The sequence below is a fragment of the Microbacterium sp. genome (genome assembly GCF_041641055.1).
GTDB lineage: Bacteria > Actinomycetota > Actinomycetes > Actinomycetales > Microbacteriaceae > Microbacterium.
Genome location: NZ_JBEPZB010000019.1, coordinates 1 through 55502, shown reverse-complemented (window position 1 = coordinate 55502; position 55502 = coordinate 1). Strand labels below are relative to the sequence as shown.

The 55502-nt window shown below is 68.0% G+C and carries 57 protein-coding genes (1 of these 57 running past the window's edge); 25 read left to right on the top strand and 32 right to left on the bottom strand.

What is annotated here, in order from left to right; all coding sequences use genetic code 11:
* Positions 1-304, bottom strand: the beginning of a protein-coding gene (locus tag ACESK8_RS12615) for a restriction endonuclease (protein ID WP_372968919.1). 611 nt of this gene lie to the left of the window's left edge; the window shows 304 of its 915 coding nt (coding positions 1-304); it begins with the start codon at positions 302-304; the stop codon falls past the left edge of the window.
* A 138-nt stretch (positions 305-442) separates the two neighbouring features.
* Here ACESK8_RS12615 and ACESK8_RS12610 point away from each other — a divergent pair, with 138 nt between their 5' ends.
* Positions 443-1522 carry a hypothetical protein gene (locus tag ACESK8_RS12610; protein WP_372968918.1) on the top strand — a complete coding sequence of 360 codons (1080 nt, stop codon included), beginning with the start codon at positions 443-445 and terminating at the stop codon, positions 1520-1522.
* Here ACESK8_RS12610 and ACESK8_RS12605 read toward each other — a convergent pair.
* Both ACESK8_RS12605 and ACESK8_RS12600 read right to left on the bottom strand, forming a co-directional pair.
* Entirely contained in the window at positions 1512-2045 is a 534-nt protein-coding gene (locus ACESK8_RS12605; RefSeq protein ID WP_372968917.1) for a (deoxy)nucleoside triphosphate pyrophosphohydrolase, read from the bottom strand. The two genes, ACESK8_RS12610 and ACESK8_RS12605, sit on opposite strands and share 11 nt — an antisense overlap.
* Positions 2042-2971 carry an NADP-dependent oxidoreductase gene (locus ACESK8_RS12600; RefSeq protein ID WP_372968916.1) on the bottom strand — a complete coding sequence of 310 codons (930 nt, stop codon included), beginning with the start codon at positions 2969-2971 and terminating at the stop codon, positions 2042-2044. Before ACESK8_RS12600 ends, ACESK8_RS12605 begins: the two co-directional genes overlap by 4 nt.
* A 90-nt stretch (positions 2972-3061) precedes the next feature.
* On the opposite strand from ACESK8_RS12600, the gene ACESK8_RS12595 reads away from it, so the two are divergent.
* Positions 3062-3568: a MarR family winged helix-turn-helix transcriptional regulator gene (locus ACESK8_RS12595; RefSeq protein WP_372968915.1), complete on the top strand. Its 507-nt coding sequence runs from the start codon at positions 3062-3064 to the stop codon at positions 3566-3568.
* A 171-nt stretch (positions 3569-3739) separates the two neighbouring features.
* Here the strand turns inward: ACESK8_RS12595 and ACESK8_RS12590 are convergent, their stop codons facing one another.
* The 3 genes from ACESK8_RS12590 to ACESK8_RS12580 all read right to left on the bottom strand — a co-directional run bounded on the left by ACESK8_RS12590 (position 3740) and on the right by ACESK8_RS12580 (position 5961).
* Positions 3740-4177, bottom strand: coding sequence for a hypothetical protein (locus ACESK8_RS12590; RefSeq protein ID WP_372968914.1), 438 nt, complete (start codon positions 4175-4177; stop codon positions 3740-3742).
* Positions 4178-4187: 10 nt separating this feature from the next.
* Positions 4188-4565 carry a hypothetical protein gene (locus tag ACESK8_RS12585; RefSeq protein WP_372968913.1) on the bottom strand — a complete coding sequence of 126 codons (378 nt, stop codon included), beginning with the start codon at positions 4563-4565 and terminating at the stop codon, positions 4188-4190.
* 223 nt (positions 4566-4788) lie between these two features.
* Positions 4789-5961 carry an HNH endonuclease family protein gene (locus ACESK8_RS12580; protein WP_372968912.1) on the bottom strand — a complete coding sequence of 391 codons (1173 nt, stop codon included), beginning with the start codon at positions 5959-5961 and terminating at the stop codon, positions 4789-4791.
* A gap of 178 nt (positions 5962-6139) precedes the next feature.
* On the opposite strand from ACESK8_RS12580, the gene ACESK8_RS12575 reads away from it, so the two are divergent.
* Positions 6140-6994, top strand: coding sequence for an SDR family NAD(P)-dependent oxidoreductase (locus ACESK8_RS12575; protein ID WP_372968924.1), 855 nt, complete (start codon positions 6140-6142; stop codon positions 6992-6994).
* A 5-nt stretch (positions 6995-6999) separates the two neighbouring features.
* Here the strand turns inward: ACESK8_RS12575 and ACESK8_RS12570 are convergent, their stop codons facing one another.
* On the bottom strand, positions 7000-7275 hold the full coding sequence (locus tag ACESK8_RS12570; protein ID WP_372968911.1) for a hypothetical protein: 276 nt from the start codon (positions 7273-7275) through the stop codon (positions 7000-7002).
* A 72-nt stretch (positions 7276-7347) separates the two neighbouring features.
* Between ACESK8_RS12570 and ACESK8_RS12565 the strand changes: the two genes are divergently transcribed.
* Together ACESK8_RS12565 and ACESK8_RS12560 are read left to right on the top strand one after the other, a co-directional pair.
* Positions 7348-7653 carry a hypothetical protein gene (locus tag ACESK8_RS12565; protein ID WP_372968910.1) on the top strand — a complete coding sequence of 102 codons (306 nt, stop codon included), beginning with the start codon at positions 7348-7350 and terminating at the stop codon, positions 7651-7653.
* Between the two features lie 38 nt (positions 7654-7691).
* Positions 7692-8072: a hypothetical protein gene (locus ACESK8_RS12560; RefSeq protein WP_372968909.1), complete on the top strand. Its 381-nt coding sequence runs from the start codon at positions 7692-7694 to the stop codon at positions 8070-8072.
* A gap of 17 nt (positions 8073-8089) precedes the next feature.
* Here ACESK8_RS12560 and ACESK8_RS12555 read toward each other — a convergent pair whose 3' ends face one another.
* Both ACESK8_RS12555 and ACESK8_RS12550 read right to left on the bottom strand, forming a co-directional pair.
* Entirely contained in the window at positions 8090-8659 is a 570-nt protein-coding gene (locus tag ACESK8_RS12555) for a TetR/AcrR family transcriptional regulator (RefSeq protein ID WP_372968908.1), read from the bottom strand.
* A 51-nt stretch (positions 8660-8710) separates the two neighbouring features.
* Positions 8711-9706 carry a LacI family DNA-binding transcriptional regulator gene (locus ACESK8_RS12550; protein WP_372968907.1) on the bottom strand — a complete coding sequence of 332 codons (996 nt, stop codon included), beginning with the start codon at positions 9704-9706 and terminating at the stop codon, positions 8711-8713.
* 31 nt (positions 9707-9737) lie between these two features.
* Here ACESK8_RS12550 and ACESK8_RS12545 point away from each other — a divergent pair, with 31 nt between their 5' ends.
* The 3 genes from ACESK8_RS12545 to ACESK8_RS12535 all read left to right on the top strand — a co-directional run bounded on the left by ACESK8_RS12545 (position 9738) and on the right by ACESK8_RS12535 (position 12383).
* Positions 9738-10931, top strand: coding sequence for an MFS transporter (locus ACESK8_RS12545; RefSeq protein ID WP_372968906.1), 1194 nt, complete (start codon positions 9738-9740; stop codon positions 10929-10931).
* A gap of 203 nt (positions 10932-11134) precedes the next feature.
* A complete protein-coding gene (locus ACESK8_RS12540; protein WP_372968905.1) occupies positions 11135-11629 on the top strand; it encodes a hypothetical protein in 495 nt (164 codons plus the stop codon).
* A 1-nt stretch (position 11630) separates the two neighbouring features.
* Positions 11631-12383: a hypothetical protein gene (locus ACESK8_RS12535; protein WP_372968904.1), complete on the top strand. Its 753-nt coding sequence runs from the start codon at positions 11631-11633 to the stop codon at positions 12381-12383.
* A gap of 84 nt (positions 12384-12467) precedes the next feature.
* On the opposite strand, the gene ACESK8_RS12530 is transcribed toward ACESK8_RS12535, so the two are convergent.
* On the bottom strand, positions 12468-13028 hold the full coding sequence (locus ACESK8_RS12530) for a dihydrofolate reductase family protein (protein ID WP_372968903.1): 561 nt from the start codon (positions 13026-13028) through the stop codon (positions 12468-12470).
* A 60-nt stretch (positions 13029-13088) separates the two neighbouring features.
* Entirely contained in the window at positions 13089-15749 is a 2661-nt protein-coding gene (locus ACESK8_RS12525; RefSeq protein ID WP_372968902.1) for a BTAD domain-containing putative transcriptional regulator, read from the bottom strand.
* A gap of 75 nt (positions 15750-15824) precedes the next feature.
* Between ACESK8_RS12525 and ACESK8_RS12520 the strand changes: the two genes are divergently transcribed.
* Positions 15825-16655, top strand: coding sequence for an alpha/beta fold hydrolase (locus ACESK8_RS12520; protein WP_372968901.1), 831 nt, complete (start codon positions 15825-15827; stop codon positions 16653-16655).
* On the opposite strand, the gene ACESK8_RS12515 is transcribed toward ACESK8_RS12520, so the two are convergent.
* Positions 16624-17520, bottom strand: a complete 897-nt coding sequence (locus ACESK8_RS12515; protein ID WP_372968900.1) for an NAD(P)H-binding protein — start codon at positions 17518-17520, stop codon at positions 16624-16626. The genes ACESK8_RS12520 and ACESK8_RS12515 overlap by 32 nt on opposite strands.
* 98 nt (positions 17521-17618) lie before the next feature.
* Between ACESK8_RS12515 and ACESK8_RS12510 the strand changes: the two genes are divergently transcribed.
* Together ACESK8_RS12510 and ACESK8_RS12505 are read left to right on the top strand one after the other, a co-directional pair.
* Positions 17619-18326 (top strand): helix-turn-helix transcriptional regulator, encoded by a 708-nt coding sequence (locus ACESK8_RS12510; RefSeq protein WP_372968899.1) that lies wholly within the window; start codon positions 17619-17621, stop codon positions 18324-18326.
* Positions 18327-18390: 64 nt separating this feature from the next.
* The gene (locus tag ACESK8_RS12505) at positions 18391-18777 is read left to right on the top strand and encodes a VOC family protein (RefSeq protein ID WP_372968898.1); all 387 of its coding nucleotides are present in this window, start codon (positions 18391-18393) and stop codon (positions 18775-18777) included.
* Positions 18778-18798: 21 nt separating this feature from the next.
* On the opposite strand, the gene ACESK8_RS12500 is transcribed toward ACESK8_RS12505, so the two are convergent.
* Positions 18799-19284 carry a hypothetical protein gene (locus ACESK8_RS12500; RefSeq protein WP_060927731.1) on the bottom strand — a complete coding sequence of 162 codons (486 nt, stop codon included), beginning with the start codon at positions 19282-19284 and terminating at the stop codon, positions 18799-18801.
* A 162-nt stretch (positions 19285-19446) separates the two neighbouring features.
* On the opposite strand from ACESK8_RS12500, the gene ACESK8_RS12495 reads away from it, so the two are divergent.
* Complete coding sequence (locus tag ACESK8_RS12495; RefSeq protein ID WP_372968897.1) at positions 19447-20394, top strand: G5 domain-containing protein; 948 nt, start codon at positions 19447-19449, stop codon at positions 20392-20394.
* A 12-nt stretch (positions 20395-20406) separates the two neighbouring features.
* Here the strand turns inward: ACESK8_RS12495 and ACESK8_RS12490 are convergent, their stop codons facing one another.
* From ACESK8_RS12490 to gnd, 3 genes are all read right to left on the bottom strand, one after another.
* On the bottom strand, positions 20407-20742 hold the full coding sequence (locus ACESK8_RS12490) for a hypothetical protein (protein ID WP_372968896.1): 336 nt from the start codon (positions 20740-20742) through the stop codon (positions 20407-20409).
* Between the two features lie 53 nt (positions 20743-20795).
* Positions 20796-21266, bottom strand: a complete 471-nt coding sequence (locus ACESK8_RS12485; protein ID WP_372968895.1) for a GNAT family N-acetyltransferase — start codon at positions 21264-21266, stop codon at positions 20796-20798.
* 197 nt (positions 21267-21463) lie between these two features.
* Entirely contained in the window at positions 21464-22525 is a 1062-nt protein-coding gene (gene gnd, locus ACESK8_RS12480) for a phosphogluconate dehydrogenase (NAD(+)-dependent, decarboxylating) (protein WP_372968894.1), read from the bottom strand.
* 329 nt (positions 22526-22854) lie between these two features.
* On the opposite strand from gnd, the gene ACESK8_RS12475 reads away from it, so the two are divergent.
* Entirely contained in the window at positions 22855-24036 is a 1182-nt protein-coding gene (locus tag ACESK8_RS12475; RefSeq protein ID WP_372968893.1) for a MalY/PatB family protein, read from the top strand.
* A 406-nt stretch (positions 24037-24442) separates the two neighbouring features.
* Here the strand turns inward: ACESK8_RS12475 and ACESK8_RS12470 are convergent, their stop codons facing one another.
* The 3 genes from ACESK8_RS12470 to ACESK8_RS12460 form a co-directional block, all read right to left on the bottom strand.
* Positions 24443-25624: a MalY/PatB family protein gene (locus tag ACESK8_RS12470; protein WP_372968892.1), complete on the bottom strand. Its 1182-nt coding sequence runs from the start codon at positions 25622-25624 to the stop codon at positions 24443-24445.
* Between the two features lie 144 nt (positions 25625-25768).
* Complete coding sequence (locus tag ACESK8_RS12465) at positions 25769-26530, bottom strand: 3-keto-5-aminohexanoate cleavage protein (protein WP_372968891.1); 762 nt, start codon at positions 26528-26530, stop codon at positions 25769-25771.
* Between the two features lie 34 nt (positions 26531-26564).
* A complete protein-coding gene (locus ACESK8_RS12460; protein ID WP_060927961.1) occupies positions 26565-26792 on the bottom strand; it encodes a DUF2188 domain-containing protein in 228 nt (75 codons plus the stop codon).
* A 374-nt stretch (positions 26793-27166) separates the two neighbouring features.
* Here ACESK8_RS12460 and ACESK8_RS12455 point away from each other — a divergent pair, with 374 nt between their 5' ends.
* Positions 27167-28726 carry a serine/threonine-protein kinase gene (locus ACESK8_RS12455; protein WP_372968890.1) on the top strand — a complete coding sequence of 520 codons (1560 nt, stop codon included), beginning with the start codon at positions 27167-27169 and terminating at the stop codon, positions 28724-28726.
* A 14-nt stretch (positions 28727-28740) separates the two neighbouring features.
* Here ACESK8_RS12455 and ACESK8_RS12450 read toward each other — a convergent pair whose 3' ends face one another.
* From ACESK8_RS12450 to ACESK8_RS12435, 4 genes are all read right to left on the bottom strand, one after another.
* The gene (locus ACESK8_RS12450; protein ID WP_372968889.1) at positions 28741-29697 is read right to left on the bottom strand and encodes a hypothetical protein; all 957 of its coding nucleotides are present in this window, start codon (positions 29695-29697) and stop codon (positions 28741-28743) included.
* Complete coding sequence (locus ACESK8_RS12445) at positions 29660-30388, bottom strand: ATP-binding cassette domain-containing protein (RefSeq protein WP_372968888.1); 729 nt, start codon at positions 30386-30388, stop codon at positions 29660-29662. Before ACESK8_RS12445 ends, ACESK8_RS12450 begins: the two co-directional genes overlap by 38 nt.
* Positions 30376-30927 (bottom strand): hypothetical protein, encoded by a 552-nt coding sequence (locus ACESK8_RS12440; protein WP_372968887.1) that lies wholly within the window; start codon positions 30925-30927, stop codon positions 30376-30378. Before ACESK8_RS12440 ends, ACESK8_RS12445 begins: the two co-directional genes overlap by 13 nt.
* A 211-nt stretch (positions 30928-31138) precedes the next feature.
* Positions 31139-31633 (bottom strand): VOC family protein, encoded by a 495-nt coding sequence (locus ACESK8_RS12435; protein WP_372968886.1) that lies wholly within the window; start codon positions 31631-31633, stop codon positions 31139-31141.
* Between the two features lie 100 nt (positions 31634-31733).
* Between ACESK8_RS12435 and ACESK8_RS12430 the strand changes: the two genes are divergently transcribed.
* The 4 genes from ACESK8_RS12430 to ACESK8_RS12415 all read left to right on the top strand — a co-directional run bounded on the left by ACESK8_RS12430 (position 31734) and on the right by ACESK8_RS12415 (position 36208).
* Entirely contained in the window at positions 31734-32708 is a 975-nt protein-coding gene (locus ACESK8_RS12430) for a helix-turn-helix transcriptional regulator (RefSeq protein ID WP_372968885.1), read from the top strand.
* Positions 32709-32747: 39 nt separating this feature from the next.
* Positions 32748-35081 carry a phosphoribosylformylglycinamidine synthase subunit PurL gene (gene purL / locus ACESK8_RS12425; protein WP_372968884.1) on the top strand — a complete coding sequence of 778 codons (2334 nt, stop codon included), beginning with the start codon at positions 32748-32750 and terminating at the stop codon, positions 35079-35081.
* The gene (locus ACESK8_RS12420; protein ID WP_157519610.1) at positions 35078-35221 is read left to right on the top strand and encodes a hypothetical protein; all 144 of its coding nucleotides are present in this window, start codon (positions 35078-35080) and stop codon (positions 35219-35221) included. Before purL ends, ACESK8_RS12420 begins: the two co-directional genes overlap by 4 nt.
* A 279-nt stretch (positions 35222-35500) precedes the next feature.
* Complete coding sequence (locus ACESK8_RS12415; protein ID WP_372968883.1) at positions 35501-36208, top strand: DUF2786 domain-containing protein; 708 nt, start codon at positions 35501-35503, stop codon at positions 36206-36208.
* 18 nt (positions 36209-36226) lie between these two features.
* Here the strand turns inward: ACESK8_RS12415 and ACESK8_RS12410 are convergent, their stop codons facing one another.
* A complete protein-coding gene (locus ACESK8_RS12410; protein ID WP_372968882.1) occupies positions 36227-36802 on the bottom strand; it encodes a TetR/AcrR family transcriptional regulator in 576 nt (191 codons plus the stop codon).
* Between the two features lie 71 nt (positions 36803-36873).
* On the opposite strand from ACESK8_RS12410, the gene ACESK8_RS12405 reads away from it, so the two are divergent.
* Positions 36874-39411: an MMPL family transporter gene (locus tag ACESK8_RS12405; RefSeq protein WP_372968881.1), complete on the top strand. Its 2538-nt coding sequence runs from the start codon at positions 36874-36876 to the stop codon at positions 39409-39411.
* Between the two features lie 197 nt (positions 39412-39608).
* On the top strand, positions 39609-39932 hold the full coding sequence (locus ACESK8_RS12400) for a cupin domain-containing protein (protein WP_372968880.1): 324 nt from the start codon (positions 39609-39611) through the stop codon (positions 39930-39932).
* A gap of 173 nt (positions 39933-40105) precedes the next feature.
* Here the strand turns inward: ACESK8_RS12400 and ACESK8_RS12395 are convergent, their stop codons facing one another.
* Genes ACESK8_RS12395 through phnD form a run of 5 tightly spaced genes read right to left on the bottom strand, consistent with a single transcriptional unit; the run spans position 40106 to position 44426 of the window.
* Positions 40106-40930 carry a TetR/AcrR family transcriptional regulator gene (locus tag ACESK8_RS12395; protein WP_372968879.1) on the bottom strand — a complete coding sequence of 275 codons (825 nt, stop codon included), beginning with the start codon at positions 40928-40930 and terminating at the stop codon, positions 40106-40108.
* Positions 40927-41694, bottom strand: coding sequence for a tyrosine-protein phosphatase (locus tag ACESK8_RS12390; RefSeq protein ID WP_372968878.1), 768 nt, complete (start codon positions 41692-41694; stop codon positions 40927-40929). The genes ACESK8_RS12395 and ACESK8_RS12390 overlap by 4 nt, the downstream gene beginning before the upstream one ends.
* The gene (gene phnE, locus ACESK8_RS12385; RefSeq protein ID WP_187249061.1) at positions 41691-42581 is read right to left on the bottom strand and encodes a phosphonate ABC transporter, permease protein PhnE; all 891 of its coding nucleotides are present in this window, start codon (positions 42579-42581) and stop codon (positions 41691-41693) included. Before phnE ends, ACESK8_RS12390 begins: the two co-directional genes overlap by 4 nt.
* Positions 42565-43485, bottom strand: a complete 921-nt coding sequence (locus ACESK8_RS12380) for a phosphonate ABC transporter ATP-binding protein (RefSeq protein ID WP_320489500.1) — start codon at positions 43483-43485, stop codon at positions 42565-42567. The genes phnE and ACESK8_RS12380 overlap by 17 nt, the downstream gene beginning before the upstream one ends.
* On the bottom strand, positions 43482-44426 hold the full coding sequence (gene phnD, locus ACESK8_RS12375; RefSeq protein WP_372968877.1) for a phosphate/phosphite/phosphonate ABC transporter substrate-binding protein: 945 nt from the start codon (positions 44424-44426) through the stop codon (positions 43482-43484). Before phnD ends, ACESK8_RS12380 begins: the two co-directional genes overlap by 4 nt.
* 214 nt (positions 44427-44640) lie before the next feature.
* Here phnD and ACESK8_RS12370 point away from each other — a divergent pair, with 214 nt between their 5' ends.
* Positions 44641-44991: a TraR/DksA family transcriptional regulator gene (locus ACESK8_RS12370; RefSeq protein ID WP_372968876.1), complete on the top strand. Its 351-nt coding sequence runs from the start codon at positions 44641-44643 to the stop codon at positions 44989-44991.
* A 19-nt stretch (positions 44992-45010) separates the two neighbouring features.
* Here ACESK8_RS12370 and ACESK8_RS12365 read toward each other — a convergent pair whose 3' ends face one another.
* Both ACESK8_RS12365 and ACESK8_RS12360 read right to left on the bottom strand, forming a co-directional pair.
* Positions 45011-45601, bottom strand: a complete 591-nt coding sequence (locus ACESK8_RS12365) for a TetR/AcrR family transcriptional regulator (RefSeq protein WP_372968875.1) — start codon at positions 45599-45601, stop codon at positions 45011-45013.
* 148 nt (positions 45602-45749) lie between these two features.
* On the bottom strand, positions 45750-46043 hold the full coding sequence (locus tag ACESK8_RS12360) for a hypothetical protein (protein WP_372968874.1): 294 nt from the start codon (positions 46041-46043) through the stop codon (positions 45750-45752).
* A gap of 645 nt (positions 46044-46688) precedes the next feature.
* Between ACESK8_RS12360 and ACESK8_RS12355 the strand changes: the two genes are divergently transcribed.
* Together ACESK8_RS12355 and ACESK8_RS12350 are read left to right on the top strand one after the other, a co-directional pair.
* Entirely contained in the window at positions 46689-47588 is a 900-nt protein-coding gene (locus tag ACESK8_RS12355) for a hypothetical protein (protein WP_372968873.1), read from the top strand.
* Positions 47585-48427, top strand: coding sequence for an SDR family NAD(P)-dependent oxidoreductase (locus ACESK8_RS12350; RefSeq protein WP_372968872.1), 843 nt, complete (start codon positions 47585-47587; stop codon positions 48425-48427). Before ACESK8_RS12355 ends, ACESK8_RS12350 begins: the two co-directional genes overlap by 4 nt.
* A gap of 69 nt (positions 48428-48496) precedes the next feature.
* Here the strand turns inward: ACESK8_RS12350 and ACESK8_RS12345 are convergent, their stop codons facing one another.
* Complete coding sequence (locus tag ACESK8_RS12345) at positions 48497-52675, bottom strand: DUF5979 domain-containing protein (RefSeq protein ID WP_372968871.1); 4179 nt, start codon at positions 52673-52675, stop codon at positions 48497-48499.
* A gap of 197 nt (positions 52676-52872) precedes the next feature.
* Here ACESK8_RS12345 and ACESK8_RS12340 point away from each other — a divergent pair, with 197 nt between their 5' ends.
* Complete coding sequence (locus ACESK8_RS12340; RefSeq protein WP_372968870.1) at positions 52873-53157, top strand: hypothetical protein; 285 nt, start codon at positions 52873-52875, stop codon at positions 53155-53157.
* Between the two features lie 344 nt (positions 53158-53501).
* Complete coding sequence (locus ACESK8_RS12335) at positions 53502-55304, top strand: hypothetical protein (protein WP_372968869.1); 1803 nt, start codon at positions 53502-53504, stop codon at positions 55302-55304.
* Positions 55305-55502: the final 198 nt, after the last annotated feature.

The following is a 55502-nucleotide window of genomic DNA, read 5'->3' as shown; positions in this document are numbered from 1 at the left end:
TGCCTCCCAGCATCGACTCCAAGGACGTACGAACCGTCAGTAAAGGCTTCGCCGTTTCTAGGTAAGAGTTGGGAAGGAGCAGCAGAACCGTCACCGCAAGCGCGAACACACTCAGCACGGCAGTGCAGATGAGGAGTCCCGTCCCCGCTTCGAGAGCCTTGTCTTCATCGGATTTGAACAAGTTGATCTTCGGACCGATGACGCGGCGCACCTGCCGACGCAGGACTTCGTCGGGGAGCCAGATGTCACCGACATCACGCCCGATCTCGCGCCCGAGCTTGTATGCGGTGTTGACGGATCTCACGCACCCATGATGGCAGGGCGACTGGCCATCGCCGCCCCCGTGCCCGCTCAGTTACAAGGAAAAGCCTCACCGCGAGGGGAAAGCGACCGAATTCGCACCCGCCTCTCCACGGCCTGGCATATCGGTATGCTGCGACCCATGAGCACCACTCCAGCCCAACTTTCGCTCGAGCTCAATGTCAACCAGAAGCGCATTCGCGACGTGCTCCGCGAGCGCTACGGCACGCTCCCCGACGGCGTCACGCGGTGGGAGCTCGACGACGCTCAAGCAAACCTCGTGAGGTCTCGATTCACAGGCGCGAATCGGACTCTCGATCCGAAAGTCTGGACTCTCGAGATCGGCGACACCGTCCTGCGCCGGGAAATTCACGCAGCCTATGGCGGCCAGGAACAGGGTGGAATCATCACCCCGCGGGCAATCCCGGACATCCTCGTCATCACCAGCCCCGAAAGCGGTGCGCGGCACGGGTACGACGCATTCGAAGGGCTGCAGGAGGACGGGTCATTCCTCTATACAGGCGAGGGTCAGTACGGGGACCAGGTGTTTACGCGCGGGAACGTGGCGCTCCGGGACGCCGCTGAAGCCGGGCGACCGATACGCCTATTCACCAAACAGGGCACCTCGGTGACGTACGTCGGTGAGTTCACGACCGGGGATCCGGCTTACACGATCCGCGAGATCCCTGACTCGGAGAACGCCCGCCGGAAGGGGATCATCTTCAAGCTCGTCCCTGTTGTCGCCGACATCGAGGCGCTGGACCCGCGACCGAGCGCTCCCACCGGTGATGTTCGGATCGCATCCTGGATGCCGCCGGAGTCCTCGTCCTACGTCGTTGAAGCGCCGGTGTTGCTCAACGACCGCGTCGCATCGCGTATCGAGTTCGCTCTGCAGGCCGACTTCGGGCGGTGGATTGAAGCGCGTGGCCAGACGCCGCGTGCACTGTCACTTGCCTCCGCGGGAGCCACCATCAAGCCAGACCTCTACGTCGAGGAGACCGGATGGATCGTCGAGGCAAAGAAGTCACCCGCACGAGAGTACGTCCGCACAGCAATCGGCCAAGTGCTCGACTATGCCTTGCTTGCGCGCAACTCGGGGCGCGCAGCGGTTCCCGCGATCTTGCTTCCTAGTCGTCCGGTTCCGCATCTGGAGTCACTTCTGTCGGACCTAGGCATCGTCTTGATCGTGCGTGAAGGCGACGGGTTCTCGGTCATTGACTAGGGGTGGCCCTCGACAGCTCAGCGACCGCTGGTAGGTCCGGAGCGGCCCAATCCAGTGCGGGCAGGTCGGCGAGCCTCACCCACCGGATCTCATCGTGGTCAGAACTCCTCGTGGGCGCCGCCTCGAGTAGCCGTGCGCGGAAGCACGCGAGCCGAATCACGGTGTCGCCGACTTGTGTCTCGTCGGTTCTCAGACGACCAGTGATCTCGATCTCGGTTTCCAACTCCTCCTGAATCTCACGCACGAGGGCCTCTTCACTGGTCTCGTCTCGCTCGATCTTTCCGCCCGGGAACTCCCACTTGCCCCCCGCCGCCTTCTCCGGTCGGCGCCGGCAAGCAAGCACCATTCCCTCACGTTCGATCACCGCAGCGACCACGTCGAGAACGCGACTTTGATTCATGGCTGCCTCCGAGAGCACGCTAACAGTGACGGAGGTACGCCAGTGCCGGGTCGGCGAGCGCAGGTACTCACTGGCCCTGCGCTCGCTCGTGCCCTGGCTCGAGAGATGTCGCCAGCCGCTCACGGAATGACGATGACCTTGCCCGTGACCCGACCCTCCGCCGCCTCCGCGTGCAGCGCCGGGAGCTCGGTCAGCGGGATGCGCCGGGTGACCTCCAAGGTGAGCACGCCCTCGTCGACCAGCGACACCAGCTCCGCGAGCTTTTCCGCGTCACTCCGAACGAAGACGACTACAGACTTCACGCCACGTTCGGCGTCGTCCGGGGCCGGCATCCAGGCAGTGGTGCTCACAACGACTCCCCCATCGCGCACGAGTCGCACAAGGGCAGTGAACTCGTCGGGCGCGATGGGAGCCAGGTTGAGCAGGAGGTCGACCTCTTCGGTGACGGCATCCAAGACGTCGGTCTCGGTGTGGTCGATGATCTCGTCGGCACCCGCGGCACGGACGGCGTCTGCACTCCGCGGGCTGGCTGTCGCGATGACGAACGCCCCAGCACGCTTCGCTAGGGCGATCGCGTACTTGCCGACGACTCCACCGGCACCGACGATGAGCACTCGCTGCCCTGCTTCGAGGCCACCGTCGTCGAAGAGCGCCTGACGCGCGGTGAGCGCCACCGACGGGAGCCCCGCAGCATCCGCGAGCGGCACGGTGGTCGGAGCGGCGACGAGTGCATCCGCTGGGGCGATGGCGTACTCCGCAGCTCCGCCGTCGGTCGCCATCGGCAAGAAGGCGATCACCGCGTCACCCAGAGCGAAACCGTCGACTCCGTCGCCCAGGGCGTCGACCGTTCCCGATACGTCGTATCCGGGGATGTGCGGGAGCGCCACCGGAATCGGAAGGAAGCCGGCGCGCATGCCGTTGTCGGCAGCACTGAATGCGGATGCTGCGACGCGCAGCCGTACCTGGCTGGCACCCGGGTTGGGCTGGTCGACCTCCTCGTACTGCAGAACCTCGGGGCCGCCCACTTCGTGGAACCGTACTGCCTTCATGATCTTTCCTCTCGTCAGGTACTTCGAATTCGAAGTAATATAACGAAGCTAGCACTGCTTCGAATTCGAAGCAACACCTATACTGGATCCATGAGCACACCACCCCCTCAGCTCTCCTCGACGGAGCTTGCGGCCTACTTCGCCTTCACCGAGGTGAGCAGCCTGCTTCGGCATGCGGTCGAGAAGCAGCTGCGCGACGTCGGAAAGCTCAGCTACGTGCAGTTCCAGCTGCTCGCCCGGCTCGGCGACGCTCCGGGTGGGGCGCAGCGGATGACGGACCTTGCCGATGGAGTCGTGTACAGCCGAAGTGGGCTGACGTATCAGGCGCAGTCCTTGGAGGAGCGCGGGCTCGTCACGCGTGGTCCGTCATCGGAGGATGAGCGCAGCACCATCGTCGCGATCACAGATGAGGGGCGGGATGTACTGGCCAAGGTGTTCCCTGGGCACATTGAAGCCGTGAAGACGCATCTGTTCGAGTCGCTCAGCGCAGAGGACGTGGAGATGCTCGCGCGGGTGATGACCCAGGTCAGTGGGCACCTGCGGGCGGAACCGCCACGGAGTGCTGCGTCGCGAACTCGCACCACGAAACCGAACTAGCCGGCGGCATCGCGTCGCGAGTCGGGTGCGGAGGAAGTCCCAGATTCTGCGTGGGCCCTTCTACTCGGACTCGCGCGCGTTGGCCTGGCGGCGGTACTCGGGGTCTGCGCGTGGAACGTACTCGGAGGCAGCCGCTTCTACGACCGGACCTGCGAGCCCGCTCAAGAACACTCACAAACCGTGAAAATCACGAGTTCGCTTACTGTTCCCGCGGATCTCAGCGGGCAGGCCCATGTATGTCGCTGCGAGGGCCGGGTCGTCTCGCACGAGGTTCTCAACCTGTTGCGCGACCGTCTCTTGCAGCTCGATCAGCGCCCGGTACCCGGTACTGACGCTTTTATCGAAGTCGACGCCGTCATGCCCGGCTCGCCGCAAGAAACTCTTGAAGGCGTACTCGAGATTGATCAGCGTTCCTTTGTATACACCATCGGCGCGGTACGCACCCATCCCCTTCAACTGATTCCGAAGCAGGATCGCAGACCGGACGGCGTGCCGCCACTCTTCACGCACGCTGTCACGCAACAGATCCCGTTCGGAGAGGTCAGCGAGAAAGGCATCAATATCGCCTTGGTGACGAATAAGATACTGACGCTCGGCTGCTGTTTGCATCGAGTTGCCCCTAACTTCCAGCTACACGGCGATTGATCGCCTCGTCGATCTCAGCCTGTGCGGCGTCAATTAGCCGCTGATCCGTCGCCTTTAAACCGTCCATACCGACCAGAAGGCTCTGCCCGGAGGAGTCTGGCTTCACTCCGAGATAGGCTCGTAGCAGAGGAAGATCCGGCGCATCGTTCCTATCGCGAATAAGTGCACCGACGTGCCCACGCAACGCGCTCACGTTGCCGGTCTCGCCGAGCACCTTCCACATCTCAGCCAAGAGACCCAAGTCAAACTGCCGCCGTGTCTCCTCGAGTAGGTCGCGCCTAGTCTGCACCGTAGCTACGATCGCCCAAACAAGGGCGAGAACGGTCGCGACCGTCCCGATGATTTCTATCACATCCAACACAATACGCCTCGCCTCCGACGGATACTCTTTCGGGCAGAGACCATATTTCCTCGCTCTCGGTGTCGCGGCGCTTCGTGCGCTGCGCCGACTCCTTGACTAGGTTCGGAGACGCTGGCGCACAGGTCTCACCCGATCGTCGAGCCAAAGTCGCGGTGCCAGAATATGCAACCCAACCACCTCGGTCAGCGCTCGACATCAACCTGGGCCGTCGTTGTTAACGGTTACCTTTGGCGCGATTATGCATTACACAAAGCATCTCGCAGTTCGCGAGGTCCGACGCCCCACCCTTGCTCCACGCAGTCACGTGATCCGCATCCATGTCGCCGATGGCGTAAATGCGCGTCCTATTCGCGTTGCTTCCCGCCGCACACAGCGGACAGTTCGAGACGCCGGCCCCGTTCGCCGCGTCGGTTTGACGCTTGTAAGCCGCCCGCTTGGTCTTCTCGTCGAACAGCCGAATACCGATGAGTCTCGTGTCGGTCAAGCCGCTAAGGACATACTCATAGATACCAGATGGGCGTCCGACCCCGAGGTCGTCATGCAGGTCATCCACTTGCTCGCGCACCTTCGCGGGGTTGTAGGCCGTCGCGTGGTACTTCTCATAGAGACGTCCCCACTCTAGCCCGCGCATCTCTTTCCTCGGCGCGCCGGGGAACACTGTCCCCACCCAGTCAATCACCGTGGTGAAGTACGTCTTGAGCCCGTCTATGTTTTCGTCGTCGCGGTGGTCGCCCATAAAGCGGTCCACCTCCTGGCCTTTTGCCGACGCGACCCACTTGAGCGCAGTCTCGAGAATCTCCTGACGCTTGGGATCACCCTTAAGGTAAGCCCCCCATTTCTGCATGTTCGCGTTCTGACTGTTGGAGAATTCGGCCTTCGCCTTAGTAATGAACGGACCAGAAAAAATAGCGTTGAGAAGCTCTTGGTGATTCAACGGCACCCCGGAAATATTGATGGTCTCAAACCAGTCCGTGATTTCCTTCTCCTCACCCTCGCAGACATAGACGAGAAGCGTGGAGCCCATGATGCGCTCTCTGACCTCTTTGGGCAGCGACGAGAACGTCTGCTCTCGACCGTCCAGAACGACGGCGAACTTATTCTGGACAAATCGTCCGATGCTGGTGATGCGCTGCTGGCCGTCGAGCACCTCCAGGGTCCCGTTGGCGGTACGCACGAAGTAAATCAGACCAAGTGGATAGCCCCTGATGAGCGAGTCAATGACGTCGCGATCTCGCCCGCGACCGTCGGCGTAGAGATATCCCCGTTGATACTCGGGCTGAATAACCAGCTGCCCACTCAGACCAAACAGGCCCTTCTCCTCCAGGTCGGAATAAGTGAATCCCTCCACGACGTCTCTAACGCTGTACTGCTCGAGCGTGGTCTCCATGATTAGGCCTTCCGATGACGGATCACGATGCGCTTGAACGGAACCCACGGCCGATCGCGGGTGAGGAAGAGCTTGCGGTGACCCTTGCTGTTGCCTCCTGTGCCTCCAGCCGCGTACGGGCGCCGACCCCGAGCTCCTCACCCCCGTGCTCGGCCTCCCGCTGCAGCAGCTGGTCGCGATGAGCCAGGGCCAGCTTCCTCAGTCGGTCGTGGACGACCTGGTGCGCGCGGCCAACGGCGGTGAGATCCCCGAGGCCGACGAATCCGAGGGCTGGACCGAGAAGCCCACCACCGGACGCTTCGCTGGCAAGACCGTGATCGTCACGGGCGCAGCATCCGGTATCGGCAAGGCGACGGCATCCCGCATCGCCCGCGAAGGCGGACGCGTCATCGCCTCCGACATCGCCGCCGAGAAGCTCGACGCCCTGAAGGCCGAACTGCCGGATGCCGACATCACCACCGTCGCCGGAGACCTCACCAAGCAGGACGCGATCGACGCCGTCATCGCCGCCGCGGGCGACCGCATCGACGCCCTCGCGAACGTCGCCGGCATCAACGACGACTTCTCCCCCGCCGGCGAGACGACGGATGCCGTCTGGGACCGCGTCATCGCCATCAACCTCACCGCCCCGTTCAAGCTCATGCGCGCGGTGCTGCCGATCATGGAGAAGGCCGGCCGCGGCTCGATCCTCAACGTCTCGAGCGAAGCGGGCCTGCGCGGCAACTCCTCGGGCAACGCCTACACGGCCAGCAAGCACGGCATCATCGGCGTCACGAAGTCCGCGGCGTTCATGTACGGGCCGAAGGGCATCCGCGTGAACTCCGTCGCCCCGGGCGGCGTCGCCACTGGCATCCCGATGCCCCCGAACATGTCGGAGTACGGCTCCGGCCGCCTGGCCCCGTTCCAGCAGGCGATCCCGACGGTGGCAACCGCCGAGCACCTCGCCGCGTCGATCACGTTCCTGCTGTCGGACGACGCCGTGAACATCAACGGCGCGATCCTGGCGTCGGATGGAGGATGGTCGGTGCAGTAAGCAGCTCAGTCTTGGAGGCCGGCATGGCGGCCATGCCGGCCTTCGAACTCGCCGATCGCTCGACGCGCCTTGCGCAGCTCGAATATCCCGACAACCACTCCTGCCCCGAAGACGACGAAGCTGATCCATCGGTACGGCGCGCTCGGATCGAGCATGATCACGACGGCCCATGCCGCGGCCATGACCGCCGACAACACGATTGTGTAGAGCGCGAAGTTCTTGCGGCGCTGCAGTGCCATGCGCTGCTGGATCAGGGAAGGCTCGGCGGCGGGCTCGCTCATGAGCAGAGCCTAGACCGCGGCACCATCAGAGGCTCAGACCGCTCGCCCCAGCCCCAGTGAGAGACTGACACCGTGCCCGAACGTCCCGAGATTGTCTGCATCTGCGGCTCCATGCGGTTCGCCGAGGACATGGGGACAGTGAGCCAGTCCTTGACGCTCGCCGGCGTCATCGTCCTCATGCCTGCCGAGATCGACACCCCGATCTCCGACGACCAGAAGGCTGCTTTGGGAGAGCTGCACCTGTGCAGGATCGACCTGGCCGACCGCATCGTGGTGGTGAACAGCGGCGAGCGCTTCGGCGAGTCCACGACGCGAGAGATCGACTACGCGCGCGCAGCCGGAAAGCCCGTGACCTTCGTCGGGCCCGCCTGGGGCTAGGCGTACTCCTCACATCTCGCGTCGGTACCCTGGCCAGCATGAAGAAGCTCCCCGCGCTCGCGACGCTGGCCGTCAGCATCCTGCTGCTCTCCGGATGCGCGCAGGCGTCGACCATCGCCGCGTGCGGCCAGGTCGCAGCTCAGGCCGCGCAGGTGGCGGGTGTGATCGACAGCGTCAGCTCGCCGACTCCCGAGGCCGCGCAGGCGGCGCTCGACGAGGTCCGCAGCGTGGCCGAGAACATCCGCGGGGTCGACGGACCCGAGGAGTTCGTCACCCTCCGCGACGCCTGGACCACGAGCATCGACGCGTTCGTCACCGAGGGCGAGAAAGCGATCACCGGTGACGTCGCCGGCCTGGATGCAGCGTCCACGAACATGCGCACCGCGACCGACGAGATGGTCGCCTACTGCACACCGTGACCCCGGGTCGCGGCTAGCTACAGCGCAATCCCCCGCAGCAGCCGCGTCACCGTCTCCTCGACGCGCTCGGCACTCAACGGCTGACCGATCAGCGCGGCGTACGACGCCATGGCGATGAGCTGGTCGGCGATCGCGTCAGCATCCACGTCTTCCCGGATCTCGCCGGCAGCCTGTCCTCGCGCGATCCGTTCGGCCACCCACGAGCGGATCGGCGCCGCGAGCCGCTCGTTCAGCGCGAGTCCGAGCTCGTGGTCCGTGGCGGTCACCGCGATCAGCGCCCGTGCGAGCGCGACGCCCTCGGGCCGCGCGAGCCCGGCAGACATCGTCGAGAACCACGCATGCAGGTCGGCACGGATGTCGTCGCTCATCGCGACAGCGGGATCCGCGCCGGGCAGGTCCCCCTCGAGCAGCGCCTCACCGAGGATCGCGGCCTTCGACGGCCACCACCGATAGATCGTCTGCTTCGAGACTCCGGCCGTCTCGGCGAGCCCCTCGATCGTCACCGCCTCGTACTGACCGGCCACGACGGCGGCGCGCATCGCCTCCAGCACGGACTGGCGCGCAGCTTCACTTCGAGGACGGGGCACCTGAACAGGCTACTCAGGTGCGGGCATCCGATTCGCGCACCGTCGACCCTTCTATCGGATGATCAGCTCCCACGGCGCCGGATTCACGTCGGTCGCGAGTCCCGCAGCGACTCGAGCGCACGCCGCCCCCTGATCGAACAGCGACTGACGCACGCTCGAGAACCCGAGACTCTGAGCGAGCTCGCTGTCGTCCCATCCGCTGACCGGCGTGGAGTCGCCGAGCACGTCGATCGCACCCGCCGCGAGCTGATCGCTCATCGCGATGACGGCATCCGGTCGGACCTCCTCGAGCGCTGCAGTGACCGCCGCTCGCGCGTCGTCTCGCGTGTTGCGGCTGACGATCGCGACCGGAGCACCAGCCCAGTCCCTGTCCGAATCGAGGAAAGCGCGTCGATATCCCGAGAGGCGATTGCGGGTGACGGGGAAGGACACGTCGGGGTCCGGCCCCCGGACCAGTCGGGCCACCCGGTCAGCATCGGTCGGCTCGGACAGCACCAGCGGCGATCGAGCGGTGCGCAGCATGTGGGAGGCGATCGCGTACGCGGCCGCCTCGTCGTCCGCGCTGACGAGGGTGATCCCTTCTCGAGCGGGACCCCCCTGCACGGCGGCGGGCCGCCCCGTCGCTGCCACCGCATCGAGCACGGGATCGTCGGCAGTGGTGGTCCAGACCACGAAACCGTCGACGGCCGACTCCCGCACGCGCTCGATGTCGTCGGGGTCACCAGTGGTGGGAATGAGCGTCAGCCCCAGCCGCTCGGCCACGCACACACTCGACACGCCTGCCAGGAATCGAGCGGCCTGCGGATCCTCGAATGCGTAGGTCAGGTGCTCGCCGAACACCACTCCGAGGTTCCGGGTCGCGCCGCGACGCAGCGACCTCGCGACCGGATCGGGCCCCCGATATCCGAGTCGTGCCGCCGCCTCGAGCACCCGTTCACGGGTCGACGCCGCGACGCGGTCGGGCCGTGTGTATGTGTAGCTCACCGTCATCATGCCGACGCCGGCCTCGGCTGCGACCTGGCGCATCGTCACATGATCTGACTTCACATCCTCATCCTACGTGTGTATCGTTACACAGATGCGAGGAGCAACATCTGCGTACCTGGGCTTCGCCGCCTACGGCCTGTTCTGGGGAACCTGGGGAGCCGCGTTGCCGGCGCTCCGCGACTCCGCTGCCGTCGACGAGTCCGCGCTGGGTATCGCGCTGCTGTTCGTCGGCGCCGGAGCCCTTCCCGCGATGCTGCTGGTCGGGCGGGCCGTCGATCGCTTCGGCAGCCGGATCGGCGGCGTCCTGCTGATCCTGCTGGCCGTCTCGGGGGTGACGATCGCGGCGATCGCCCACGACCTCCTCGGCCTGATCATCGGGATGACCCTGGTCGGCGCCTCATCCGGCGCGGCCGATGTCGCGATCAACGCTCAGGCGGGCCTCGTCGAGCAGCGCTCAGGACGGAGAGTGATCACGGTCGCCCACGGGGTCTTCTCGGCATCCGTCGTGCTCGGCAGCGCAGGAGCCGGCGGACTGCGCTCCCTCGGGTTCGGACCCGAGGCGGTGTTCCTCGTCGCCGGCGCGGCGCTCGCGATCGCCGGGGTCGTCGTCATGATGACCGGTGACCGCGCGCACCGCGCCTCCGCGGAGACCCCGCACCCGCACGTGAGGCCGCTCTGGTGGATCCCGTTCGTCGCCGTCGGCCTCGTGGGTGCGCTCGGCTTCGCCATCGAGAACGCGCACCAGAGCTGGAGCGCCATCTTCGTCGGCGACGTGCTCGGGGCGGATCCTGCCGTGACGGCCCTCGCCCCGGCGACCTTCGCCCTGTTCGCGGCGGCGACCAGGTTCACGGTCGGCGCCCTCCCGCGCCTCTCCCCACGGATGCTGCTGATCGGCGGCGCGGCTCTGGCTGCAGCGGGCACTCTCCTCGTCAGCACGGCGAGCACCGTCCCGATGGCGATCGGTGGCCTCGCCCTGGCCGCGATCGGCACAGCAGTGCTCTATCCGACGCTGCTCAGCGAGGCGACGCGCGACGTCGCTCCGGCGCAACGCGGTCGAGCCACCTCGGCGATGACGGCGATCTCGTACATCGGCTTCATCCTCGGACCGGTCTACGTCGGGCTGCTTTCCACTTTCGCCGGAATGCGTGGCTCCATGGTCGGCGTCGCGGCGCTCGCGGTCATCTTCGCCGTGCTCGCGCCGCTGCTGCTCGCTCGACGGAACCGTGTGTCGAGCGCGCGGCTTGAGTCCGCAGCAATCAATCCACTGGCCAATACGTCTGAGTGACCGCTCCGTCCGCGGATGCCGCGCGCTAGAGAATATATTGCTCACACCTCATATGAGGACGTTAATGGGTCATATCAGATCACATATGAAGGAACGAGGAAGTCAATGAAGACGAGATCGATCCGAGATGGGCTGCTGGGGCACTAATCGTCGCGACGCTTATAGGCGCAGGCACTCTGCCAGCATCTGCAGCCGCCGCAACAGTGTCGAGCAGCGCTGTCTCCGCCGAGACGACGAGCAACGGCGGCGGCGGAACGGATGCTGTCGACGACAGCGCGCCGGACTGCGTCGTGTGCGGCGCTCCTGTGAAGCGGGCCGTGAAGGTGAGCGGCCCTGTACTCATTCAGAAGAAGTTCGTGAAGTACCTGACCGAAGCGTGGGCGAGGTCGACAGGTTACTCATGGAACTCTTCGACGACGGTGAGCGCCACAGTCTCAGCCGGTCTCGGCGTGAGCGGGCCGACCGCTTCGAGCAATATCGGCGTCTCGGGAACCGTCACGAAGAGCTACTCGATCACGGTGAACATCGCCGCGAGCAGTACCCGGTACTCGAAGCTGGGGCTCGCCTCCAACTACAACAAGTACGGCATCAAGACCGCTTACCATCAGGACGGCAAGCCGGTCCCGGGTGCCACTTGGACCTACGGCAGCCTCTACGCCCCGACGAAGGACCAGTACCTCATCGTGCACTACCAGTGACATGAAGCGACCCATGCTGGTGGTGGGTGCGCTCGTGATCGCGGCGAGCGCATCCCTCACCTCCTGCGCACCATCTGACACGGAGATCCTCGCTCCGCCGTTCGCTCTCACCTCGGCCGACGTCGTGTATCCGTCGGGCCAGGCGTACCCCGTCAACCTCATCTTCGCTGCCTCGGCCGACGACCCGATCTGGACCGACCTGACCGGAGTCGCGCTTCCCGGCGACGCGTCGGTGGGCCCCGGCGAGTTCGAGGTCATCCGGGGAGAAGGCTCCGGCGGCTACGACCTCGGCAACATCGCGTTCGATCTCCTGCCTCCACCCGAAGGCATCTCCTTCACATCCGTGGGTCTCGTCTTCACCGAGACGCCCGAGCCTGTTCGAGTGGATGTCGGATCATGGACCCTCGCCAGCGCTGAACCAGAGGAGTTCGCCACCGATCAGGTTTCGGCCGCGATCGCCGCGATGTCGGCGTGCACAACCGCCGACTTTCCGCTGCCCTCATCGACGAAGACCGTGCAGGCCTTTCACTCCGGCAACTCCCACGTCGAGGTCGACGGAATCTCCATGGATGCGGCGACCGACTCGGTCAGGGTGTCGCTGACGTGCGACGATGACGCGGATTTCCACATCTTCAGTCCCACCCTCGACTACATCGATCGCGACGGAGCAGCACAGAGCACAAGACTCACTCCGCTGACCATCGGACTGCAAGACATCGACGACACGGACTTCGCTCGCATCCGGGATCGCTGACGCTGCCCGGACGATTCTGTCGGCCCGGGCCGGAGTGCGATCCTGACCCTTCGGCCCCGGAGAGCGCGGGCCCCTACCTTGGGCTCAGACCCGCACCCGGTACGTCTGCGCCACCGCTCCCGATCCGAACTCCCGCCGGCTCACCAACTCGAGCCGCAGACTCTCCTGCAGCCCATCGAGCAACCGGGGTCCGTGCCCGGCGATGATCGGATGCACGACGAAGGTGTATTCGTCGATGAGTCCGAGGGCGGCGAGCGCCAGCGGCAGAGTCACCCCACCCACCGACAGCCCCTCGCCCGGCTGCTGCTTCAGCTGTCGGACCGCTTCGCCGAGGTCGCCCTGGACGAGCTCTGCGTTCCAGTCGACCTCGCTGAGCGTGCTCGAGACGACGTGCTTCGGGATGCGGTCGAGGGCGTCGGCGAACGGCGTCTCCCACTCCTGCATCCAGTCCGGCCACGCTCCGGAGTCCGGACGCCGCCACGCGGACTGCATCATCTCGTAGGTCGTCCGCCCGTAGAGCACGGCATCCGCCCGCTGCATCTCGGCGGTCCAGTACCCCATCAGCTCCTCGTCCGGAGCAACGCCCGCCTCATGATGCACGCAGCCGTCGAGCGTGACGTTGATCGAGTAGCGCAGTGGTCTCATCTCGCCGATCTCCTTCGATGCGGGCGGTGCCTGTTCAACGGGATCAGGGTATCTCGCCGCTCACCGAAGCGTTGCAAGACCGAGCACCAGCTCGACGAGCTCGCCGGGTTCCCGCCGCAGTCCCGACACATACTCCGTCCGCCACTCTGCCTCGGTGAGACCTTCGCGCACTCTGCGCCGATACAGCTCGAAGTCGGCCGGTTCGTTGGCGCGGGGATCGAAGCCGTAGCGTCGTCCGATGGCGTCGACGGCGCCGATGATCTGCGCCCCGGTCGCATCGGCACCGAGCGCTGCGGCAGCACCCGCGGCGACCGACACGGCGATCAGAAGCGACACCGGATCGTCATGCGCGGCCGCTCGACGGATCACCGGCAGCAACGTCGCCACCGCGGGCGCTCCGTGCCGAAGATCGAGATGCACTTTCGCGGCGATGACCGGAGCCATCAGCGCCACCCACTCGTGCCCGCACCGCGATGCGAGAGCGCCCGCACGTTCGAGGAGGTCGACCGCCGCCTGCGAGCGCCCGGATGCTCGCTGCACCTGCCCCGTGATGAGCAGGACCATGGCCGCGGCGGCATCGGGCATGCGATCGATGCCCTCGAGCGCCGCCTCCACCTCATGCGTCGGGTGGCGTGACGGCGTCGGGCTGAGAGTGAGCAGATAGGCCGAGAACGCCGCAGCGAGCCCCCTGAGTGCGTGATCATCCGAACGCTCCGCGCGCTCGCGTGCAGCCGAGATCCATTCCGCTGCCTCGTCCATCGACCCGAGTTGGTAGGCGAGGAAGCCTCTGGTCGAGAAGAGTCCGGCCTCGAGGGCGACGTCGACCGCACCGGGCAGGGCGCACGCCTGACGGGTCATCGCGATCAGCTCCTGCTGACGCCCCGCGCGCACCCCGAACCACAGAAGTCCTCCGGAGATCGTCGCAGCCGTCTCTTTATCGCCATCAGAGACGGAGCAGTCGAATGCAGCAGTGATGTCGGGCCATTCGGTGCGTAGACGCAGCATCTCAGCGGACGATCCGCGAGCAGTGAGAGCGACCGATGCGAGGGCCGCTCTGGCGCCGAACCATTCGCGGTGGCGTCGACGCCATGCTGCGTCTGGCGCGGCGTCACCCAGGGCAGCACGACGGATCAGCTCTGCCACGTGGAACACAGGTTCGCCCGCCCGCTCCTCGGCGGACACGAGCGAGTAGGCGACGAGACGGTCGAGATCGACATCCCGCGAGCGTCCTCCGCACACCGCGGCGACGGCCTCGCGTGTGAACGGCGCCCGGAACCCAGCGAGGCTGTGCAGTGTGTCGCGCTGATCTGCCGACAGAAGGTCGAGCGACGACCGCAGCGCCCCCGCCAACGGCAGCTCCCCCACCTGCGCAGACCGCCCGATGTCTCGGAGCAGCGAGCTCCCGACTTCCTCCAGCGGCATCGACGCCGCTCGCGCCGCCGCGAACTCGATCGCCAAGGGCAACCGTCCCAGCACGTCGACGAGTCGAGTGACCGCTGCACTGTCGACAGCTCGAGCCTCCGGCACCAGCCTCGCCTCGAAGAGCTCACACGCCTCCGACACCGTCAGCGGATCGAGGCGCATCACGCTCTCGCCGGGCACGCCGAGCTCGCGTCGCGACGTCGACAGGATCGCAATGCCCCTCGCGCGGGCGAGCACCGCGCTGGCGATCGAAGCGACGGCGTCGCTCGTGGCATCCACTCCGTCGATCACCAGGATGCCGCTGCGATCCGCCAGGTGCTCGGCGACCCCCTCAACCGATGCGTGCGGGGCGCCGGTCGCGGACGCGATCACCTCGGTTGTCGCCTCCACGGTCGCCGCAGCTCCACCCAGACCGACGAACCAGACGTGCTCTTCGCGCGAGGCAGCGCCGCCGCCCAGCCAATCGACGACGAGCCGCGTCTTGCCCACACCGGCCGCACCCGTGAGCGTCACCAGTCGCGCCACGTCGAGCGCCGCGGTCAGAGCCGCGCGCTCGTCTCGTCGACCCACCATCTTCGCGATCGGTGCCGGCACGCCGTACACGCGACCCTGCCTGCCCGGTCCGCGAGCGGAGTCTCGGCGAGGCACTCGCGCCGAACCGAGAACGTGTCCTCCACGCACTCTCACGACAGCGCGCTCGCCCATGTCGGCGCGTGCCTCCGCGACCCGGACGAGCGCCAGCAGGTCCTCGTCGTCAGGATGCTCTCGCCGCAACTCGAGCAAAGCGACCAGCGCATCCGAATGACGCCCCGCATCGAGGTCGAGCCGGGCGCCCTCCAATCGCACAGCATCGACGCCCCGCCGCATCCGGTCTCGAGCCGCACCGACGAAAGGCGGCTCTCCGATTCCCCCGAGCGGTGCGCCCCGCCATCGACTCAGCAGCGACCGCACCTGAACGAGATCGGAGGAGAGCGGCGATCTCACCGCATCCTCCAGTTTCCACAGGTCCACGTGCACCGCCGAGTCGTCGACCAGGCGATAACCCGAGCGACCTCCGTGGAGCCACGGCCCCAGCGCGGTTGCTCGAAGACGCGACATGTAGGCGCGCAGGGTGGCCGTCGCCTGCGCCGGCGGATCGACCCACAGGTCCACGAGCAGGTCGGCGACGGCCACCGGGGCCCCTCGCTCGAGCGCGAGCCTGGCCAGCAGCGCCCGCGGAAGCCTGCCGCCCAGCTCGACGACGACCCCGTCGACGTCGGCGTCGACCCTGTCGAGAAGCTGCACGTGCGCAGTGGCCACAGCTGATCATTGCACGAACGTTGCATTCGATCGAGACCCGCGGAGACGCCCGATGCCGAGCCTCAGGCTGGAGCGATGACGCACACCGAGAACACGATCCAGACCAGTTTCCGCACATCACTCGGCGATATCTCCGCGACCATCCTCGGCACAGGGCCCATCGCGCTGCTGTGGCACGGCATGTTCGTCGACGGCGACTCCTGGGGAGGCACCATCGACCAGTTGGCTCCGCACCGCACGCTCGTCGTCATCGACGGCCCCGGCTATGGAGACAGTGCGCCGTTGACACGCCTCTCGTCCATCGAGGAGTGTGCCGAGGTCGGCGCGCAGATCATCGATCATCTGGCGCCTGGGGGCAGCGTGGACTGGGTGGGCGGCGCGTGGGGCGGTCACGTCGGCATGACGCTGGCTGCGCTCTCCCCTGACCTGATCCGCTCCCTGGTCGCGGTGAGCTCGCCCGTCGAGCCGATCGACCCTGTCTTCCGCATCAAGCTGATCATCGCGAACCAGATCCTCGCTCGATTCGGACCGATCGCACATCTCCGGCACGTGATCCACGACGCCCAGCTCATACCGGCGCACGCCAAGCTCCGCCCGATGACCGATGTCATCGACCGCGCTCTGACGAGAGTGCACCGCGAGAGCATCGCGAAGACGGTCACCTCGTTCATCATCAATCGCGCTGACGCCACCCACCGTCTGCCGCGGATCGCGGCACCCACCCTTCTGATCACCGGTGACGACCGCGGCGAGTGGACCCCCGCAGAGATGCGCGCGGCAGCAGCGGAGATTCCCGACGCCCGGTCACTTGTGGTCGCGGGTGCCCGCACCCTGGTGGCGGTCGAGCAGCCCGATGCGCTCGCGGAGGCGATCGTCACGTTCTGGAGCGAGCTCGACGCGCAGTGAGCCAGCCGACCAACTCCTCCCGCACCCACGCCTGCAGGCTCGTGGGTGTCGTCGTCACGATCGACCGTTCCTGCTCGGGCACGAACCCATCCCGCAGCCCGGTCGACATCCCGAGCACGGCGTCCGCCATCGCGTCGGGCATCCCGACCTCGATCAAGCCCCGCCGCATCGCCTCATCCGAGATCCGCTCGACCGTCACGTCCCGCCCGAGCTCCTGCCTGAGGATCTTGGCGACCTGCGACCAGCTCAGATTCGCCGGACCGTGCACGGCCTGCACACGGCGCCCGGTCCACTCGCGGTTGAGCAGGGTCAGCGCCGCGACCTCGGCGATGTCGCGCGGCGCGACCCACGCCATCGGCGCATCGAGCGGCAGCACAGTCTGCAGCCGCCCCGACCGCAGGGACTCGACGTCGAGCAGCAGGTTGCTGAAGAAGTAGCCGCACCGCAGATGCGTGACGTCGATGTCGAGGGCATCCAGCGCCACCTCGGTCGCCGCGAGTCCGTCGATCTCCCCGGCACCGTGACGCTTCTCGGCGCCGACGCTGCTCTGGAACACCACCCGCCCGATGCGGTTCTCGACCACGCCGGCCACAAGGGCATCCGTGGCGCGGGCGTAGTCGGCCAGCGGATCCTCCGACATCGCCGACGGATCGACCCAATACAGCGCATCCACTCCCCGCGTCGCCGCGGCGACCTCGCTCGCATTCCGTGAGTCCGCGCGCGCCACGTCAACGTGCGGCAGGAGATCGTCGGCGATCTGCTCGGGATGCCGGGTGAGCAGCAGCGGACGGATGCCGGCGCGCACGAGCATCTGACTGAGGGGTCGTCCGACGTTGCCGTTCGGTGTGGTGACGGCGATTCGCATGGTGAGTCCCTTCGTCGTGCCTGTCTCTTGCCCTGGACTGGCCACGCTAGATCGCGATGCGGCCTGATTCTGGCCGCATCTTCGACGATCATGGAGGCGTGGACTCCCCGTCGAACCGCACCCTGCACCTGCTCACGCTGCTCCAGACGGGCGGCGAGTGGAGCGTCGACGCGCTTGCCGAACGTCTCGACGCCAGCACGCGGACCGTGCGGAGAGACGCGCAGCGACTGCGCGACCTCGGCTACGACGTACGGTCGCGGCCAGGCCCGGGCGCCGCGTACCGTCTGGTTCCCGGCACGAAGATCCCGCCGCTGCTACTCAGCGCCGACGAGGTCGCGACGATCATCACCAGCCTGCTCGTGCTCGAGACGTGGACGCCGGGCGACCCTTCGGCATCCGTAGCGCGCACCAAGCTCGAGCAGACCCTGTCGCCCGCGTTGCGACGGCGAGCGGCGGCGACCGCGATCTCGACGCAGATCCTGCAGGAATCGCCGGCTCCGGTCGACTGGTCGCTGGTCGGGACGCTCTCGGATGCCGTCGCGCGCGGTGCCAGAGTCCGCTTCGAGTACACCGACCAGCACGGCGCGCGGTCGACGAGGGTCGTGGAGCCGTACCGCCACTTCCTGCGGAATCGGCACTGGTACGTCGTCGGATTCGACATCGACCGCGACGACTGGCGACTGTTCCGACTCGATCGGATGCTGTCGACCAGCATCCTTCCCGGCATCCACGCGCCTCGCGAGTTCCCGTTCCCCTCGATCGAGGCGTGGCTGACAAGCGACTTCGGGCGGATCGATCCCTCCTGAAAACTTCGGATGCTGCGGCGCAAGCCCCTGTCCGGCCACCCGGAGCCGACCTACGCTGACCGGCATGCTGAAGATCGTGTCGATCGTGATCCGCGTGAATGACCTCCTCGCTCAGTCCCGCTTCTGGCAGGCGGCGCTGGACTATGTCGAGCGGGACCCCGCATCCGGCGACTGGGTCGTGATGAAACCTCGCGACGCTGACACTCCTTGCATCGCCCTGGACGCGCACCATTCCGAGCGGATGCTGCCGCCGCGCATCCACCTCGACATCTACGCCGAGGATCAGGCCGCCGAAGTCCGCCGCCTGACCGAGCTCGGTGCGCGCGAGGTGCACTGGGACAAGCGGCCCGAGGATGCCGACTACGTCATCATGGAAGACCCCGAGGGCAACCGGTTCTGCATCGTCGACCGCCCGGGCTGGTCGGGGTGGGAGGGTCCGCGGGGAGGGTGAGTCCAGCGCGTCGGTTGCGGGCTACTGCTGCGCGAGGCGCACGGTAACCGTGGTGCCGAGCGCGGTCACCTCGTACGAGATCTCGCCGTCCGCGTAGGTGAAGGTCTTGGTCGGGTCGCTGGAGGCGAGCATGGCCGAGTCGGTCTTCGTCGTATCGTTCACCGAGTCCCAGGTGAACGAGGTGGAACCGTCTTCAGGCACCTCGATCGTCCCGGCCCAGTAGAGCGACTTCGTGTCGGTGGCGTTCCAGTAGACCTCGATCGTGTCCGCCGTGATGGTCGCGGACTGGAAGCTCTCGGGATCGTTGGGGTTCGACTGCTTCCACTCGCCGGTCAGATCGACGGGCTCCGGCGCCTCTTCGACCTCTTCCGGCGCTGCGGACGGGGAGTCGGACTTCGAATCCGACGACGTCGTCGAATCGGACGGGGCGGAGCAGGAGACCGTCCCCAGCCCGAGAAGGGCGAGCAGAGCGATCGCGGCGACGGGCTTGGCTGCAGCAGTGTTCATGGTGACTCTCGTGTGATCAGATCAGGCGACGGATGTGAACCTAGCACCGGTTCATCACGTTTCAGATTCGGTCGTTGTCGGGCGCGCCGCCCAACCGATATACAGGTTGAGGCGCTGTGGGAGCGCTGGCGATTCGTCGCCTCATCGCCGAGGGGAACACTCATGTCACAGCCACCTGCCGCCTGGCATCCCGATCCGGAGAATCCGAACCAGCTGCGCTGGTGGGATGGACATCGCTGGACGGATGCCACGTCGCCATCGCCCGCAGCGGCGGCGACGACGCAGAGCGCGGCGCTCGCGGACGCTGCAGCGCCCACTCCTGCGAAGCGTCGGACCGGATGGCGCACCGCCGGGATCATCGTCGGCGCACTCGTCGTCGGCGGTCTGCTCGCCCGACTGTCTCCGATCGCGATCGTCCTGGCGGCGACAGCCGTGGTCGGCATCGCCCTTTACGTTCTGCTGGCGCGTCCTCTTCCTGCTCTCGGACTCCGTTCGAGGCCGTCCGGCCTGATCGCGCTGGGTATGGCCGCCCTGCTCGTGACTGGCGGAGGCATCGCGAGCGCGAGCACCGGCGGCACGCCGACGGCATCCGACCCGCAGCCGTTCGTGGGCGCGTCGACAGCGACGCCCGAGCCCAGCCCGACACCCACTCCGACGCCGACGATGTTCGAGACCGCGACAGAGGAAGTAGCGATCCCCTTCGAGAAGACCACCGTCGACGATGCGCTGCGCGATCAGGGCACGACTGCGATCGTCACCGCCGGAGTGAATGGCGTGAAGATCATCACCTACCGGGTGACCATGGTCGACGGTGTCGAGACAGCCCGCGAAGTGGTCAGCGAGACGGTGCAGACGGCGCCGGTGAACGAGGTCACGGCGCGCGGGACCAAGGCACCGGCCCCCGTCGCAGCGCCCGTTCCGCTGGTGCAGCAGGGCGGCGGGGGGTGCGATCCGAACTACTCCGGAGCGTGCGTTCCGATCAGCAGCGATGTCGACTGCGCAGGCGGCAGCGGCGACGGACCCGGGTACACGGAGGGTCCGGTCACGATCGTCGGCAGCGACATCTACGACCTCGACCGAGACGGCGACGGGATCGCCTGCGACCGCTAGACGTCGGCCCCTCTACTCAGCCCGATCGCTCGTCATCACCGCGGTCGCGATGGCTGCGGCGATGAGCCCGAGCGCGCCGACCGCGAGGAGAACGAGGCCCACTGGCCAGACGGCGAGCAGCGTCACGTCGTAGGTGTCGTCGCCGACCGGAGTCCACACCTCGCTCGTTCCCGAAGCCGTCAGTGCGATGCCGACGGCGAGAGCGATCACGGGCATGACCCAGGCGATCGCCCACGAGAGGCGGCGGACGGCGGTCCGGCTCATGAACGGCGGCATCGGTTCGACAGCGCTGTCGGTGCGAACCTGCTCGGTGGCGCCGTCGCGCGCGGCATCCTGCGTTCCGTCCATGCCTGCACCATATCGGTCGCGAGGTGGCTGAAGACGAAAGCTCTGCCGACTGGTCAGGCGTCCGGCCCAAGCGCGCGATAGAAGTAGAACGCCCGCTCGCCGGTGTCGGGGTCGACGCCGCTGAACCCGTGCCGCTCGTAGAAGCGCATCGCGTCGCCATCCGACTCGTCGACGTTGATCTCGATCGCCGCCACACCGAGGTCGCGGCAGATCTCGACCATGTGCCGGAGGATCGCGCTACCGACACCACCACCGCGCTGCGACGGCTCGACATACATCTCGTCGAGCAGCGCGACCGGTCCGTCAGACCACACGTTCGGGCGCAGCGTCACGAGTGCGAGACCGACCGCAGGATCACCGCCGAGCACCGCAAAGGTCGAGGTTCCGCCCAGCAACGTGCGCAACCGCTCCGCGAGCACCTCGACCCCCGGCGTCTCGGTGTCGAACTCCGTGTTGAAGTCGTGCAGGAGTTCGGCGAGACGGGCGGCGTCGTGCGGGGTGGCTCGACGCGTGGCGGCGGTCATCGGATGCCTTTCTGGGGTCGGGGGCTTCGGCTCGGGCGGACGGCGGCGGTTCCGCCCGTTCACAACTCCGGAAGAACGAGCGGGCCGACGCATCGGTTCCCCGGGATTCCGGGGCCGAGCCGGCGGACGCACCTGCTTTTCCGGAGTTGTGGACGTGAACCTCCGTGGGCCCCGCTCGACGAACCGGGAGAACGCGATCAGGCGCTGTCGGAGTCCGCCTTGCGCGACCCGGCTTCGAGCACGTCGCCCGCCGGCAGCTCCTGATGCCCGCCGAACTGCAACCGCATCGCCGACAGCACCTGGTTGGCGAAGTGGTCCTCGCCGCGAGAGGCGAAGCGCTCGAACAGCGACGCCGCGAGCACCGGCACGGGCACGCCCACATCGACCGCGGCCTTGACCGTCCAGCGACCTTCACCCGAGTCGGACACGCGACCCGCCAGCCCGTCGAGCGTCGGGTTCTCGGCGAGCGCCGCGGCGGTCAGGTCGAGCAGCCACGACGAGATCACCGATCCCCGCCGCCACAGCTCGGCGACCTTCGAGGTATCGATCGGGAACTGGTAGTACTCCGGTTCCTCGAGCGGGGCGATCTCGGCGGAATGCTCGGCTTCGCGCACACCGGCATCCGCGTTCTGCAGCAGGTTGAGCCCCTCGGCGATCGACGCCATGATGCCGTACTCGATGCCGTTGTGGACCATCTTCACGAAGTGCCCGGCACCCGTCGGGCCGCAGTGCAGATAGCCCTGCTCCTCGGGGGTGAGGTCGCCGGTGCGGCCGGGAGTCCGCTCGATCTCGCCGACGCCCGGGGCGATCGTGCGCAGCACAGGCTCGATCCGCTGGACGGCTTCATCGGAACCGCCGACCATGAGGCAGTACCCGCGGTCGAGACCGAAGACGCCGCCGCTCGTGCCGACATCGACGTAATGGATGCCGCGCTCGCGGAACGTCTTCGCACGCCGCACGTCGTCACGGTAATTCGAGTTGCCGCCGTCGATCAGGATGTCGCCCTCGTCGAGCACGGCCGCGACCTGGTCGGCGACCATGCCGGTCAGCGACGCCGGAACCATCATCCACACAGCCCGCGGTGCCTCGAGCTTCGACGCGAGGTCGGCCATGCTGTCGGCACCGGTGGCGCCCTCGGCGACGAGCGCCTGCACGGCATCCGCGTTCACGTCGTAGACCACGCATTCGTGCCCCGCCCGCATGAGGCGGCGCACGATGTTGGCGCCCATCCGGCCGAGTCCGATCATCGCCAGCTGCATGAGAAATCCCTTCGTCCCAGCCCCGGTGAGCCGAGTCGGGGCCATCCTGGCACGCGTGCCGAGTGCGCTCAATGGTGTTGCGGGCGTGGCGGGGTGGTTGGTGCGGTGCTGCGTGGTCGGGCGGGGTCAGAAGCGCACCCGTGCGGCCCGTTTCCGATGCAGAAGTGGCCCCGCACCCGGGGGCGCAGTCGGGCGCAGTCGGGCGGGGTCAGAAACGCACCCGTGCGGCCCGTTTCCGATGCAGAAGTGACCCTGCAGCCGTGCGCGACCTAGGCTTCCGCAGGCTCCGGACCGGGCCCGGTGTCGCCAGCGGGTGGAAGGATTGATGCATGACCTCCGCCACGTTCGACCAGATCACCCACGATGACCTGCGAGCCGCGGGCAGCATGAAATGGACGACGTTCCCCGACACCATCGGCGCGTTCGTGGCCGAGATGGACTACGGGCTCGCCCCCGCGATCACCGATGCCGTGAAGAACGCCCTCGATCTGGGCGTCACCGGATACCTGCCGGCGAAGCTCGCGACCGACCTGTCCGAGGCGACCGCGCGCTGGTATGCCGACTCGTACGGGTGGCAGATCTCGCCGGATCGGGTCCATCACGTGCCGGATGTGATCGCCGCGTTCGAGCTGGCCATCGAGCACTTCACGACTCCCGGGTCCGCGGTGATCGTGCCGACGCCCGCGTACATGCCGTTCCTCCTCGTGCCGCCGATGCATGGCCGCCGGGTCATCGAAGTGCCGAGCATCGAGGTCGATGGACGCTGGGTGATGGATCTCGACCGCGTCGCCCAGGCCTTCCGCGACGGCGGCGAGATGCTGGTGCTCTGCAACCCGCACAATCCGCTGGGCACCGTCGCCACGCGCGAGGAGCTGCTCGCGATCGCCGACGTGGTCACGGCGGCCGGCGGTCGGGTGTTCTCCGACGAGATCCACGCGCCGATCGTCTATGCCCGGGGTCGGCACATCCCCTACGCGTCGGTGTCGGATGCCGCCGCATCCCACACGCTGACCGCGACCTCCGCGTCGAAGGCCTGGAACCTCGCCGGCCTCAAGTGCGCGCAGATCATCCTCTCGAACGACGCCGACGCCGAGCTGTGGGAACGGCTCGGGTTCTGGCCAGGGCACGGAACCTCGACGCTCGGCGTGGTGGCGAACATCGCCGCATACACCGGCGGGCGCGAATGGCTCGATGGAGTGGTCGAGTACCTCGACGGCAACCGGCGGATGCTCGCGCAACTCGTCGATGAGAAGCTCCCCGGCGTGCGGATGATCGTCCCCGAGGGCAGCTATATCGCGCTGCTCGACTTCCGGGAGACCGGCCTGACGGGTGACCTCGGCGAGTGGTTCCGGGAGCATGCCGGCGTCGCGATGACGGATGGGGCGGCTTGCGGGGAGGCCGCCATCGGATACACGCGCTTCGTCTTCGCGCTGCCAAGGCCGCTGCTGGTCGAGGCGGTCGAGCGGATCGCCGGGGCACTGCGCGAGCGGGCCGCGGGGGAGGCCGGCTAGAGGCATCCCGTGGTGGGGTGAATCCGGACCGCTGCGGTGGCGAGGTCAGCGGGGCCGATTTCGCACCTCCCGCCGCCAGCGGGGTCAATTTTGCACCGGAAACGGCCTCCGGCGGTGCGTTAGTGACCACTCACCCGACGCGGGGTCTGCAGTAGTCCGCGTTCGGCTCGCGAGCCACTGGCTCGGCGGATGCGGGAACGAACGCTGCGGGGTCGGTTTCGCATCTCCCGCGGCCAGCGGGGTCAAGTTCGCACCGGAAACGGCCTCCAGCGGTGCGTTAGTGACCACCCACCGGTGGCAGGGGGCGACGCGCCCTCCAGCGGTGCGCTAGTGACCATCCCGCAGGACGCCAGGGCTCAGGGCGTCGAGGCGCGACGGCGCAACTACCCGGCATCCACCCCGCGCATCAGCGCGCGCGGACCGCCGCACCCATGGCGGCGAGGGCCTCGCTCAGCACCGGCCGCGGCGTCGCGAAGACGATCCGCACGAACCGCTCATACCCGTGCCCGAGCAAAGCCCCGTCGGTCAGGACCACACCCGCATGCTCGCGGAAGAACGCGGCCGGTGAGCCGTCGATCTCCAGCGCTTGGGCATCGATCCAGCCGATGTACGTCGCCTCCGGCGCGCGATACACCGCGCCGGGAAGGTGCTCGGCCACGAGCGACGCGAGCGTCTGTCGTGAGTCCGAGAGGTACGCCAGCACGTCGTCGAGCCAGGGCTTGCCCTCCCGATACGCGGCAGTCGACGCGACCACACCGAGCGTCGCGGCACCGTGCTGCACCGAGAAGCCGAACCGACGGTACAGCTGCTGGTCGGCGTCGTTCGAGGTGATGAGCTGAGCGGTCTTGAGGCCCGGGATGTTCCACGCCTTCGACGCGCTCGTGCCGGTGATGGTGTGGGCGGCCGTCGCCTCAGACACCGATGCGTACGGGATGAACGGCCGCCCGTCGAAGCGCAGCGGCGCGTGGATCTCATCGGCGAAGACCCGGCCGCCGTGCCGCTCGACCACCTCCGCGAACGCCTCCAACTCCGAACGATCGATCACGGTGCCGGTCGGATTGTGCGGATTGCAGAGCACGAGCGTGCGCGCCCCGGCGGCGAACGCCTCGTCGATGCGCTGCAGGTCGTGATGCCACCGGCCGTCGATCTCGATGCCGGGAACCTCGATCACCGGATGCCCGATCGCCGGAAGATATGTGAGGAACGGCATATATGCAGGAGTCGGCACGATCACCGGCGAACCGGCCGGCGCATACTCCTCTACCGCGACGCGCAGAGCCGCCATGACGTCCGACACGGGATGCACCCGCTCCGGATCGATGGCCCAGTCGTATTCGCTCTGCATCCATCCGGCCGTCGCCTCACCCAGGCGCTCGGCGAGCGGCGGCGACAGATAGCCGAGGTTCTCCTCGTCGATCGCCCGGTGCATCGCGTCGGCGATCACCGGCGCGACGCCGAAGTCCATCTCCGCCACCCATGCGCCGATGTGCCCGGGGTGCAGGCTCCACTTGCGGCTCTCGGGCCGGTCGAGATCGAACCGCGTGCGCGCGTCGAAGGGGTGGAGAGAGGAAGCGGGCGCGTCAGACATCGTGTGCGGCTCTCAGTCCGCGAATCGACATCGCGCGGTCGCCGTGGGTCGGCCGCCGCTGGCCACGATCCGGACTTCGGACATCGGATGCTCCTTCTCGACGAGAAGTCTCCAGCCTAAGGAGAGGGCGACGACCGACGCGAGTCAGGTTTCCGTGAGTGTCGCCGATGACGCGAGCTCGGCATCTGCGGCCGTCACGAACGCGGCAGCGGACCGCACCAACGCGGCATTGTCGGGAGCGGTTCGTCCATCGGGAAGCGCGAGCGTGTCTTCGAGCCCGACGCGGGAATCCAGGCCGAGTTCGACCGCGAGCGTGAACGCCGGCCACGCCGAGCGCTGCTCTCCGTGCAGCAGGATCGGGATGCCGGGATCATCGAGCCGCACGTGGGCGATCAGCCCCTCGGCATGACGGCGGACCATGTCGGCAGCCTCGTCGGGCATCTCGACGAGCACCCGCATCGTGTCGGCGTGCACCGGCGAGCGCCGCCAGGCGTCGAGCCCCGTGGCATCCCAGATGCCGGCCTCGATCCGGACGCCGCGGCGCAGCAGCAGCGCGGCCACCTCGTCGGCACCCGCCTCATGCCAGTTGACGGAGGCGAAGTCGGGCAGCACAGACCATTCGCCGATCGCCGCCAGACGCCGCTCGACGTCCGATTCGATCCAGGCTCCGGTGGTGACGCCGATCGGCACGCCGGGGCATGCCTCGCGCAACGCGACCAGCCACCGCCCGACGTCGCCGGAGGCGAGACTGTCATCGCCCTCGGCATCCTTCGGATGCACATGGATCTCTCGTGCGCCCGCCGCGACCGCCCTGGCGGCATCGGCTGCGGTGAGCGTGACGTCTGCGGTCAACGCCGGATGCTGCGCCACAGCGCGTGCGCCGTTGAGGCATACCTGCAGCAGCATCCGCTCTTCTCGTGCGTGATCGACCACCCGCTGCTCAGTTCATGAGGTCGCGCGGATGCCAGTCGTAGAGGTTGCCCGTCCCTGAGGGCCCCTCTTCGGCGCGCACGGTGTGCTTGACCTGGCGTGCCGTCGCCGCTCCGCGCCCGACCTTGATCGCCTCAGATCGACTCTCGAAACTGGTGCCCAAGGTGCGGGACTCGCCCTCGATGCGGTTGAACCAGATCCCGTCTCGCTGGAATGTCTCGATGTCACCTGCGGCCATGCCACATCCTCTCTGTGTGCCTCATTTCTACGCGGGGGTTCGGACATCGAGGAGGGCCTTGACACGCTCGTGACGGCCGCCGCGCTTGCCGAGCTCGCGGTGCGGGGTCAATAGATCACCGGGCTCGCGGTGCGGGGTCAAAAGCGCACCCCGAACGGCAATATCCGATGCGTTTCTGGCCCCGCTCACCATCGCGGATTCGTTTTCGCCCCCGCACGCCGCGCTTCCCCGCGCGCCGTCCCCGCGTTCACCGCGCGCCGTCGCCGGGACCGCATCCACCGATTTTCGCGCACGTCAACCCCGATGACGGGCGGATCGCGCCGTGCCTATCCTCCAGGGATGCATGACCCGAATGCATCTGCAAGGAGCACGCGATGACGCTGGAAGTGATGTCGCCGACGGCGGCACTGCTCGATGGACGCTACATACTGCACGATCGCGTCGGGCGCGGTGGGATGGCTACCGTCTATCGCGCTGACGACACGCACCTCGAGCGCACCGTGGCGATCAAGATGATCCATGAGGGCGATGGCCCGGTGTCGTCGATCGAACGCGCGCACACCGAGAAGGCGCTGCTCGCGTCGCTCAGCCACCCCTCGCTCGTCACGCTGCACGATGCGCAGCTCGAACCGCGACGCCCGCAGTATCTGGTCATGGAGTTCGTCGACGGCCCCACGCTCGCGCAGCGGATGGCCGCAGGGCCCCTGCCGCCCCGAGAGGTCGCCCGCTTCACCCGGGACCTCGCCGAAGGGCTGACGGCCGTGCACGCGGCGGGAATCGTGCATCGAGACGTCAAACCGTCGAACGTGCTGCTCGCTCGCGGACGCGCCGGCCGCCCGTTCGCCGCCAAGCTCGCCGACTTCGGCATCGCCTGCTCGATCGAGAACACGCGCCTCACGACCCCGGGAATCGTCCTCGGCACACTCACCTATATGGCACCCGAGCAGCTGCGCGACGCCGACCCCGGCACGCCGGTCGACATCTTCTCGCTCGGACTCGTCGCGCTGGAGGCTCTCACCGGATCGCCCGGCTACTCGGCTCTCGCCTCTGGCAGGGCGGCGGCGATCGCACGACTGATGAATCCGCCCACGATCTCCGAGACCGTCCCGGACGAGTGGCGCGATCTGCTCACCCGCATGACGCGGCTTGAGCCGGAGGAGCGCCCGACCGCCGTCGAGGTCGCCCGCGCTGCCCGCGCGCTGCTGCGTGACTATGCCTCGGACGGCAGCGGAGCGGCTGTGGCCGCGGCGGTCGCCTCCGTGGTCGCGGCCGAGGGAAGCGCCTCGGCCTTCGATCCCGCGGGTTCGGCCGGTCCGGCCACGCCGGCAGGCCCCAGCACGTCCGCCGGCTCCGTCATGTCGCCCGGCTCCGGCATGTCGGCCGGCTCCGGCATGTCGGCCGGCTCCAGCATGTCGGCCGGCTCCAGCATGTCGGTTGGCTCGGCCGGCTCCGCCAGCTCCGCCACACCGGCCAGCTCCCCCACACCGGCGTTCTCCGCCATGCCGGTCGGTGCAGGAGACGAAGCGACGGATGCCGCCGCGAGCGCTCCCCGCACCGACCAGACCGCCGTCCTCCCGACCGTCGACGACGACTCCGAACGCGCACCGCGCAGCAACCGCCGCCGCCGAATGATCTTCGGAGCCGCCGGACTCGCGGCGACCGGCGCACTCGTGGTCGGACTCGCCGCTTTCACCTCTCCCGGCGCCGCAGACCTGGGCCGGGTCTCGACCGCCGTCGTCCGGGCGCCCGAGGTCAGTGCGGACACCACGACGGAGGATGCTCCGGCAGCCCCTGTCGAAGTGGTGACCGAGCCCGTCGACAACGCGGGCAACTCCGGGAACTCGGGCAACTCGGATAATCCCGGCAAGGGCAATCCGGACAAGGGGAATCCCGGCAAGGGAAACTCCGGCAAGGGCGATAAAGGCAAGGGCTAGCGGGCGTCCGACCCTCATCGCTCCGACGGGAGTCGGGACCGGACGCGCCACGTAACGGCGACCCCGATGATCGCGATCAGCGCCGCCACGCCCTGCGCTGCCGCCCCCACCACCGGCTGCAGGTCGCCCACCGCCTCGGGCCGGAACTGTCCGACGAAGTAGAACACTCCTTCGCCGGTGAGTGGGATCATGTTCCGAGGGTCTGAGGCCCCGAGCATCGGTGCGAGGAAGTAGGCGAGCACGAAGACCGCCACCGTGAAGGTGCGATCTCTCGTGACGGTGCCCACGAGCAGTCCCAGCAGCGCCGCGGTCGTGCCGGCCGAAGCCGCGAGCACGCCGATGAGCACGGTGCGTCCGACGTCGGGTCCCGGCACGGCGAACGATGCGAGTTCCGCTGCCCGCGCCGCCACGATCGGTCCGGTGATCCACGAGCCCACCACGCTCGCCACCGCCGTCGCCGCCGTGAGGGCGACCATGGTCACCGCCAACGCGATGGCCTTGCTCCCCGCGAGTCGAACTGCGCCGCTCTCCGGCCACCGCCAGGCGATCGACCCCGACGCCGTGTCATGGGTCGCCAGGTACACGGCGACGACGAATCCGATCACCGGCAGGAGGATGAACGCGCTCAGACTCAGCGTCGACGCGACCGCGCCCATGCCCTGCGTCTGCGTCAGCGCCTGCACCGCCTGATCGAGGTCGTAGCGGAGGGGGTTGCCGATGTTCTGCTGCGAGGCGTCTCCCGAGACTCCGGCCGGCGCTGCCAGCGCCGTCGAGATGTCCTCACCGTTCTCCTTGTACAGACGCAGCGTGCCTTCGAACTGCACGACGAGCGCGATCGCGGAGGATGCGCCGGCCAGCGCGCCCCACGCCGCCATCACGACCGCGCCGCCGATGAGTGCGAGAAGGAGTCTGCTGCTGACGATCCATCGGATCTCACGTCTGGTTTCGCGGGCGATGCTTCGCATAGGCACGGGCGAGGTCCTTGTCGGTCAGGTAGTCGGCGGTGATGTCGTGCAGCGTCCGGTCGTGAAGAAGCAGCACACGCGTGGGGAGGGACCCGAAGGCCGACAGGTCGTGACCGGTGGCGATCACGATCCGTCGCCTCGCGTCCACCTCGTGAGCCACCACTTCTCGGAAGCGGGCCCGGGTCGTCTGGTCGAGTCCGTTCGCGAACTCGTCCAGGAGCAGGACGTCGGCATCGCTGGCCAGAAGCGCAGCCAGCAGGACGAGCTTGGTCTGGCCGGTCGACATCCGCCCCACACGCTGCCGGAGCAGCTCGGGGCCGACCAGCTCCCGGACGAGTTCGCGTCGATCGGCATCCGAGTCGTTCAGCAGGTAGCGCAGGTTCGCGGCCGCGCTCCAGCGACCGTAGAGCATCTCCCGGTCCAGGATTCCGCGCATCCGTCCACCTGCCCGAACCCCGCCGACCCGCACCTCGCCGTGGTGGTCGTCGAGGCCGAGCAGGCATCGGAACAGCGTCGTCTTGCCCACGCCGTTCTCACCGAGGACCACGCAGACCTCCCCCTCGTCGAGGTGCAGGTCGACGTCGAGGACTTCGCGCCGGCCGAAGGACTTGCGCAGCCCCGTGACGGTCAGTCCTGGGACGGCTCGCTCTGTAGCGGTCGGCACTGTGACGGCCGGCCCTGGGCTCAGTCCTCCCATCGCTGCCAGGCGCCGATGCTCAGCACGCGCGAGAAGGCGAACGACGTCGCGCTGTACACCTTCACGCTGCCCCACGGAGTGGGCACTGCGGCGCCGACGGTGTAGGACCCACGCCAGTCATGACGCGTCGACGAGGCGAAGATGCGCTTCGTCCCATTGCGGCGGACATAGCTCGCGCCGACGTACCCGGCGGCCTGATAGGCGTCGCTCCACGTCACGCGGCCACCCGATGCCCACCCGAAGTTGACCCGCTCCTCCGCCCACATGACCCACGAACCGCGATAGAGCTTCATCGAACTGGTCCCGGAGGTCGCGGTCGTCCCCGACGCGGACAGCGCCGTCTTCGCACTCGGTCGGGTGACGGTCGACGTGTTCGCCGCGCCGGCCTCCCAATCGGCGATCGCCTGCGTCTGCTGGGTGGACAGGTCATCGACCGTGGGGCTGTCCGTCGAGGCGTGCGCCGTGTTCGGGATCAGCAGACTGACGGCGACGATCATCCCCGTGACAGCGCCCAGCTTCTTGCGTGACTTCATCATCATGCCTTCCTTGTCGTGGTTGCGTCCTCATACAACTACGAATCGGCTTCGTTTGGTTGCGAGATGCTGAAGTACCGGGATTCGTCGTCGGCCCGGAAGGAAGGTCACGGGCGCCGCGCAGCCACAACTCCGGAGAAGCACGCCCGATCTGCTGCAAACGCGCGTTCACCGCAGATCCGGCATCGCTTCTCCGGAGTTGTGGACGGCGACCGACTCAGCCCGCGTACGCGGCGCGCACGTCGAGCACCCAGGTCACCCCGAAGCGGTCGGTGAGCATGCCGAAGCCGGGCGACCACGCCGAGGCGGCGAGGGGCTCGACGATCACGGCCCCGTCGGCGAGCGCATCCCAATAGCCGATGAGCTCGTCGAGCGAGTCGGCGCGCAGCGACTGGAAGAAGGTGCGGTCGGTGACGGTGACCCCGTTCTCGCGGGTGGTGGTCCCCGCCGTCCCGGCGTGATCCTCCCCGGCGTGGTACTCCGCGGCGTGGTCCTTCGTGGTGCCGGGCACGTCGTACGCCATGAGGCGCAGGCCCTCGGCGTTCTCGACCTGACCGAACACGACCTTGTCGGCGCCGGGCGCATCCGCCGGCATCCCGAAGTCGCCGTAGGTCGCGAGCGTCACGTCACCGCCGAACACGCTCTGGTAGAACTCGAGGGCCTGGCGGGCGGTGCCGCGGAAGTTGAGGTGGGTGGTGGTGGTGATGGACATGGGATCTCCTCGGATCGTCAGCAGCGGCGGATGCCGCTGACACCACGGTCACACCAGTAGAGGTCAGGATCGGTCCTCTACCTGACGCAGAATGGATGCCATGACCGGCAGCCCGTCTCGCATGCTCGCCCTGCTGTCGCTGCTGCAGACGCGGCGCGACTGGCCGGGCCACGTGCTCGCCGACCGCCTCGACGTCACGCCCCGCACCGTGCGACGCGACGTCGAGCGGCTGCGCGACCTCGGCTACCGGATCACCGCGATCAAGGGTCCGGATGGCGGATACCGTCTCGCCGCGGGCTCCGAGCTGCCGCCGCTGCTCTTCGACGACGAGCAGGCCGTCGCGATCGCCGTGGCGCTGCAGAGCGTCCCCACCACCGGCATCGACATCGACGAGGGGGCCGCGCGCGCACTCGCGACGGTGCGGCAGGTCATGCCGTCGCGCCTGCGGCACCGGGTCGACGGCATCCGCTTCACCGGCGTCGAGAACGAGACACGAGTGGATCCTGCGGTGCTCGAGGCGGTGAGCGCGGCCGTGCGCGACCGGCGGATGCTGCGCTTCGACTACGGCGCCGACCCCGAACGCCCCGCCCGCCGGACCGAGCCGCGCGCCGTCGTCGCCCGCGAAGGCCGCTGGTATCTGCTCGCCTGGGACCTCGAAGCGGACGACTGGCGCACCTTCCGCCTCGACCGGATGTCGCCGCGCATCCCGACCGGCCCCGAGTTCATCCCGCGCCCACTGCCGGCGGCCGATGCCGAGACCTACCTGGCCGCGCGAGCGAAGGGGTCGGATGCCGACGACCGCTGGCCGTGCGTCGGCGAGCTGTTCATCGAGCTGCCCGCCCGCGACGTCGCACCCTGGATCGGCCGGGACGGCACCGTCGAGCCGGTCGAAGACGCGTCCTGCATGGTCACCGTCGGATCCTGGTCGTGGGTCGGCATCCTCGCCTCGATCGCCCGGTTCGACGCGCCGTTCCGCGTCGTCGGCCCACCCGCCCTCGCCGAGGCCGCGAGCACCCTCGCCGCGCGCTTCGCCGCCGCATCCGCACCGACCGACCGCCCCGCGTCCCCCGGGTAGACTGGCCATGCCCCGCCGGCCCCTCATCTAGGAGTGCGCGTGACCACCGCCCCTGCACCTGCCCACAAGCACGTCCCCGACTCCGTCGAGAACGCCACCGCGACTCCGGAGAAGGAGCAGCCGTACGCAGCGCTGGGCCTCAAGGATGACGAGTACGCCCGCATCAAGGAGATCCTGGGCCGCCGCCCGACCTCCGGCGAGCTGGCCATGTACTCCGTGATGTGGTCGGAGCACTGCTCGTACAAGTCGTCGAAGAACTACCTGCGCCGCTTCGGCCAGAAGGTCTCGGACGAGATGAAGGAACGCCTCATGGTGGGCATGGGCCAGAACGCGGGCGTCATCGACGTCGGCGAAGGCTGGGCCGTCACCTTCAAGGCCGAGAGCCACAACCACCCGAGCTTCATCGAGCCGTTCCAGGGTGCGGCGACCGGCGTCGGCGGCATCGTCCGCGACATCATCTCGATGGGCGCGCGCCCGGTCGCGGTCATGGACGCTCTCCGCTTCGGCGCGATCGACCACCCAGACACGGCCCGCGTCGTGCACGGCGTGACCAGCGGCATCAGCTTCTACGGCAACTGCCTCGGCCTGCCGAACATCGGCGGCGAGACGGTCTTCGACTCCGTCTACCAGGCCAACCCGCTCGTCAACGCCCTCGCGGTCGGCGTCCTGCGCCACGAGGACCTCAAGCTCGCCAACGCCACCGGCGTCGGCAACAAGGTCGTGCTGTTCGGCGCCCGCACGGGTGGCGACGGCATCGGCGGCGCCAGCATCCTGGCATCCGATTCGTTCGACAGCACCGGACCCACCAAGCGCCCCGCCGTGCAGGTGGGCGATCCGTTCGCCGAGAAGGTGCTCATCGAGTGCTGCCTCGAGCTGTACCGCGACGAGCTCGTCGAGGCCATCCAGGACCTCGGCGCGGCCGGCATCTCCTGCGCGACCAGCGAACTCGCGGCCAACGGCAACAGCGGCATGAAGGTCTCGCTCGACAACGTGCTGCTGCGCGACCCCTCGCTCACGGCCGAGGAGATCCTCATGTCGGAGTCGCAGGAGCGCATGATGGCGATCGTCGCGCCCGAGAAGCTCGACGCGTTCCTCGCGGTCGTGAAGAAGTGGGACGTCGAGACGTCCGTCCTCGGTGAGGTCACCGGAGACGGCCGCCTCATCATCGACTGGCAGGGCGAGCGCATCGTCGACGTCGACCCCTCGACCGTCGCGGTCGACGGCCCGGTCTACGACCGCCCGGTCGCGTACCCGACGTGGATCGACGCACTGCAGGCGGATGCCGCCGAGAAGCTGCCCCGCTCGAATGACCCCGAGGTGCTGCGCGAGCAGTTCCTCGACCTGGTCGCCTCGCCGAACCTCGCCGACACCCGCTGGATCACCAACCAGTACGACTACTACGTGCTCGGCAACACGGCCCTCGCCTTCCCGGACGACGCCGGCATGATCCGCGTCGACGAGGAGTCGGGCCTGGGCTTCGCGATCTCGACCGACGCCAACGGCCGCTACTGCCAGCTCGACCCGTACGCGGGCGCGCAGCTGGCCCTCGCCGAGGCGTACCGCAACGTCGCCGTCACCGGCGCCGTGCCCACCGCGATCACCGACTGCCTGAACTTCGGATCCCCCGAGAACCCCGAGGTCATGTGGCAGTTCGGGCAGACGGTCGACGGTCTGGCGGACGGCTGCTACGAACTCGGCACCCCGGTCACCGGCGGCAACGTCTCGTTCTACAACCAGACCGGCGACGTGCCGATCCACCCGACTCCGCTCGTCGGCGTGCTCGGCATCATCGACGACGTCTCGCGCCGCATCCCCTCCGGATGGCAGGACGAGGGCCAGAACATCTACCTGCTCGGCACCACCTCGACCGAGCTGTCGGGGTCGGCATGGGCCGAGACCGTGCACCAGCACCTCGGCGGACTCCCCCCGAAGGTCGACCTCGCGGGCGAGAAGCGCCTCGCCGGCCTGCTGGCGGCGGCCCGCGACGAGTGGCTGATCTCGTCGGCGCACGACGTGTCGGAGGGTGGCCTCGCGCAGGCTCTCGCCGAGGGCGTCTCGCGCTTCGGCGTCGGCGCCCGCGTCTGGCTGAACGAGATCCTCGAGCGAGACGGTGTGGATGCCGCATCCGCCCTGTTCTCGGAGTCCACCGGCCGCGTCATCGTGACGGTGCCGCGGGAGGACGACGTGAAGTTCCGCGGGCTCTGCGAAGGCCGCGGCTACCCGGTGATGCGCATCGGCGTGACCGACTCCGAGGGTGCACAGCTGCAGGTGCAGGATGTGTTCACGGTGCCGATCGCCGAGATCCGCGAGCGCTCGCAGGCGACCCTGCCCGCCGCCTTCGGCCCGACGGTCGCCGAGCCGGTCGGCGCATGAGCGGCGACGGCCTGAGCGAGGACTACGGCGACCTCGGCGAGAAGCGCAACCGTCGCATCCGCATCATCGCGTGGACCGTGATCGTCGCCCTCATCCTCGGCGGTGGCGGCGCGACCGTCATCACGCTCATCCTGGGCTGAATCGGGTTCTCTCGGGTGCTGGGCCCGGTGCCGGGCCGCGCCGGGCCGGGCCGGGCCGCACCGGGCACAACTTCGGAGTGCCCGGGCGGCACTCCGGCGACCCCGGCCCCTGTGACGGCGTGTCGGCGGCCGGGTCCGAATCTGTGCCCGGCCGGCCTCGCGGCATCCTCTTCTGCACCGGCATCCGTGATCCGGGTTTCTTCACAGTTCCCGGGATTCGGCCTCGCAATGTAGGCACCCCCGCGAAGGATCACGGCATCACCAAACGAGGGGGATGCCATGACCGAAGCCAAACTCGACCTGATCGCCAAGCTGCTGGCGAAGGCTGAGAGCACGACGCCTGAAGAGGCCGAGGCGCTGACCGAGCACGCCGAACGGCTGATCGTGAAGTACGGGATCGAACAGGCGCAGATCGACGAGAGGCGAGGCCTGCAGGGTCAGACGCAGGAGCAGATCGTCACCGAGCGGATGCTGTTCCGCGGCGTCTATGCGAAGGATCTCCGCGAGATCGGGATCGGCGTGGCCCGGGGACTCGGCGCCGTTCGTCCGATACTCGCCGAGTATCCGCCGATCGCCGGCCTGCTGCTGGTCGGCCACGCCTCCGACGTGTCGCAGGTGAAGACCCTGACCACCAGTCTGCAGGTGCAGGGCATGGTCGCGATGCGCACCTGGTGGCTCGCGCATCGTCACCACTACATCGATCAGCGCGAGGGGGTGAAGCGGCGAGCGCGCAGCGGCTTCCTGCGGGGCTTCGCCGTCGGCGCCATGAGCCGCATCCACGAGAGCCATCGCGTCATGGTGGACGAGAGCGGGACGGGCACGGAGCTCGTCCTCGCATCCCGTCGCAGCCGAGTGGATGCAACTGTCGATGGGATGCGCACGTCGCACGCGCGACAACGTCGGCACGCGGATGCGGGTTCGTTCGCGTACGGGCACCGATCGGGCCTCGACGCGCAGACCGGCGGGCAGGCGGTGTCGGCGCTATGACCGCGGCGAGAATCGGCGCTATGACCGCGGCGAGAAGAGGAAGCGGGTCAGGTGGACGATGGATTCGGAGTCGTGGTGCTCGCGGCCGAGCGACTCGACGATGATCGCTCCGAGGATGGCTCGACCGAGCTGCTCGACCGGGGCGTCCGAGGGGAGCTGTCCGTCGCGGATGCCGCCTCGGATGCGCTCGGTGAGGTACTTCTCCACGCCGAGGCTCTCGCCGAGGTGCGCTCCGACCCCCGCGTCCTCGGTCGCGGCGGCGACCAGCGAACGGAGAAGAGCCCCGCCTTCCGGGGCCTCGAGGATCGAGAGAACGCTGCGCAGCCAGGTCTCGACGTCCGCGGCGAGGTCGCCGGTGTCCGGCACGACGAAGTCGACGGGGATGAGGCGACCTTCAGCGAGGCATTCGCCGATGAGCGCTCCGCGCGAGGGCCACCATCGGTAGATGGTCTGCTTTCCGACCCCGGCTTCCTTCGCGATCCCCTGGATCGTGAGCCGGTCGTACCCCTGATTGTGGAAGAGCCGCGCGGTCGCATCGAGGATCGCCTCGCGGGCAGCCGTGCTGCGCACTGGCCCGCTTCGATGCTCGTTCACCACACGTTCAGGATAACCACAGATCTCTAGACGAGACGCCCCGTATGATCTATCTGTCTGAAGGAGATGTCGTGGCTTCACTGCTGTTCCGCCTGGGTTCGTTCGCTGCACGCAAGGCGTGGACGGTGATCGTCTCGTGGGTCATCATCCTCGGCCTGGGAGTCGGCGCGTTCCTCACACTCGGCGGCACTCTGAGCAACAGCTTCGACATCCCCGGCACGGCCTCGGGCGAGGTGACAGACCAGCTCGCGAAGAAGCTGCCGGACACCGCCGGCGGCACCGGCACGGTCGTCTACCGCACCGCTGACGGCTCCGCGTTCACCGAGCAGCAGAAGCAGGAGATCGCGAAGCTCGCCGCGAGCGCCGAAGATCTCGACGGCGTGGCGTCGGTCATCGACCCGTTCGACGCGCAGCAGCAGCAGGCGGTGCAGGCGCGGGATCTCGCGGATGGCAAGGACCAGATCGAGGGCGGCACGGCGCAGCTCGATGCCGGACAGACCCAGCTCGACGACGGGCGCACCCAGCTCGAAGCCGGACTCGAGCAGCTCATCGCTGCGCGGTCGCAGGCCGAGACCGGCGGGGCCTCCGAGCAGGTCGCAGCCCTGGACGCACAGATCGCGGCGCTCAACGCGCAGCTCGCCGAACTCGATGCACAGCAGAAGACGATCGACGAGTCACGGGCAGAGCTCGAGGCCAATGCCGAGAAGGTCGACCTCGGATCGACTCTGCTCGAGCTCGCCGACGGAATCGGCGTCGTCTCAGAAGACGGGTCGACGGCGATCGTCAACGTGTCGTTCGAGGACCCGCGTCTCGAACTGTCCGAAGAGGTCAAGCAGGGCACGATCGACCACTTCGAGTCATCTCCCATCGACGGCGTCGAGGTCGACTTCGGCACCGACATCGCACAGGGAGTCCCCGAGATCTTCGGCGTCGGCGAGGCGATCGGTCTCGCGTTCGCCGCCGTGGTCCTGATCGTGATGCTCGGCACGCTCATCGGCGCCGCCCTGCCGATCGTCACGGCGGTCGTGGGTGTGGGTGTCGGCGTGACGGCATCCCTCGCCTTCTCGGGCGTCGTCGATATGGCATCCGTCACTCCCGTCCTCGGGGTGATGCTCGGTCTCGCGGTGGGCATCGACTACTCGCTGTTCATCGTCAACAGGCATCGCAAGCAGCTGCTCAACGGCGTCCCCGTCAGGGAGTCGATCGGCCTCGCGACCGGCACCTCCGGCACCGCAGTGGTCTTCGCCGGCGCCACGGTGATCGTCGCCCTGCTCGCACTGAACGTGACGGGCGTCCCGTTCCTCGGGCTCATGGGCACGGTCGGTGCGGTCTGCGTCGCGGTCGCCGTGCTGGTCGCAATCACACTGGCTCCCGCCATCCTCGGCCTGATCGGCACGCGCCTGCTCAGCACCAAGACCCGCGCCACGATCGGCCAGCCGCACGCCGCAGGCAAGCCCGTCACGCGGATGTCGACGCTGCGCGCGATCGTCACGGCGCTGGTCAGCGTCATCGTGCTTCTGGTCGTGGCCATCCCGTCGATGTCGATGCGCCTCGGCCTGCCCGACGGCGCCAGCGAACCGTCCGATTCCACGAGTTACCGCGCGTTCCACGCCGTCGACGACCAGTTCGGAGAAGGGGCGAACGGGCCACTGCTGGTCACGGCGACCCTCGACGACGCCGTGAGCGACGACGATCTGCTCGCCACACAGGTCGAGATCGCCCAGACGCTGTCCGACCAGGATGACGTCGACGCTGTCGCACCCATCGCGACGTCGGACGACAACACCCTCCTCGCGTTCCAGGTGCTCCCCGCAGAGGGCCCGAACAGCGCCTCGACCGAGAAGCTCGTGCAGGACATCCGGTCGCTGCCGCAGCTCGACGGGGGCATCACACTCGGCGTGGCGGGCCAGGCGGCGACCAACATCGACATCTCCGAGGCACTGGCCGGCGTCCTGCCGCTCTACCTCGTGGTCGTCGTCGGGCTCTCGCTGCTGATCATGATCGTCGTGTTCCGTTCGCTGCTGGTCCCGATCATCGCGACCGGAGGGTTCGTCCTGTCGCTCTTCGCGACCTACGGACTCATCGTCGCCGTGTTCCAGTGGGGCTGGGGTGCCGAGATCATCGGCCTGCACAGCACCGGCCCCATCCTCAGCTTCCTCCCGGTCATCCTCGTCGGCATCCTGTTCGGGCTCGCGATGGACTATCAACTGTTCCTCGCCTCGGGCATGCGAGAGGCGTACGTGCACGGCGCCTCGGCGCGCGACGCCGTGGCCCAGGGATTCCGGGCCGGGCGCTCGGTGGTCGTCGCCGCCGCCCTGATCATGGTGTCGGTCTTCGGAGGGTTCATCTTCTCGGAGTCGACGATCATCCGCTCGATCGGCTTCGGGCTCGCCTTCGGCGTGCTGCTCGACGCCTTCGTCGTGCGGATGCTCCTCATGCCGGCGCTCATGCACCTGCTCGGCAGATCGGCCTGGTGGCTGCCGCGCTGGCTCGACCGCATCCTCCCCAACGTCGACATGGAGGGCGCGGCGCTCGAGCGCGACCACCCCGGCGTGCGGACCGACACGGTCACCGTCGTGGCGAGCTCTGAGACGCCTGAGGCGCGCTGACGTCGCGGCAGTCACTGCCGCTCGCGCGGCAGTGACTGCCTGGGTTCCCAGCGAAGGAGATCTCGCACAACGAAGGAGCCCAACCGAGGAATGCTCCTTCGTTGCGTGAGATCTCCTTCGTTGCGTGAGATTCCCGCGAGTCTTCCGAACTCGCGCGCGCCTCGGTAGCCTCGGCGGCAAGCGCGCAAGGAGGCACGATGACCATCGCACCGATCGACGCTCCGCGGGATGCAGACATCGAGGGCTACCTGATCGGGTCGCCCGTCAGCATCATGCGGGAGTACATCGCCCGGCCAGGGGCAGGGCCGCGGCTGCACCGGCATCCGTATGCGGAGACGTTCGTGATCCGTCAGGGTCGCGCGCTCTTCACTGTCGGCGAGGAGACCGTCGTCGGTGTCGGCGGGCAGATCCTCGTCGTGCCCGCCCTCGTCGCGCACCGCTTCGAGGTCCTCGATGGCGGGACTTATGAGGCGACCCACATCCATGCGAACGACCGGTTCGTCACCGAGTGGCTCGCATAGGCATCCTGCTCCCGTACCCGTGACCGACCCCGATCACTGTCGTCCAGGTTGTCATCGCCATCGTCCTCGCACAGCCCCTTTCCGAATGCATGCCCCGGTCACAGATGCGGGCCGGATCCGGGGGTCTCGCCCTGCATCTGTGATCTGAGCATGCAGATGAAGCGGATGCCGCGTCAGGCCACCATCCCGCGCCAGATCATGTCCACCGCGGCACGCACACGCGCAGCCACCGAGGGGTCGTCCATCCGATCGCCGCGCACGACGATCTGGTAATACGCGCTGCCGGCTATCGCATCGAAGCAGGCCTCGACATCGAGATCGTCCCGCAGCTCACCGCGAGCGATCCCGCGGCGCAGCGCAGTCACCAGCGGCACCCGCCGCCGCGACACATGCGACTGCCAGTACGCCTTCTGGAGTGCACGGTCCGCCATCACGAGCCGGATGCGCTGTCGGAATCGCTCCTCCGCATATCCGGATGCCGCGACCGACAGCGCCATCCCGGTCTCACCGAGCCCGAAACCGTCGAACAGCGCCTCGCGCAGGTCGACATCGTCCGGGTACTCCGGCGGAATCGTCCGGCCGACGTCGAGAGCCGCGGCGATCAGCGTCGTGAGCGACGGCCACCGACGATACAGCGCGGCACGACTCACACCACTCCGCGCGACGACGCGGCCGACCGTCACATCCTCGCCGGCGTCGATGATCGCGAGCGTCGCCGCGAGGATCTGACCATCCATGTCCTCGTCACGCGGCCGGCCGGGCCGACGCCGCACCGCTGCACCGGCATCCGTCCCGCCCGCGGACTTCGCGCCCGCAGTTCCGGTCGCACTTTGTGCCGGGTTCACGAGGTGCGAAGCGGCACCAAGTGCGACCGGAACACCGACAGAACCGTCGGACACGGCACCAGCGGCGACCGGAACGGCACCAAGCGCGACCGGGGCAGCACCGACAGCGTCACCCGCGCTCGCGACGCGAGCCTCCAGCTCCGCGGTCGTCACGCGGCGAGCGCCCGTTCGCGAAGTCGCGCGATGGTCGCATGCGACAGTCCGGCTGCCCGCAGCGGCGCCAGCGGATCGCCGTGCTGCTCGCGAAGCGTGTCGAGCACGGTGCGCATCGACACCTCCATCGAGCCTTCGAGCAGCGACGACGTCGCCCCGGAGGCGTCCGCGTCGAAGCCGAGCGCCTTCCACATCGCGCCCATCACCGGCGCAGTGCGCTGCATGATCGCCACCATGTTCGCGCCGGTCAGGGCGTAGTCGGCGACGATGTCGTCATCCGCCGCTCCGAGGGCGAGCAGCAGCATCGCCGCGAGCACGCCGGTGCGATCGCGTCCGGCGGCGCAGTGGAATGCCGCGGTGCCCGGGGTGTGCGCGATGACGTTCAGCGCGGTGACGAGCTGAGGCGCGGCGACGTCGACCATGCGCAGGTACATCCGGCCCATGGCGTCGTGGCTGAGCTCGGGCGCGTCACGGCTCATCGACTCGCCGACATCCGCGATCAGCGGAAGGTGATGATACGAGACCGGGTACTCGCCGAGCGGTCCACGGCCGGTGACCGACACCTCCAGCGGCGAACGCAGGTCGATGATCGCGGTGAGACCTGCGGCGACGAGCTCTGACGCGACCTCGTCGGTCACATAGGCGAGATCGTCCGTGCGGATCGCGACTCCCTGTCGGAGCACGCCTCCGTCGATGGGGATGCCGCCGAGATCGCGCAGATTGACGGGGGCGCTGAGCACCAGGTCGATGTCGGCGATGGTCATGTGATTCTCCTTCGGATGAGGGCGCTGCCCTGGTCGATCGCCGTGACGAGCACGATGATGCAGATGATGATGGCGCTGAGGTGGCCGTAGTCGTACATGCGCATGGCGGTGGTCAGCTCGAGGCCGATGCCACCGGCGCCGACGAGGCCGAGGATGGTCGCGCCGCGCACGTTGCCCTCGAACAGCAGCAGCGTGTAGGACGTGAGCAGCGGTGCGCTCTGCGGCAGGATGCCGTACTGGATGACCTGACGCTTCGAGGCACCGACCGCCTCCATGGCGACGACGGGTCCGCGGTCGACCTGCTCCATGGCCTCGGCGAAGATCTTGCCGATCGACCCGATCGAGCCGAGGGTCATGGCCAGGATGCCGGCGAACGGACCGAGTCCGACAGCCGAGACGAACATGAGCGCGAACACCAGGTCGGGCACCGAGCGGATGATGTTCATCACCCAGCGCGTCGGGTAGTAGACCCACTTCGGCGCGATGTTCGACGATGCCCCGAAGGCGACGAGCAGCGACAGCACGGCTCCGAGCACGGTGCCGACCACCGCCATCTGGAAGGTCTCGAGCAGCAGCGCGAGGATCGTGCCGATCTTCGAGAAGTCCGGCGGGAGCAGGCGCGACAGGAACTCGCCCATGTTGACCGCGCCGTCGCCCAGCTTGATGAAGTTGAACTCGGCGCCGTTGAACGACCAGATCAGCAGCAGGGCGGCGATCGGCAGCCCGAGCAAAAACCTCGCGCGCGGCACCCGGAACGCCCGCTCGAGCCGCGAGCGCTCGGCAGGGTCGAGGGTCGGCCTCGAGATCGAGCGGTCGGTCGTGCCGGCGGCGGGGCCGGCTGAGCCTGCCGACCCTGCCGTGGAGCGGGGGTCAGTGGTGAGCGTCATCGTCGTGCTCCTCGTCGTCGTAGAGCGGCGCAAGGGCCGCGGCATCCAGCTGCGAAGTGGCGCCGGCGACCAGCATCCGTCCGTGCCGCAGGCCGATGATGCGGTCGCTGTGCGCGAGGGCCAGCGGCAGCACGTGCAGGCTGACGAGCACGGGGATGCCGTCTTCGGTGGCGATCTCGCGCAGCAGACCGAGCACGGAGTCGGCGAGCTTCGGGTCGAGCGACGCGACCGGTTCGTCGGCGAGGATCACCTTCGGCTGCTGCATGAGAGCGCGGGCGATCGCGACGCGCTGCTGCTGTCCGCCCGACAGCGAGCGAGCAGGCTCGTTGGCCTTGTGCGCGATGCCGACGCGATCGAGCAGCTCGAGTGCGCGGCGACGGTGCGCGCTCGAGAAGCCGCCGACCAGATTGATGGAGCCCGCGCCGTGCAGGGCTCCGGCCAGCACGTTCGTCATGACGCTCAGGCGCGGGATGAGGTTGAACTGCTGGAACACCTGGCCGACATCCGACCGCAGGGTGCGCAGCTCGCCGCGCGCGAGATTGGTGACGTCGTAGCCGGCGACCCGCGCCGACCCTGCCGAGATCGGCGCGAAGCCCGTGAGACTGCGCATCAGGGTGGACTTGCCCGACCCCGAGGCGCCCAGCAGCGCGACCATCTCGCCCGGGAACAGGTCGAGATCGACGCCGTCGAGCACGGTGGTGGTGTCATACGCGACGCTGAGGTCGCGCACCGTGACGAGCGGCAGGGCCTGGCGCAGCTCGGCGGTCGGGGTGCGGAGCTCTTCCGCCGTCGGCGATCCCAGACCATCGGATGCCGTCTCGGCGCGTCGGGAGGCGACATGCCGATCGGCGGACGCACCGCGCGCGTTCTCCAGCGAAGCGACGACGGGTGCGGGACTCGTCACTTGAGGTCCTTGAGCTCGACACCGGCGACCGCGGCGATCTCGGCGAACGAGGCGAACGACGAGCCGTCGGGGTCGACGGTCTGCTCGGCGGCGGCGAAGGCGCCGTACGCTCCGAGGCGCTCGGCGTTCTCGGGCGAGAAGACTTCGGCGATGCCCTCCTGGATGACCTTGCGGGTCTCGGCGTCGAGCGACTGACGTCCGAGCACAGCACCCTGGATGTCCATCGCCGGACTCTCACCCACCGCACGCCACTCCCCGTCGGCGAACGGGAACATCGGCGCGCCGAGCTCGGTCAGCATGACGGCGGTGCAGGCGGCATCCACCTGTCCCTGCTCGAGCGCGGCAAAGCTGCCTTCGTGTCCGCCGGCGAAGATCGCCTCGTAGTCGGTGCCCTGCTCGAGGCCCGCCTCATGCAGCATGTACACCGGCATGAAGTAGCCCGAGCTCGACGCCTGGTCGGCGAAGGCGACGGTCTTGCCCTCGAGGTCCTCGACGGTCTTGATCGGCGAGTCGTTCAGCACCACACAGGTCGAGACGGGCTTGCCGTCGCCCTGGAAGGCGACGAGCGCGTCGACCTCGCCCGTGTTGACCGCAAGCGCAGAAGGGAAACCGCTCATGATGCCGATGTCGACGTGGTCGGCGCGGATCGCCTCGACGACGCTGAGGTAGTCGGGCACATCGGTGATCTCGACGTCGCGACCGGTGGCCTCTTCGAGCAGCTCGGCGAAGACCTCGACGGGGTTCTCGGCAGTGGGGTCGTCGCCGACGGGGATCGTCGCGATCGTGAGGGGAGCATTCGGGTCGGCGGGAGCCGCTTCGGCGGACGGGCTCTGGCAGCCGGTCAGGGCGAGGGCGGCGACGCCGAGGAGGCCGACGGCGGGCAGGGTGAAGCGGCGCATGATGACCTTTCGGGAGGAGATGTTCGCGAATTCCGAGAACACTGGTATTCCAACTCGCGAAGGTGACAGCGAATTACGAGACCGCCGTACTCGAAACGGAACGCTCGATGAACGGCAGGTGTCGGCGGCCTGGTACACCTGCATGCCCAGATCACGGATGCAGGGCGGATCCGGGGTTCTCGGCCTGCATCCGTGATCTGGGCATGCAACTGTCAAGACGAGAGCGGATGTCCGTACCCCGGCCTACAGTGGGCGGATGACCCAGGATGCCCGCGCACGACTCGAGCTGCTGCGCGCTCGAGCGGCCGAACGGGTCGAGACGACGGCCGCCACGCTCGCCGAGCTGATGCACGATCGGGAGGGGTCGAACGACGACGACGAGCACGACCCCGAAGGCGTCACGCTCTCGTCGGAGTGGTCACGGCTGACCGGGCTCGCGGAGGCGGCGGCATCCGAACTCCGAGAGGTCGACGATGCACTGGGACGCCTGGATGCCGGCACCTACGGTCTCTGCGCGCACTGCGGCCGGCCGATCCCGGAGGCGCGACTCGAGGTCCGTCCCTTCGCCACGCACTGCGTCGCCTGCGCGGAGCAGCTCGGCCTCTGAAACTCGGCCTCTGGAAACCTCAGGCGTGCACGGTCGGCCAGGAGGCCACGCGGATGCCGTGCCATAGCCGGGCGAGCCGGTCGGCCATGTCGATCGACGGGTCGAGGAGCCACTGCACCTGGAGTCCGTCTGCAGCGGCGATGACGAGATCCGCGACGTAGGGGATGTCGACGTCAGAACCCATCCGCTCGGCGGCCTGGTCGTGCGCCACGGCATCCGCGATGAGCCGGCGCACCCACGCGAAACGCTGCTCGAAGAAGGCCCTCGCGGGGTGGCCCTCGATCGTCGCCTCGGCCGAGTACTCGACGTACAGCCGCACGAGTCCCGGGACGGAGGCGTTGTGCGCGATGACGTCGAGGAACCCGTCGATCCCGTGGTCCGGAGAGTAGAACTGCTCATGGTCCCGCTGGTCGCGCGCGCGGAGCACTTCGAGGAACAGCTCTTCCCTCGTGCTGAAGTAGTGCATCAATCCGGCTTGCGTCAGCCCGACCCGCGTCGCGATCTCGCGGTTCGACGCCTTGCGGGTGCCGAGTTCGGCGACGACGTCGAGCGCCACGGCGAGGATCTCGGCACGTCTTGCAACCCCTTTGGCGTAGGAGCCACGACCCATGATGCCCCTTCGCCGAAGCTCCGGCCGCCTTAGGTGGCGTGCCTCAACCGGTGATTCCGCTCAGAGTCTACGCGATGCTCCAATGGGATCGCGCGAAGAGAGGGGATGACAGGCGCGTTCGTCATCCCCTCTCTTCGATCACGATCGGTCACTTGTAACAGAAGGTGTAATGCCCCCCATTGTTGATCCACGTCCTGCCGGCCACGTCCAGAGTCCAAACGGACGAGTAGTACTTCCACGAGTACGGACTGTTCCACCCGAGATAACGATGCTGCACGTGGGTAAGCGGGTTGATCCACGTCACGTGAGAGTACTTCTTGCTGCAGTCCGGCGAACCAGCTGCGGCTGCGACCGTGCCCAAACCTGTTGTCGCCGAGGCGACCGCTGGTGTCCCGATGACCAGCGCGGCAGTAATGGCCGCCACGCAGAACAGTTTCATCATCCGAGTGCGCCGAGAATTCGTGACATCTTGTAAGTGGAAACGCATTTGACCCTCCAAGGCCTTAGTCGCCTTCGGCGACGCTTGTGATGTCTACTTCCTTTCTCCGCATCTCATCTGACCTCCTCTCCCACCGATTTGATCGGGAGGTCACGGATGCGCCGACCCGCACAGCGGCTCCGCATGTCAAGAACCAGAGGGCATCACGACCGCCCCGCCCGACACGATCAGATGCGTCGACGGCCCCAGCGGCTCGTCGCGCGATCGGAGACCCGACCGAACACGACGTTCGCGACGGTCGCGCCCACGCCACCGAGGATCCCGCGCGATCGCTGTCGCCGTCGTCAATCCCGACGGCGTACCCGCTGCAGAACCGCTCATGCCTGCCTCCTTTGGCCGGTGGGAGTCAGAAGGCATCGCGACATCGCGACGCCGGGGGTTTCGCTCCCGCTGGCTGAAAACCTAGACGGTTAAGGTTTTCAGCGCAAGCACCGAAATACCGGCAGATTCGCTCCTGGTCAGGTTTCACAACTCCGGAGATACGTAACGGCCCCACCACGCTGCACGCCGATTCCCGGCGCCGCCACGCGGTTACGCCACGCAAGTGCCCCGGATCTCCGGAGTTGTGGAGAAGTAGGCTGAGGCATCATGGACGAGTTCATCCGGGGATTCTGGATTTTTGCGGGCAATTACTGGTGGCTCGTCTTCCCGATCCTGGGCATGGCCGGCGGAGCTGCGAAGGCCTGGGAGCGCAGCGCGAAGCGCCGACACGAGCGCCGACTCGAGACGCTGCGCGTCAAGGCCGACCTCAAGCGCGCGCAGCTCGAAGCGCGAGGACAGACGCGGCGCACCGGTCCCGAGGTCGTCGACACGACGGCATCCGTCGCACCGAACCACCTGCTCGAGCGCCTGTTCTCCGAGCACGACGAGATCACCGCCCGCTGGCTCGACTATGAGCTCGACGTCGCGAAGCTCATCGCCTTCCCCGCCATGAGCGACGGGCGCCAGCCCCTGGTCGCGGCGTTCCTGCGGGCCAAGAAGACCGCGGATGCCCTGCGCCCTGACGCCGCGGACGCGAGCGTGACCGAGCAGCAGGTGTCGGAGTACCTGGATGCCGTCGGCGCCTACGCCGTCGCCTTCGAGATCGCGGAACGGGATGCGCGGCGGCTGCGCGATTCCACCTTCACCGAGCCCGAGCGCAAGCGCCTCGACCGCGCCCAGCAGCTGCTCAAGGTCGCCGTCGACGAGTCGGCCACCCAGGCCGAGCGCAACGTCGCCTATCGGCGGGTGCGCGACGAGCTCGAGGGACTGATCCTGCTCAGCGACGAGGCCGTGCAGGTGCTGGAGAAGCAGGTGGCCCGCGAACTCCCGTCCTCGGCCTCGAGAACGGACGCGACGCAGGAGCCCGCGTCGGCCCCCACCGAATCGGCACCAGCATCCGCACCCGCGCCGGAACCACAGGCGGAGCCGGAGCGGATGCCGCTCGCCGACAGGCCGCCCGCTCCGCGTTCCACCCCGCCGCGCACGTTCCCCGGTACCGACGCATGACGCCGAAGACGGTCGTCCTGACCGGCGCTTCGGACGGCATCGGTGCGGCCGCTGCACGACAGCTGGCGGCATCCGGTCATCGACTGATCCTCGTCGGCCGCTCCGTCGACAAGATGCGCGCGGTGGGCGAGGAGACCGGCGCCGAGTGGTTCACCGCCGACTTCACCCGGCTCGACGACGTGCGCGAACTCGCGACGACGATCGCCGCGGCCGTCGGCGACACCGGCATCCAGGTGCTGGCGAACAATGCCGGCGGCATCTTCGGTGACCGCACTCCGACGGTCGACGGCTTCGAGAAGACGATGCAGGTGAACCATCTCGCGCCGTTCCTGCTGACGAACCTGCTGCTCCCGCAGCTGCGCGCCGGCGGCGCCGCGATCATCAACACGTCGAGCGTGGCCCACCGCCTGTTCGGACGCATCGACATCGACGACCTCGACAATGAGAAGGACTTCAGCGCGAACCGGGCCTACGGCGACGCCAAGCTCGCCAACGTGCTCTTCACGAAGAGCCTGCACGCCAAGTTCCACGACGAGGGCCTCACCTCGGTGGCGTTCCACCCCGGCACCGTGCAGACCAACTTCGCGTCCGATTCGAACACCGTGATGCGATTCGTCTACCGCACCCCGCTCAAGCATCTGTTCCTCATCAGCAGCGAGAAGGGCGGCGTCACCCTCAGCTGGTTCGTCGAGGGAACCCCGGACAAGACCTGGGTCTCCGGTGCCTACTACGACGAGCGGGTGCTGACCAGACGCGTCAATCCGCGGATCGAAGGCGCGGCGCTGGCGGAGTCGCTGTGGCAGAAGAGCGCGGAGCTCGTCGGTATCGACGCAGGTTGAGCATCCGCGCCCCCACGGCGCGGATGCCCGACCCGAATCACCTGCAGTTCCGGATGCAGTCCCGGATGCTCAGCTGCGCCGCGGGCGACGCACGGTGATCAACGCGGCTCCGAGCAGTGCCACGACGGATGCGATGCCCGCAAGCGTCCAGGCCGCCGCAGCGTCTGCGCCGGTCACGGCCAGCGCGGGCGCCACCGTGAGCTCGTTGACCAGGGAGAGTTCTGCCGTCGCGCCGGGCTCACCGGTGACGGTGATGACGGCTCGCACGCTTCCGGCATCCGTGTTCACCGACACATTGTCGGCGTCACTGCTCCAGTCGGCCCCACTCCATCGGATCTGATCGGGCAGCGTGGCGGCGTGCTCTTCGACCTGCACCTCGGTCCCCAGAGGAAGGTCGTCGACGACGGCCGGCTCTCCCGGGGTGAGGTCGAGCTCGCGCGTCTGCGGCTCTCCGAGAAGGTCGGTCCACGACACGGTCACCGGGAACACCGTCGAGGCCGAGCGGCTCGCGCCCGCACCGGTCACCGACTTCGTGATGGTGAGCTCTCCGAGCGACGCCACCGCCGTGTTGACCAGGGCCACCTCGGCCGTGTCCGCCGCGCCGATGGTGACGACTGCGGTGGTGTCTTCGGCCGCGGTCACGCGGTCTCCGCTCCACGAGGGGTCGGCCCAGGTGAACCGGGCGGTCGCCTCCGGGGCCTTCTCGACCAGAGTGACCTCGGTGCCGTGCGGCAGCTCTCGCGGGAACACCGCAGGCGAGCCGTCGGTCGGGACCTGAATCTCCTCGGACCGCTCCCCGTCTCCGTCGATCCACGAGGCCGTCACGGACACCGTCTCCGGAACGCCCGCGTCGCCCCGGGCGATCCCGGCGATGCTCTTGGTGATCGAGAACGAGCCCGGTGCCCAGGTCGCCTCGTTGACCACCGTGATCAGTGCGTCGGTCCCCTGCTGATCGGAGACCGTGACCGTGGCGGAGCCGTCTCCGGCATCCGCGACTCCGCTCCCCGAGATGGTGATCGAACCCCACACCACCGTGTCGAAGTCGGGCCGTGCGCCTTCGGTGATCGTCACGACGGTGCCCGCCGGCAGGTCGACCCCCAAAGGCGTCGGCTCGAGGGCGTTGATGGTCAGCTCCCGAGACTGCTCATCTCCGTCCTCGTCGACCCAGGTCGCGGTGACCGGGAACTCGGTGGTCGGCTGCACCTCGGTCGCTGCCTCCCCGGCGATGCCCTTCAGCAGGCTGATGCCGGCGGTGGAGGTCGCGGCGTGGTTCTCCAGGGTCACCGTCGCGTCGGCGGCACGCCCGACGGCCACGACCGCGGAGAGCCCATCGACGCTCACGCCCGTCCCCGACCAGGTCGGAGCGCCCCAGGCGATGCTCGACCCGTCCGACAGAGGAGTCTCCGTCAGGGTGACCTCGGTCCCGACGAGGAGGTTCTCCCCGAGCGGCACGGGGGTGCCGTCCGTGGGAACCGTCAGGGTCTTCGACCCCGGCGTCCCCTCCTGATCCCATGCGGCCGTGACCGTCACCGCGTCCGGCACGGCCGGGTTGTCGGCCTGCGCTCCGGTGACCGTCTTCACGATCGAGAACGTGCCGACCGTCCGCGAGACGGTGTTCGTCAGTGTGACGTTCGCCGGCGTCACCGCGTGAGCCGCCGTGACCGTCACGCTTGCCGGTGCGAAGACGGGCTCTCCCCAGGTGAGCCGGTCATCGTTCGCGGGACGCGCCTCGCTGAACCGGACGGTCGCGCCGATCGGCAGATCGGCGAGCACGACCGGCTCTCCGGCGACCACGTCGAGCGTGCGCGCGGGCTGCGAGGGGAAGCCCGCACCGAGCGCACTCGTGTCGATCTGAGCCGTCACGCGGTACGTGCGGTCCGCGTCGACGAGACCGGCAGCCGGTCCCTCGAGCGCCTTCACGAGACTGATGGACCCCAGTCGAGCCTCGTTGGTGAGGGCGACCGACACGTTCGTCCCCGGGTTGATGGATGCGGTCGCCACTGTGCCGTCAGGGCTCACCGTCAGACCTGTTCCGGGTGCGAACACCGGCGTGCCGAAGGTGACACCCGGGATCGACGGGAACGTGGGCTCGGTGAGCTGGACGGTCCATCCGGTGCCGCGGGCGTTGAGTCCGCTCACCGGCGCTCCGGTCAGCGGCACGCGCAGGTCGTACTCGTTCTGAGTAGTCCCCGCCGGATCGATCTCCCTGACGTGCACCGTGAACGCAGCGTCGTCGGGCACGAACTCGGCGCCGGGGGTGTCGGCCAGGATCTTGTCGATTGAGACGGACCCGCGGGTGACGCCCTGACCGGTTCCGCTGCCGGAGTTGTTCTGGGTCGAGGTGGTCGTGAAGTTGATGCCCGAGCCGGTGAGCGTGTTGCTGTACTCGGTGCCCCTGGCATCCATTCCGCCGCTGGCCGTGCAGGTCGTGTACGTGATGACGTACTGGTACTCCCGCGTGAAGCCGTCGCTCGTGCCCGTCGGGATCGGCAGGTCGGTGGGATCGATGTCGAACGTGATCACGTTCCCGTCGACCGTCGCCTCGGTGTCGCCCGTGAGGTCGACGGTGCTGAGGCCGCCGTTCTGGATCTGGTCGCGTGCGTCGACCTTCAGGTTCATCCGCGCAGCCGTTCCCCCCGAAGGGTCGCCGGCCTCGCAGATCATCTGGGACGCCGAGAACGTGTCGGTCAGCGTGAGAGGACCGTCGATGTCCTCGATCATCTGGCCGGGGATGCGGACGGTCCAGTTCAGGGTCGTCTGCGGCATGTGCTGCACGCCGTCGAGGGTCACCGCCGCCGTGTTGATCTGGCCGCTCTTGCCCTGGCTGCGGGCGGGGACGGATGCCGTGGTGCCGGCGACCTGTCCGTCGATGTCGACCCGGTTCGTGTACCCGGTGCCGCCGGCGGGAAGGTCGGTGGAGGTGACGCACGTCGTGTACGTGATGACGTATCGGTAATCGGAGGCCCGGAACTCGAGCGCCTCGTCATCGATGTCGAATCGGACCTGGAAGCCCTGCGCACTGGATGACAGGGTCGTCGCCGTCAGCCGGGAGGTGATGTTCTGCTGCAGCTGGTTGCTCGGACCGTAGCGCTCCGTCACCTGGAGGCCGCTGATCGTGTCGGTGCAGAGCTGGTGTCCCGCGCCCAGCGCCTCGGTCATCGTGAAGCCGTCCTTGCCGAGCAGCTGATCGCCGGGGATCGTGACGGTCCAGGCGACCTTGCCGTTGCGCTCGGCGCCGCCCAGCACACTTCCGGACTTCGTCAGGTTCTGCTGCCAGGGGAGATTGCGCACCTCGCCGACGCCCGCGCCCGCGCTGCCCCAGCCCTCGACCTGGGCGGAGTTCTCATACGTCGTGCCGGCGGGGTCGATCTGCCCGTCGGGCGTGCACGTCTGGTAGGTCACGCGATACGTGACGTTCGCGTCGAATCCGGACGTGGGTGCGGTCAGCACCACGTCGAACTCGGTGGCGCCTGCCGCGGGGACCGTCGTGGCGAGTCCGGTGACGTTCACGACCGTCGAGCCGCGCACCGTCTCGACCTTGAGGCCGGTGGGCGTGCAGAGTTCATGCCCGGCACCCAACGTGTCGTGCAGGGTCACCGTGTTCTGCCCGACCATGTTCGCGCCGGGGATGTCGACGGTCCACGTCATCGACCAGTTGTCCTGGTTCATGACTCCGGACTTGGAGACCTCGCCCGGGAGCTCGATGCCGTCGTCGATGCCCCCGGTACCGGGCAGATCGACGATGACCGTCGCCCCGTTGAGATCGAACTCGACGCCTTCGGCGGTGGTCGCGCTCACTGCATCGACCTCGAACTGCCAGGCGCCCTGGACGAGCTCCGGCGTGGCCTCGACCGCGTCCGTCAGCTCGCAGGTGGCGATGCCCGTGGCGGGGTCGGTGAGGCAGTTGCCCCACACCACGGAGTTGCCCTCGTCGTCGGAACCGAGCAGGGGGAACGGCACCGCCTGCGGGAACGCGAGTTCCGGCGGCAGACCGATCGTGAACGTGTCACCGGCGTGCGGGTCGGCAGCGCTGGCATCCCACGAGCCCGACACGGTCAGCCGGTCGCCCACCGTGGCCTGCGCATCCGCCGGGGCGATGCTGACGGCACCGACGACGATCGCCGCGTTCGGCGCAGCGGCGGCCATCGACGGCATCGCCACCAGTCCGATCAGAGCGATCCCTACGGCGCTCAGTCCGGCGACGGTACGACGCAGCAGTGACGGTGTTCCTGTTTTCGTGCGCGACACAGCGAAGCTTTCCTCTCCCCAGAGCGTCACGAGCAGCAGGCCAGAGGCCTGGGGATGAACTGCGGACGCTCCCCGATGCGCTGCGGTCCATGCCAGCAACGCCTCAGATATCCTGAGGGACGCCTGCACGGGCGACTGACCGGATGCCGGTTTTTCACCCCGTGTTTTCACCCCTTCCCGTCGAAGCGAGGACCCGCATGATCGTCGAGGAAGCCGGAGAGCGCATCGCGGTGAGCACCCGCATCCAGGAGGACGGACAGCTCGTCTACGACTTCCTCTGGATCGACGGCCCTGGGGAGTCGGACTATGGCTTCACGCTCGGGCTGTCAACGCACCCTGCCGGCGCCCCGCAGCCGACGCTGACGGACGACGAGCTCGAACAACATGCGCGCCAGTTCGTCCGCGCGTTCTTCGCCCCGGACGGCATCGGCCCGTCGGACTTCCCGGACTTCGTGGCGGCCCGCCGGGGCGACGGGCGCTGACCGGCGGCGTGAGCGAGTGCGCGGTGCGACCGGGTCGGGAGGGTCGCCGGGTTCGGACTGTGGTGCGGGCGGGGTCGCGCTCGGTGTGATCGCGTCGCTTATAGGATCGACGAATACTTGCCTGCCGCTCGGGAGAAGCGCTTCGAGAGGCGTGGCACCACTCAGGGGAGACCATGTCCTTTCTTCGTCCTTCCAGCCGAGTCCGCAATTCGGAGGGAACCCGAGCTCGGAGACTCGGTACCCATGGCGTCGCGATCGCCTTGGCAGCTGTCCTTCTCGCCAGCTCGGCACTACTGAGCGCGCCGTCCGACGCTGTCGCGGATGTCTCTCCCGATGAACAGTGGTTGACGGGCGCGACTGGCGCGTCGACGGCCCCGGCGACGCTGTCCTTCGGAGCGAGTGCCGTCACTGCCACGCTCAGCGCTGCGAGCAACCGTTGCGGGAGCACCACGAACGTGGTGCCCAACACGACGCTGGTCAGCCGCAACGCGCAGAGCTACTACTCCCCGCAAGCCCCGTCGACTGCGGTGGGGGTCACCGAGTGCCTGGTCGGGACCGGGCTGAATGTGCGGACCGTGACGTTGAACAAACCGATCCTGGGATTGACCCTTCACATCAACAACCTCGATGCGTCCTACGTCGATATCGTTCAGCAGTTCCCTGGCGGGTACCGGCTGGACAAGGTGAAGTCGAACGTCTCACTCCAGCTCCAGAACAGCGGCACCCGCATTCGTAACGCGGTTCCCATGGGAACCGCGACCTGCTCCGACGACGCTGCGGCCACCAACAACCCCGGCTGCGGCTCCTTCCGGCTGTCGCAGAACGATGGGCCGGTCAGCCGCTTCACGTTCCGGAACACCCCTGTCGGCGCGGGCAACGACGGCTGGTACTGGTCATTGTCGTTCCACGAGGCTTCCCTGACGAAAGCGTTCACACCGTCGACCGTGACGGCCGGCGCTACGTCTGCATTGAGCATCACGGTCACCAACCCCGGCACCGAGGGGGCGATCCCTCTCAGCGGGGTCAGCTTCGCAGATTCCCTGCCGACCGGATTGACGTTGGCAGACTCCGCGGTGACGACCACGGGATGCGGTGCAGCAGCAGTGAACGGCGGCGAACCCGTGGCAGGCCAGACTTCTGTGGATGTCACCGATGCCACGATCGCCGCCGGTGGTACCTGCGTGGTCACCGTCAACGTCACGTCGGCTCAGCCGGGGACGTACACGAACAACAACAGCAACATCACCACGTCCGTCGGCAACATCGTGCCGAACGCGGACGCAACGCTCGAGGTCGTGCCGCGCGCCGCACTCGGGCTGGAGAAGCGGGCTTCGACTCCGGTGGACGTCAACGCCAACGGCATCACCGATGCCGGCGACACCATTCAATACTCCTTCGACCTCACCAACACCGGCGACGCCACCCTCTCGGACCTGGCGGTCGACGACCCCAAGGCCGGCGCGGTTGCCTGTCCTGCATCGGTGCTGTCTGCTGGTAGGTCACAGACATGTACCGCGAACGAGCCCTACACGGTGACGGTCGCTGACGTCGAGAACGGCTCGGTGGACAACGACGCAACCGCAACGGGAACGAGCCCTACCGGCCAGACGATCACCTCTCTCGTCTCGTCCACCTCGACGCCGACGACAGCACCCGCCCCGGCGCTGTCCGTGGTCAAGAGCGCGAATGTCCAGCAGATCACCGCGGTCGGTCAGGTCGTCGCGTACTCCTTCGTCGTCTCCAACACCGGTAACGTCATCCTGACGAACCCGACGATCAACGAGGGCGCGTTCACCGGCAACGGCGAGCTGTCACCCGTCGAGTGTCCGGCCGGCGTTCTGACGCCGGGGGCGAGCATCACCTGCACGGCGACCTACACCGTCGTCACGGCCGATCTCTCCGGTGGCGGTGAGCTGTCCAACACCGCCACGGCCTCAGCGACCACGCCCGCGGGCGGTTCGATCATCTCGACCGCGTCAACGGCGGCGGTGGACGTGGCGCCCCCGGCTCCCGCGCCCGCTGGAGGTCTCGCCGTCACCGGCGGCACCGTCGCCTGGTCGGCCGCAGGCCTGGCCCTGATGCTCATCGTGGCCGGAGGCGTGATCGCCATCTCCCGCCGCCGCAGTGACTCCATCAGCGAAGTGTGACCCGGGAGTGCCGACACTCTCGGGTCGGCTTCCGCCCAGCGACCAGGAGTATGCTGGCACATCGGGTCACGTGACCCCTTCAGAGCGCGAGAGGCGGTGATGGCGATGTCCGGTGATAGTTGCGACGCCGCCTTCGTTGCGTCGCGTCTGACGGCATCCGTGCGTTGAGCTCCGGCTCCGCACCTGCACGTCCTGCTC

Excerpts from the sequence above, each read along its gene's own strand:
- ACESK8_RS12610 (WP_372968918.1), top strand. The coding sequence starts at position 443 with ATGAGCACCACTCCAGCCCAACTTTCGCTCGAGCTCAATGTCAACCAG.
- ACESK8_RS12600 (WP_372968916.1), bottom strand. The coding sequence starts at position 2,971 with ATGAAGGCAGTACGGTTCCACGAAGTGGGCGGCCCCGAGGTTCTGCAG.
- ACESK8_RS12595 (WP_372968915.1), top strand. The coding sequence starts at position 3,062 with ATGAGCACACCACCCCCTCAGCTCTCCTCGACGGAGCTTGCGGCCTAC.
- ACESK8_RS12590 (WP_372968914.1), bottom strand. The coding sequence starts at position 4,177 with ATGCAAACAGCAGCCGAGCGTCAGTATCTTATTCGTCACCAAGGCGAT.
- ACESK8_RS12580 (WP_372968912.1), bottom strand. The coding sequence starts at position 5,961 with ATGGAGACCACGCTCGAGCAGTACAGCGTTAGAGACGTCGTGGAGGGA.
- ACESK8_RS12575 (WP_372968924.1), top strand. The coding sequence starts at position 6,140 with ATGAGCCAGGGCCAGCTTCCTCAGTCGGTCGTGGACGACCTGGTGCGC.
- ACESK8_RS12570 (WP_372968911.1), bottom strand. The coding sequence starts at position 7,275 with ATGAGCGAGCCCGCCGCCGAGCCTTCCCTGATCCAGCAGCGCATGGCA.
- ACESK8_RS12560 (WP_372968909.1), top strand. The coding sequence starts at position 7,692 with ATGAAGAAGCTCCCCGCGCTCGCGACGCTGGCCGTCAGCATCCTGCTG.
- ACESK8_RS12545 (WP_372968906.1), top strand. The coding sequence starts at position 9,738 with ATGCGAGGAGCAACATCTGCGTACCTGGGCTTCGCCGCCTACGGCCTG.
- ACESK8_RS12535 (WP_372968904.1), top strand. The coding sequence starts at position 11,631 with ATGAAGCGACCCATGCTGGTGGTGGGTGCGCTCGTGATCGCGGCGAGC.
- ACESK8_RS12530 (WP_372968903.1), bottom strand. The coding sequence starts at position 13,028 with ATGAGACCACTGCGCTACTCGATCAACGTCACGCTCGACGGCTGCGTG.
- ACESK8_RS12520 (WP_372968901.1), top strand. The coding sequence starts at position 15,825 with ATGACGCACACCGAGAACACGATCCAGACCAGTTTCCGCACATCACTC.
- ACESK8_RS12515 (WP_372968900.1), bottom strand. The coding sequence starts at position 17,520 with ATGCGAATCGCCGTCACCACACCGAACGGCAACGTCGGACGACCCCTC.
- ACESK8_RS12505 (WP_372968898.1), top strand. The coding sequence starts at position 18,391 with ATGCTGAAGATCGTGTCGATCGTGATCCGCGTGAATGACCTCCTCGCT.
- ACESK8_RS12500 (WP_060927731.1), bottom strand. The coding sequence starts at position 19,284 with ATGAACACTGCTGCAGCCAAGCCCGTCGCCGCGATCGCTCTGCTCGCC.
- ACESK8_RS12495 (WP_372968897.1), top strand. The coding sequence starts at position 19,447 with ATGTCACAGCCACCTGCCGCCTGGCATCCCGATCCGGAGAATCCGAAC.
- ACESK8_RS12490 (WP_372968896.1), bottom strand. The coding sequence starts at position 20,742 with ATGGACGGAACGCAGGATGCCGCGCGCGACGGCGCCACCGAGCAGGTT.
- ACESK8_RS12485 (WP_372968895.1), bottom strand. The coding sequence starts at position 21,266 with ATGACCGCCGCCACGCGTCGAGCCACCCCGCACGACGCCGCCCGTCTC.
- gnd (WP_372968894.1), bottom strand. The coding sequence starts at position 22,525 with ATGCAGCTGGCGATGATCGGACTCGGCCGGATGGGCGCCAACATCGTG.
- ACESK8_RS12475 (WP_372968893.1), top strand. The coding sequence starts at position 22,855 with ATGACCTCCGCCACGTTCGACCAGATCACCCACGATGACCTGCGAGCC.
- ACESK8_RS12470 (WP_372968892.1), bottom strand. The coding sequence starts at position 25,624 with ATGTCTGACGCGCCCGCTTCCTCTCTCCACCCCTTCGACGCGCGCACG.
- ACESK8_RS12465 (WP_372968891.1), bottom strand. The coding sequence starts at position 26,530 with ATGCTGCTGCAGGTATGCCTCAACGGCGCACGCGCTGTGGCGCAGCAT.
- ACESK8_RS12460 (WP_060927961.1), bottom strand. The coding sequence starts at position 26,792 with ATGGCCGCAGGTGACATCGAGACATTCCAGCGAGACGGGATCTGGTTC.
- ACESK8_RS12455 (WP_372968890.1), top strand. The coding sequence starts at position 27,167 with ATGACGCTGGAAGTGATGTCGCCGACGGCGGCACTGCTCGATGGACGC.
- ACESK8_RS12445 (WP_372968888.1), bottom strand. The coding sequence starts at position 30,388 with ATGGGAGGACTGAGCCCAGGGCCGGCCGTCACAGTGCCGACCGCTACA.
- ACESK8_RS12440 (WP_372968887.1), bottom strand. The coding sequence starts at position 30,927 with ATGATGATGAAGTCACGCAAGAAGCTGGGCGCTGTCACGGGGATGATC.
- ACESK8_RS12435 (WP_372968886.1), bottom strand. The coding sequence starts at position 31,633 with ATGTCCATCACCACCACCACCCACCTCAACTTCCGCGGCACCGCCCGC.
- ACESK8_RS12430 (WP_372968885.1), top strand. The coding sequence starts at position 31,734 with ATGACCGGCAGCCCGTCTCGCATGCTCGCCCTGCTGTCGCTGCTGCAG.
- ACESK8_RS12420 (WP_157519610.1), top strand. The coding sequence starts at position 35,078 with ATGAGCGGCGACGGCCTGAGCGAGGACTACGGCGACCTCGGCGAGAAG.
- ACESK8_RS12415 (WP_372968883.1), top strand. The coding sequence starts at position 35,501 with ATGACCGAAGCCAAACTCGACCTGATCGCCAAGCTGCTGGCGAAGGCT.
- ACESK8_RS12400 (WP_372968880.1), top strand. The coding sequence starts at position 39,609 with ATGACCATCGCACCGATCGACGCTCCGCGGGATGCAGACATCGAGGGC.
- ACESK8_RS12390 (WP_372968878.1), bottom strand. The coding sequence starts at position 41,694 with ATGACCATCGCCGACATCGACCTGGTGCTCAGCGCCCCCGTCAATCTG.
- phnE (WP_187249061.1), bottom strand. The coding sequence starts at position 42,581 with ATGACGCTCACCACTGACCCCCGCTCCACGGCAGGGTCGGCAGGCTCA.
- ACESK8_RS12370 (WP_372968876.1), top strand. The coding sequence starts at position 44,641 with ATGACCCAGGATGCCCGCGCACGACTCGAGCTGCTGCGCGCTCGAGCG.
- ACESK8_RS12365 (WP_372968875.1), bottom strand. The coding sequence starts at position 45,601 with ATGGGTCGTGGCTCCTACGCCAAAGGGGTTGCAAGACGTGCCGAGATC.
- ACESK8_RS12360 (WP_372968874.1), bottom strand. The coding sequence starts at position 46,043 with ATGATGAAACTGTTCTGCGTGGCGGCCATTACTGCCGCGCTGGTCATC.
- ACESK8_RS12355 (WP_372968873.1), top strand. The coding sequence starts at position 46,689 with ATGGACGAGTTCATCCGGGGATTCTGGATTTTTGCGGGCAATTACTGG.
- ACESK8_RS12350 (WP_372968872.1), top strand. The coding sequence starts at position 47,585 with ATGACGCCGAAGACGGTCGTCCTGACCGGCGCTTCGGACGGCATCGGT.
- ACESK8_RS12340 (WP_372968870.1), top strand. The coding sequence starts at position 52,873 with ATGATCGTCGAGGAAGCCGGAGAGCGCATCGCGGTGAGCACCCGCATC.